The 56336-nt window shown below is 59.3% G+C and carries 57 protein-coding genes, 2 tRNA genes and 1 other RNA gene (2 of these 60 running past the window's edge); 13 read left to right on the top strand and 47 right to left on the bottom strand.

Features of this window, described 5'->3' with window-relative positions; translation table 11 throughout:
• The 3 genes from ftsY to ACM64M_RS05960 all read left to right on the top strand — a co-directional run.
• Nucleotides 1–265 carry the end of a signal recognition particle-docking protein FtsY gene (gene ftsY, locus ACM64M_RS05970; protein WP_416227753.1) on the top strand. Its footprint begins 650 nt before the window's first position, so the window shows 265 of its 915 coding nt (coding positions 651–915); the start codon falls outside the window, past its left edge; the stop codon is at nt 263–265.
• A 114-nt stretch (nt 266–379) separates the two neighbouring features.
• On the top strand, nt 380–1036 hold the full coding sequence (locus tag ACM64M_RS05965) for an inner membrane-spanning protein YciB (RefSeq protein ID WP_416227752.1): 657 nt from the start codon (nt 380–382) through the stop codon (nt 1034–1036).
• Between the two features lie 24 nt (nt 1037–1060).
• Complete coding sequence (locus ACM64M_RS05960) at nt 1061–2407, top strand: M24 family metallopeptidase (protein ID WP_416227751.1); 1347 nt, start codon at nt 1061–1063, stop codon at nt 2405–2407.
• Between the two features lie 218 nt (nt 2408–2625).
• On the opposite strand, the gene ACM64M_RS05955 is transcribed toward ACM64M_RS05960, so the two are convergent.
• The 10 genes from ACM64M_RS05955 to ACM64M_RS05910 form a co-directional block, all read right to left on the bottom strand.
• Entirely contained in the window at nt 2626–4554 is a 1929-nt protein-coding gene (locus tag ACM64M_RS05955; protein ID WP_416227750.1) for a potassium transporter Kup, read from the bottom strand.
• Nucleotides 4555–4670: 116 nt separating this feature from the next.
• A complete protein-coding gene (locus ACM64M_RS05950; protein ID WP_416227749.1) occupies nt 4671–5312 on the bottom strand; it encodes a tetratricopeptide repeat protein in 642 nt (213 codons plus the stop codon).
• Nucleotides 5312–5734 (bottom strand): cytochrome c-type biogenesis protein, encoded by a 423-nt coding sequence (locus ACM64M_RS05945; RefSeq protein WP_416227866.1) that lies wholly within the window; start codon nt 5732–5734, stop codon nt 5312–5314. The genes ACM64M_RS05950 and ACM64M_RS05945 overlap by 1 nt, the downstream gene beginning before the upstream one ends.
• On the bottom strand, nt 5734–6258 hold the full coding sequence (locus ACM64M_RS05940) for a DsbE family thiol:disulfide interchange protein (protein WP_416227748.1): 525 nt from the start codon (nt 6256–6258) through the stop codon (nt 5734–5736). Before ACM64M_RS05940 ends, ACM64M_RS05945 begins: the two co-directional genes overlap by 1 nt.
• Nucleotides 6258–8282 carry a heme lyase CcmF/NrfE family subunit gene (locus ACM64M_RS05935; RefSeq protein WP_416227747.1) on the bottom strand — a complete coding sequence of 675 codons (2025 nt, stop codon included), beginning with the start codon at nt 8280–8282 and terminating at the stop codon, nt 6258–6260. The genes ACM64M_RS05940 and ACM64M_RS05935 overlap by 1 nt, the downstream gene beginning before the upstream one ends.
• 35 nt (nt 8283–8317) lie before the next feature.
• Nucleotides 8318–8779, bottom strand: coding sequence for a cytochrome c maturation protein CcmE (ccmE, locus tag ACM64M_RS05930; RefSeq protein ID WP_416227746.1), 462 nt, complete (start codon nt 8777–8779; stop codon nt 8318–8320).
• 7 nt (nt 8780–8786) lie between these two features.
• Nucleotides 8787–8930, bottom strand: coding sequence for a heme exporter protein CcmD (gene ccmD / locus ACM64M_RS05925; RefSeq protein WP_416227745.1), 144 nt, complete (start codon nt 8928–8930; stop codon nt 8787–8789).
• Nucleotides 8927–9688, bottom strand: coding sequence for a heme ABC transporter permease CcmC (gene ccmC, locus ACM64M_RS05920; RefSeq protein WP_416227744.1), 762 nt, complete (start codon nt 9686–9688; stop codon nt 8927–8929). Before ccmC ends, ccmD begins: the two co-directional genes overlap by 4 nt.
• 158 nt (nt 9689–9846) lie before the next feature.
• Complete coding sequence (locus ACM64M_RS05915) at nt 9847–10914, bottom strand: Leu/Phe/Val dehydrogenase (RefSeq protein WP_416227743.1); 1068 nt, start codon at nt 10912–10914, stop codon at nt 9847–9849.
• A gap of 51 nt (nt 10915–10965) precedes the next feature.
• Nucleotides 10966–11042 (bottom strand) — tRNA-His (locus ACM64M_RS05910).
• Nucleotides 11043–11283: 241 nt separating this feature from the next.
• Here ACM64M_RS05910 and ACM64M_RS05905 point away from each other — a divergent pair.
• Complete coding sequence (locus tag ACM64M_RS05905) at nt 11284–11919, top strand: prolyl hydroxylase family protein (RefSeq protein WP_416227865.1); 636 nt, start codon at nt 11284–11286, stop codon at nt 11917–11919.
• A gap of 127 nt (nt 11920–12046) precedes the next feature.
• Here the strand turns inward: ACM64M_RS05905 and rpmE are convergent, their stop codons facing one another.
• The 10 genes from rpmE to pyrH form a co-directional block, all read right to left on the bottom strand.
• Nucleotides 12047–12271, bottom strand: coding sequence for a 50S ribosomal protein L31 (rpmE, locus tag ACM64M_RS05900; RefSeq protein ID WP_416227742.1), 225 nt, complete (start codon nt 12269–12271; stop codon nt 12047–12049).
• A gap of 127 nt (nt 12272–12398) precedes the next feature.
• Nucleotides 12399–12890: a 3-hydroxyacyl-ACP dehydratase FabZ gene (gene fabZ / locus ACM64M_RS05895; protein WP_416227741.1), complete on the bottom strand. Its 492-nt coding sequence runs from the start codon at nt 12888–12890 to the stop codon at nt 12399–12401.
• Between the two features lie 27 nt (nt 12891–12917).
• On the bottom strand, nt 12918–13601 hold the full coding sequence (locus tag ACM64M_RS05890) for an OmpH family outer membrane protein (protein WP_416227740.1): 684 nt from the start codon (nt 13599–13601) through the stop codon (nt 12918–12920).
• Entirely contained in the window at nt 13601–16324 is a 2724-nt protein-coding gene (gene bamA / locus ACM64M_RS05885; RefSeq protein ID WP_416227739.1) for an outer membrane protein assembly factor BamA, read from the bottom strand. Before bamA ends, ACM64M_RS05890 begins: the two co-directional genes overlap by 1 nt.
• A gap of 274 nt (nt 16325–16598) precedes the next feature.
• Entirely contained in the window at nt 16599–17738 is a 1140-nt protein-coding gene (gene rseP, locus ACM64M_RS05880) for an RIP metalloprotease RseP (RefSeq protein WP_416227738.1), read from the bottom strand.
• Nucleotides 17731–18894 (bottom strand): 1-deoxy-D-xylulose-5-phosphate reductoisomerase, encoded by a 1164-nt coding sequence (gene dxr / locus ACM64M_RS05875; protein WP_416227737.1) that lies wholly within the window; start codon nt 18892–18894, stop codon nt 17731–17733. Before dxr ends, rseP begins: the two co-directional genes overlap by 8 nt.
• A gap of 1 nt (nt 18895) precedes the next feature.
• Nucleotides 18896–19726: a phosphatidate cytidylyltransferase gene (locus tag ACM64M_RS05870; RefSeq protein ID WP_416227736.1), complete on the bottom strand. Its 831-nt coding sequence runs from the start codon at nt 19724–19726 to the stop codon at nt 18896–18898.
• Nucleotides 19713–20420: a polyprenyl diphosphate synthase gene (gene uppS, locus ACM64M_RS05865; protein ID WP_416227735.1), complete on the bottom strand. Its 708-nt coding sequence runs from the start codon at nt 20418–20420 to the stop codon at nt 19713–19715. The genes ACM64M_RS05870 and uppS overlap by 14 nt, the downstream gene beginning before the upstream one ends.
• 42 nt (nt 20421–20462) lie before the next feature.
• The gene (gene frr, locus ACM64M_RS05860; RefSeq protein WP_416227734.1) at nt 20463–21020 is read right to left on the bottom strand and encodes a ribosome recycling factor; all 558 of its coding nucleotides are present in this window, start codon (nt 21018–21020) and stop codon (nt 20463–20465) included.
• 3 nt (nt 21021–21023) lie between these two features.
• Nucleotides 21024–21758 (bottom strand): UMP kinase, encoded by a 735-nt coding sequence (gene pyrH, locus ACM64M_RS05855; RefSeq protein WP_416227733.1) that lies wholly within the window; start codon nt 21756–21758, stop codon nt 21024–21026.
• 165 nt (nt 21759–21923) lie between these two features.
• Between pyrH and ACM64M_RS05850 the strand changes: the two genes are divergently transcribed.
• Nucleotides 21924–22778, top strand: coding sequence for a metallophosphoesterase (locus ACM64M_RS05850; protein WP_416227732.1), 855 nt, complete (start codon nt 21924–21926; stop codon nt 22776–22778).
• 37 nt (nt 22779–22815) lie between these two features.
• Here ACM64M_RS05850 and tsf read toward each other — a convergent pair whose 3' ends face one another.
• Both tsf and rpsB read right to left on the bottom strand, forming a co-directional pair.
• Nucleotides 22816–23742 (bottom strand): translation elongation factor Ts, encoded by a 927-nt coding sequence (gene tsf / locus ACM64M_RS05845; protein ID WP_416227731.1) that lies wholly within the window; start codon nt 23740–23742, stop codon nt 22816–22818.
• A gap of 131 nt (nt 23743–23873) precedes the next feature.
• Complete coding sequence (gene rpsB, locus ACM64M_RS05840) at nt 23874–24671, bottom strand: 30S ribosomal protein S2 (protein ID WP_416227730.1); 798 nt, start codon at nt 24669–24671, stop codon at nt 23874–23876.
• Between the two features lie 335 nt (nt 24672–25006).
• Here rpsB and ACM64M_RS05835 point away from each other — a divergent pair, with 335 nt between their 5' ends.
• Nucleotides 25007–25264 carry a hypothetical protein gene (locus tag ACM64M_RS05835; RefSeq protein WP_416227729.1) on the top strand — a complete coding sequence of 86 codons (258 nt, stop codon included), beginning with the start codon at nt 25007–25009 and terminating at the stop codon, nt 25262–25264.
• On the opposite strand, the gene ACM64M_RS05830 is transcribed toward ACM64M_RS05835, so the two are convergent.
• The gene (locus ACM64M_RS05830) at nt 25245–26081 is read right to left on the bottom strand and encodes a CDP-alcohol phosphatidyltransferase family protein (RefSeq protein ID WP_416227728.1); all 837 of its coding nucleotides are present in this window, start codon (nt 26079–26081) and stop codon (nt 25245–25247) included. The two genes, ACM64M_RS05835 and ACM64M_RS05830, sit on opposite strands and share 20 nt — an antisense overlap.
• A gap of 61 nt (nt 26082–26142) precedes the next feature.
• Nucleotides 26143–26895 carry a phosphatidylserine decarboxylase gene (locus ACM64M_RS05825; protein ID WP_416227727.1) on the bottom strand — a complete coding sequence of 251 codons (753 nt, stop codon included), beginning with the start codon at nt 26893–26895 and terminating at the stop codon, nt 26143–26145.
• A 241-nt stretch (nt 26896–27136) separates the two neighbouring features.
• Here ACM64M_RS05825 and ACM64M_RS05820 point away from each other — a divergent pair, with 241 nt between their 5' ends.
• Nucleotides 27137–28261, top strand: a complete 1125-nt coding sequence (locus tag ACM64M_RS05820; RefSeq protein WP_416227726.1) for a phosphatase PAP2 family protein — start codon at nt 27137–27139, stop codon at nt 28259–28261.
• Here ACM64M_RS05820 and ACM64M_RS05815 read toward each other — a convergent pair.
• The 7 genes from ACM64M_RS05815 to ACM64M_RS05785 form a co-directional block, all read right to left on the bottom strand.
• Nucleotides 28222–29382, bottom strand: a complete 1161-nt coding sequence (locus ACM64M_RS05815) for a beta-ketoacyl-ACP synthase III (RefSeq protein WP_416227725.1) — start codon at nt 29380–29382, stop codon at nt 28222–28224. The genes ACM64M_RS05820 and ACM64M_RS05815 overlap by 40 nt on opposite strands.
• 97 nt (nt 29383–29479) lie before the next feature.
• Entirely contained in the window at nt 29480–30229 is a 750-nt protein-coding gene (locus ACM64M_RS05810; protein ID WP_416227724.1) for an SDR family oxidoreductase, read from the bottom strand.
• The gene (locus ACM64M_RS05805; RefSeq protein WP_416227723.1) at nt 30219–30416 is read right to left on the bottom strand and encodes a 2-hydroxymuconate tautomerase; all 198 of its coding nucleotides are present in this window, start codon (nt 30414–30416) and stop codon (nt 30219–30221) included. Before ACM64M_RS05805 ends, ACM64M_RS05810 begins: the two co-directional genes overlap by 11 nt.
• 112 nt (nt 30417–30528) lie before the next feature.
• Nucleotides 30529–31482: a tetratricopeptide repeat protein gene (locus ACM64M_RS05800; RefSeq protein WP_416227722.1), complete on the bottom strand. Its 954-nt coding sequence runs from the start codon at nt 31480–31482 to the stop codon at nt 30529–30531.
• A 220-nt stretch (nt 31483–31702) separates the two neighbouring features.
• Nucleotides 31703–32386: a PEP-CTERM sorting domain-containing protein gene (locus tag ACM64M_RS05795; protein WP_416227721.1), complete on the bottom strand. Its 684-nt coding sequence runs from the start codon at nt 32384–32386 to the stop codon at nt 31703–31705.
• Between the two features lie 196 nt (nt 32387–32582).
• Nucleotides 32583–34916: a phytanoyl-CoA dioxygenase family protein gene (locus ACM64M_RS05790; RefSeq protein WP_416227720.1), complete on the bottom strand. Its 2334-nt coding sequence runs from the start codon at nt 34914–34916 to the stop codon at nt 32583–32585.
• A gap of 213 nt (nt 34917–35129) precedes the next feature.
• A tRNA-Tyr gene (locus tag ACM64M_RS05785) sits at nt 35130–35215 on the bottom strand.
• A 176-nt stretch (nt 35216–35391) separates the two neighbouring features.
• On the opposite strand from ACM64M_RS05785, the gene ACM64M_RS05780 reads away from it, so the two are divergent.
• Both ACM64M_RS05780 and ACM64M_RS05775 read left to right on the top strand, forming a co-directional pair.
• Nucleotides 35392–36180, top strand: coding sequence for a TrmH family RNA methyltransferase (locus ACM64M_RS05780; protein ID WP_416227719.1), 789 nt, complete (start codon nt 35392–35394; stop codon nt 36178–36180).
• 30 nt (nt 36181–36210) lie between these two features.
• Nucleotides 36211–37098: a hypothetical protein gene (locus ACM64M_RS05775; RefSeq protein ID WP_416227718.1), complete on the top strand. Its 888-nt coding sequence runs from the start codon at nt 36211–36213 to the stop codon at nt 37096–37098.
• Nucleotides 37099–37224: 126 nt separating this feature from the next.
• Here the strand turns inward: ACM64M_RS05775 and ACM64M_RS05770 are convergent, their stop codons facing one another.
• The 9 genes from ACM64M_RS05770 to ACM64M_RS05730 form a co-directional block, all read right to left on the bottom strand.
• Nucleotides 37225–37497: an HU family DNA-binding protein gene (locus ACM64M_RS05770; RefSeq protein ID WP_416227717.1), complete on the bottom strand. Its 273-nt coding sequence runs from the start codon at nt 37495–37497 to the stop codon at nt 37225–37227.
• 257 nt (nt 37498–37754) lie between these two features.
• On the bottom strand, nt 37755–40175 hold the full coding sequence (lon, locus tag ACM64M_RS05765; protein WP_416227716.1) for an endopeptidase La: 2421 nt from the start codon (nt 40173–40175) through the stop codon (nt 37755–37757).
• 110 nt (nt 40176–40285) lie between these two features.
• Nucleotides 40286–40666, bottom strand: coding sequence for a DUF2513 domain-containing protein (locus ACM64M_RS05760; protein WP_416227715.1), 381 nt, complete (start codon nt 40664–40666; stop codon nt 40286–40288).
• A 10-nt stretch (nt 40667–40676) separates the two neighbouring features.
• Complete coding sequence (locus ACM64M_RS05755; RefSeq protein ID WP_416227714.1) at nt 40677–41018, bottom strand: YbaB/EbfC family nucleoid-associated protein; 342 nt, start codon at nt 41016–41018, stop codon at nt 40677–40679.
• A 19-nt stretch (nt 41019–41037) separates the two neighbouring features.
• A complete protein-coding gene (locus tag ACM64M_RS05750) occupies nt 41038–42831 on the bottom strand; it encodes a DNA polymerase III subunit gamma/tau (protein WP_416227713.1) in 1794 nt (597 codons plus the stop codon).
• A gap of 52 nt (nt 42832–42883) precedes the next feature.
• Nucleotides 42884–42978: signal recognition particle sRNA small type (ffs, locus tag ACM64M_RS05745), an RNA gene on the bottom strand.
• 96 nt (nt 42979–43074) lie between these two features.
• The gene (locus ACM64M_RS05740; protein WP_416227712.1) at nt 43075–43353 is read right to left on the bottom strand and encodes an ETC complex I subunit; all 279 of its coding nucleotides are present in this window, start codon (nt 43351–43353) and stop codon (nt 43075–43077) included.
• 22 nt (nt 43354–43375) lie between these two features.
• Nucleotides 43376–45814, bottom strand: a complete 2439-nt coding sequence (gene hrpB / locus ACM64M_RS05735; RefSeq protein ID WP_416227711.1) for an ATP-dependent helicase HrpB — start codon at nt 45812–45814, stop codon at nt 43376–43378.
• Between the two features lie 112 nt (nt 45815–45926).
• Nucleotides 45927–46937 carry a polyprenyl synthetase family protein gene (locus ACM64M_RS05730; RefSeq protein WP_416227710.1) on the bottom strand — a complete coding sequence of 337 codons (1011 nt, stop codon included), beginning with the start codon at nt 46935–46937 and terminating at the stop codon, nt 45927–45929.
• 67 nt (nt 46938–47004) lie between these two features.
• Here ACM64M_RS05730 and ACM64M_RS05725 point away from each other — a divergent pair, with 67 nt between their 5' ends.
• Nucleotides 47005–47325, top strand: coding sequence for a chorismate mutase (locus ACM64M_RS05725; RefSeq protein WP_416227709.1), 321 nt, complete (start codon nt 47005–47007; stop codon nt 47323–47325).
• 24 nt (nt 47326–47349) lie between these two features.
• Here ACM64M_RS05725 and ACM64M_RS05720 read toward each other — a convergent pair whose 3' ends face one another.
• From ACM64M_RS05720 to ACM64M_RS05705, 4 genes are all read right to left on the bottom strand, one after another.
• A complete protein-coding gene (locus tag ACM64M_RS05720; RefSeq protein ID WP_416227864.1) occupies nt 47350–48672 on the bottom strand; it encodes a sensor histidine kinase in 1323 nt (440 codons plus the stop codon).
• 145 nt (nt 48673–48817) lie between these two features.
• Nucleotides 48818–49495 carry a response regulator transcription factor gene (locus ACM64M_RS05715; protein WP_416227708.1) on the bottom strand — a complete coding sequence of 226 codons (678 nt, stop codon included), beginning with the start codon at nt 49493–49495 and terminating at the stop codon, nt 48818–48820.
• Nucleotides 49496–49619: 124 nt separating this feature from the next.
• Nucleotides 49620–49976 carry a hypothetical protein gene (locus ACM64M_RS05710; protein ID WP_416227707.1) on the bottom strand — a complete coding sequence of 119 codons (357 nt, stop codon included), beginning with the start codon at nt 49974–49976 and terminating at the stop codon, nt 49620–49622.
• A 75-nt stretch (nt 49977–50051) separates the two neighbouring features.
• A complete protein-coding gene (locus ACM64M_RS05705) occupies nt 50052–50798 on the bottom strand; it encodes an SIMPL domain-containing protein (RefSeq protein WP_416227706.1) in 747 nt (248 codons plus the stop codon).
• 99 nt (nt 50799–50897) lie between these two features.
• Between ACM64M_RS05705 and ACM64M_RS05700 the strand changes: the two genes are divergently transcribed.
• Nucleotides 50898–52718, top strand: coding sequence for an ABC-F family ATP-binding cassette domain-containing protein (locus ACM64M_RS05700; RefSeq protein WP_416227705.1), 1821 nt, complete (start codon nt 50898–50900; stop codon nt 52716–52718).
• Nucleotides 52719–52881: 163 nt separating this feature from the next.
• Here the strand turns inward: ACM64M_RS05700 and ACM64M_RS05695 are convergent, their stop codons facing one another.
• From ACM64M_RS05695 to ACM64M_RS05685, 3 genes are all read right to left on the bottom strand, one after another.
• The gene (locus ACM64M_RS05695) at nt 52882–53418 is read right to left on the bottom strand and encodes a DUF4199 domain-containing protein (protein WP_416227704.1); all 537 of its coding nucleotides are present in this window, start codon (nt 53416–53418) and stop codon (nt 52882–52884) included.
• Between the two features lie 139 nt (nt 53419–53557).
• Nucleotides 53558–54025 carry a response regulator transcription factor gene (locus tag ACM64M_RS05690; RefSeq protein WP_416227703.1) on the bottom strand — a complete coding sequence of 156 codons (468 nt, stop codon included), beginning with the start codon at nt 54023–54025 and terminating at the stop codon, nt 53558–53560.
• Nucleotides 54022–54522, bottom strand: a complete 501-nt coding sequence (locus ACM64M_RS05685) for a DUF6456 domain-containing protein (protein WP_416227702.1) — start codon at nt 54520–54522, stop codon at nt 54022–54024. The genes ACM64M_RS05690 and ACM64M_RS05685 overlap by 4 nt, the downstream gene beginning before the upstream one ends.
• 122 nt (nt 54523–54644) lie before the next feature.
• Here ACM64M_RS05685 and ACM64M_RS05680 point away from each other — a divergent pair, with 122 nt between their 5' ends.
• Nucleotides 54645–55229 carry a helix-turn-helix domain-containing protein gene (locus ACM64M_RS05680; RefSeq protein ID WP_416227701.1) on the top strand — a complete coding sequence of 195 codons (585 nt, stop codon included), beginning with the start codon at nt 54645–54647 and terminating at the stop codon, nt 55227–55229.
• Between the two features lie 127 nt (nt 55230–55356).
• Nucleotides 55357–56336: the 5' portion of a glycosyltransferase gene (locus tag ACM64M_RS05675; RefSeq protein WP_416227700.1), read on the top strand. Its footprint extends 247 nt past the window's final position; 980 of the gene's 1227 nt are visible here — the first part of the coding sequence; it begins with the start codon at nt 55357–55359; its stop codon lies beyond the right edge, outside the window.

Genomic DNA, 56336 nt, shown 5'->3' with positions numbered 1-56336 from the left:
TGAAGCGCCGCATGATGTGGTGCTGGTGCTCGATGCCACCAACGGCCAGAACGCGCTTAACCAGATCAACGTGTTCAAAGAGGTGGCGGGGGTCACCGGGCTGATCATGACCAAGCTGGACGGCACCGCGCGCGGCGGGGTGCTGGTCGCCGCGGCGGAGCAATATGGCCTGCCGATCCACGCGATTGGCGTGGGCGAAAAGATGGAAGATTTGCGCCCGTTCGATCCCGATCTGGTGGCAAGAGTTATTGCAGGGGTGGCATAGTTCCCGTCATTGCGAGCAAAGCGAAGCAATCCAGTCCCTTCGCTGATGACCTCGACCAACCGGACTGGATTGCCGCGCGGCTTGCGCCGCTCGCAATGACGATTTGAAGGACCGATGAGCGAAAATTCGAACGAAACCAAGAAATCCGCCGGTTCAAGCTGGCTCAACGTCGCGGTCGATTATGGGCCTTTGCTGGTGTTTCTGGGTGTGTACCGCTGGAATGCACCGGCCGATCCGAACCCCGCAGGCGAATTGCTGGCGATCATCTACGGCACCGGCGCGTTCATGGTCGCGGCGGTCTCTGCGCTGCTGATTTCCAAATGGCGGCTCGGCAAAATCTCGCCAATGCTGTGGTTTTCGACCGCGCTGATCGTCGGGTTCGGCGCGCTGACGATCTTTTTCGGCGATCCGCGCTTTGTCCAGCTTAAGCCCACGATCATCTATACGGGCTTTGGTGTGATGCTGCTCACCGGGTTTTTCATGGGCCGCGCGCTGCTCAAGATCCTGCTGGAAGCCGCGTTTGAAGGGCTGAACGATGCTGGCTGGCTCAAACTGTCGCGCAATTGGGGCGTGTTTTTCCTGGCTCTCGCCGTGCTCAACGAAGTGCTGGTCGCACAGATGAGTTTCGAAGGCTGGCTCTGGGCAAAACTGTGGGTGTTCCTGCCGCTGACTTTCCTGTTCACCTTTGCCAATATCCCGATGCTGATGAAGCACGGGCTGGACGTAGGACAGGAAGACGACGTGTTGAAGGACGAACCGCCCACCGCCTGATCTCGCACCATTTCGGGAGTGCCCATGACAGTGTTTCGCCCGCTTGCCGCTCTCCTGCTGCTCTCGGCCAGCCCAATTGCCGCGCAGGCTCCGCTCCCGCTCAGCGAGACGGAGGAGGCGCACCCTGCCCTGCCCCCGATCCTGCCGCTGCGCACGCGCGCCGAGGTGATCGACAGCCTGCTGGCAGAACGGCTTGACACGCTGATCCCGCAATTGATGCGCGAGCAGGGCGTGTCGCTGTGGCTGTTGATGGCCCGCGAATATTTCGAAGAGCCGGTGATCGCCACCATGCTCGATGCCAACAGCTTTCATGCACGGCGGCGCACGATCCTGATCTTTCACGATCCCGGCAATGGTGCGCCGATAGAACGGTTGACGGTGAGCCGATACGGGCTTGCGGGTCTGTTTGAACCGGCGTGGAACCCCGATGAACAGCCCGGTCAATGGCAGGCGGTGGCAGACATCATCGCCGCGCGCGATCCGGCCAATATCGCGATCAATGTCTCAGATACGACAAGGTTTGGCGATGGCATGACCAAAAGCCAGTATGATGCTATGATGGCCGCGCTGCCTGCCGAATTTCACGAGCGGGTGATTTCGGGCGAGCGGTTGGCGACCCGCTGGCTGGAGACCCGCACGCCCGCTGAAATGGAGATTTACCCCGGTATTGTGCGCATCGCCCATGCGGTGATTGGCGAGGCGTTTTCGCGCGCAGTCATAACCCCCGGCGTCACCACTGCCGAAGAAGTGCAATGGTGGTATCGCCAGCGCCTGACGGAGCTGGGGCTGACCCCGTGGTTTCACCCCAGCGTCGGCATCCAGCGCGCGGGCGAAACGGGGATGATGGACGGCGACACTGTGATCCAACCGGGCGATCTGCTGTGGACCGATTTCGGCATCACCTATCTGCGCCTCAACACCGATACGCAGCATCTCGCCTATGTGCTCAAACTCGGCGAGAGCGAGGTGCCTGTGGGGCTGGCACGCGGGCTCGCCAATTCGAACCGGGTGCAGGATATTCTGCGCAGCCATATGCAGGTTGGGCTGTCGGGCAATGAAATGCTCGCCCGCGCGCGCGCCGACGCGCTGGCCGAAGGGCTCGACCCGTCGATCTATTCGCACCCGATTGGCTATCACGGCCACGGCGCGGGCACCGCCATCGGTTTCTGGGACAATCAGAACGCCGACCCGCGCGGAGAGGATGTCTTGAGGGCAAACACCGCATGGTCAATCGAGCTGACCAGCTATGCGGAGGTTCCCGAATGGGGCGGCCAGCGGGTCGATTTCCGCACTGAGGAAGATGCGTGGTTTGACGGGGAAAGCGTGCGGTTTCTGGATGGGCGACAAACGGCGATTACAGTCATTCGTTAAACGGGGCGCTGCCGGGGGCGCAGCACTTTCCTACACCGACGAACCGCGCCATAGAGTTTGCGGCTCTTTGAAAACCGAATGATGAAAACGGCACTTTGTTGGAAAGGTGTCAAGTGCCGCAAAACCGCCTTAGCTTTTGAAACACAACGATTTACCTGCAAAAAACCCGCTTGACACTATGTCCGATGTGTCAAGCAGATTGCCCGCCCCTCGCGCTTCTAAATCTCAACCTGGCTGCCCAGTTCGACCACGCGGTTGGTGGGCAGTTTGAAGAAATCCATCGCGCTGGCGCTGTTGCGCAGCATCCACGCAAAGATTTTCTCGCGCCAGATCGGCATGCCCGGTTTGTTGCTGGGCAGCAGCGTCTGGCGCGACAGGAAGAAGCTGGTGTGCATCATGTCAAACTCACCCCCGCAACGCTCCATCTGTTTGAGCCCGGTGGGAACGTCGGTTTCTTCCATGAAGCCGTAATGCAGCACCGCGCGGTAGAACCCGTCGCCCATGTCGGTGAATTCGCAGCGCGCGTTCGGATCGACATAGGGAACGTCGGCGATCTCCACCGTCAGGATCACGACTCGTTCGTGCAGCACCTTGTTATGTTTGATATTGTGGAGCAGCGCCGATGGCACGCCGGCGGTGCTCGACGCCATGAAGATCGCAGTTCCCGGCACACGCAGCGCGGAATTCTTGGCCGATTTGGCAAAGATTTCCATCGGCAGCGCGTGTTCGCTCATCCGTTCACGCATCAATTTGCGCCCACGCGCCCAAGTGGTGAGGAGCGTAAAGGCGACCAGCCCGACGACCAGCGGGAACCAGCCGCCCTCTGCTACCTTGGTCAGGTTGGCACCCAGAAATCCGCCGACCACGATCACGAACAGCAGCACAATAGGGGCCGAATACCAGACCTTCCATTTCCACACGCCGACAAACAGCACCGCCATCAACAGCGTATCAATCATCACCGCCCCGGTCACCGCGATGCCATAGGCATTGGCAAGGTTGGACGAATTCTGGAACATGAAAACCAGCAGCACGACCGCCACCATCAGCGCCCAATTGACCACCGGAATATAAATCTGACCCGTTTCAGTTTCCGATGTGTGGAGCGTCGAGAGGCGCGGCACAAAGCCCATCTGGATTGCCTGATGCGTGATCGAAAAGGCACCCGAGATCACCGCCTGGCTGGCAATGAAGGTGGCCAAGGTCGCAAGGAATACCAGCGGCAGACGCCATTCTTCGCTGGCAAGAAAATAGAACGGGTTCTGGATCGCCTCTGCGGCCTGTTCCGGCGGCAGGCCAATGACCATAGCGCCTTGCCCGAAATAATTGAGCAGCAGGCACGGCATAACAAAACCAAACCACGAAAGCCGCATCGGCCCCCGCCCGAAATGGCCCATGTCGGAATACAGCGCCTCTGACCCGGTCACCGCCAGAACCACACTGCCCAGAGCCAGAAAGGCCAGCCAGCCATCGAGAATGAAGAAATTGACGGCGTGATGCGGGCTAAGCGCCCAGAGGACTTCCGGTGTCTGGACAATCTGCCAACTGCCCATCGCTGCAATCACAACGAAATAGACAATCATCACCGGCGCAAACAACGCCCCAACCTTGGCCGTGCCGCGCTTCTGGATCACGAACAGAAAAACCAGCAGCACCAGCGCAATGGGAATGACAAATCGTTCAAACGCCGGATCGACGACCTTGAGACCCTCCACCGCCGAAAGCACCGAAATGGCCGGGGTAATCATGCTGTCGCCGTAAAACAGGCTGGTGGCGAACACTCCGAGCAGCACCGCGACCCAGGCATAGCTCGATTTGGAAAGACTGCGCGAAATCAGCGCGACCAGAGCAAGGCTGCCGCCCTGCCCTTTGTTATCGGCGCGCATCAGGATGGTAACGTACTGGATCGAGACAACCAGCGTCATCGACCAGAAGATCAGGCTGATGACGCCCAGCACATGCGCACTGTCCAGCGCCAGAGGATGTGGGCCAACGAATGTCTCACGGAAAGCGTAAAGCGGGCTGGTACCGATATCGCCAAACACAATGCCGATCGCACCCACCGCCAGCGCGGTTTTCGACGCGCTGTGAGTGTTTCCGCCCTGAGGTGGTTGGTGTGCCGGGGCTGAGACTGAAGTGTCGCTCATATGGTGCGATGATCCCGAAGCGCCGGGCGCGCTATCGCGCGATCCCGGCCAAGGCAGCGGCACCTAGCACCGCAGCTTCGCACCTGCAACATCGCGTATTGTCGCCGTTCAGAAAGCTATTGCAGCATCGGCGCGTTGGCGATCATCTGATCGAGCCGCGCCACCCGCGCCTCGATCTCTTCGCGCCACGGCGCGTCGGGCGGCGATCGTTCGAGCAGGCCCGCCCAAGTGTCGCGTGCGGCGCGCACTTGCCCGGTCTGAAGGAAGGAAAATCCGAGGAAGAAATCCGCACCGGGGTTGGTCGGATCGATCGCACGCGCCTTGCCATAGGCATAGAACGCCGCCGGAGTGACAAACCCATCCGCATGGCCGGTAAGCGCCATACCAAGCGCCAGCCAACCTTCGAGATGGCCGGGATTGTCGTTCAAACCCTGTCGCAGCAGCCCCGCCGCATCGTCAAACTTGCCGCGCCGGGCAAAGCCGTCGGACAGGACGAGGTAATCGGGCTTTGGCGCGCTCTCGTCGAACAATTGCCGCCTTGCCGTGACCATTTCGTCGCCGCTTTGTTGGTCGATGGCGATGTCCGGCTGTTTGGGGCTCCCGGGCTGATCGGGCGATCCCTGCCAGGCGTAACCCACCAGGCCAAACAGCAAGACCGCGCCGAACACAGCAAAGCCCTCTTTCGGCAGGCGCAGCATGAACGCCGCCACTGCAAAGCTGACCAGAGCCAATGACAAAACCGCAAGCCAAGCGCCCATCAGCCTGCCTCTCCCTCGTCGGAGCGACGTTTACCGAGACGCCGCAGCAGAATGAGCGCCACCACGGCAAGCAGCAGCAAGGGGATCACAAACAGCGGCCATGTGGTCGAACTGACCTCGGGTTCATAGCTGACATAATCGCCATAGCGCTGCGTCAGCCACGCCCGGATCTGATCGGGTGTTTCCCCGGCGAGGATACGGCTGCGCACTTGATGACGCATGTCGCCCGCCATCGGTGCGTCGCTGTCATGGATACTTTGCGATTGGCATTTGAGGCACCGCAGCGTTTCCATCAGCGCGCTGGCCTCAGCCTCCAAGGCTGGGTCGTCAAGCTGAGTATAAGCATAGGGTGCAGGGGGCATAGTATCCTGCGCGAGAACCGGAACGGCGAGCAATGCCAGCAGCGCGAGCAAGCAGCGCATCATTGCACTTCCTCCAGTTTTTCAAGCAGCAACGGAACCGTTTCCGCACGGATGTCGCCAATATGCTGATAGCGAATATTGCCCTTGGCATCGATAACATAGGTTTCCGGCACGCCCGATGCGCCAATTTCCAGCATCAGTTCGGAAATATCATCCGCGCCGATGCGGGTATAGGGATTGCCATAACGAGCGAGGAAATCGGCCACCGCTTCGGGCCGGTCGCGCACCGCAACGCCAATGATCTCAACCCCCTGATTCTTGAGCCGTTCAAGCTGCGGTGCCTCGGCAATGCAGGGCAGACACCAGCTTGCCCAGATGTTGAGCAAGCGCGGCTTTCCGCCCACAAAATCGGCGCGCGAGGCCCCCGGCATTCCTTCCAACGCTGGCTGGAGCGTGAATTCTGGCAGCGGCTGCTCGATCATTTGCGAAGGAACGTTCTGCAATTTGCTCTGCGTGAGCTGATACCCAGCCAGACCGGCAAAAAACAGAAACAGCGCGAGCGGGATGAAATAGGCGAGACGCATTATTCGGCAGGCTCCGGCAGGGTGTCATCAGCCGCACCTCGACCACTCAATGCGCTCACTTCCTTGCGCCGCGACTTACCCAAAGCGACCGCCTTGCGCCGTTTCAGGTCAACCCGAATACGGCCAACAATCGAAAGAATGCCGCCAAACGCGACCAGCAATCCGCCATACCAGATGAAGGTCACGAACGGTTTCCACCACACCCGCAATTGCCAGCGCGCGACGCCATTGGCGTCAGTTCCGGCAGAATCGCCGATCACGGCATACAATTGCCCGTCCCAGCGCGTGATAAGCGCGCTTTCGCTGGTCGGCTGCGGGGGCGACCAGAAATTGCGCGCTTGCGGCGTGATTACCACTGGTTCCCCGCCGCCGCGTGAGGCCAGTATCCGGGCCTCCATCGCGGTCCAGTTAGGACCAGCCACCGGATCGACGCTTTCCAGCTTGATCGTCCAGCCTGCAACCTGTTCGGTATCGCCGGGAGCGACAGCGGCAAGCTTTTCAGAAGTGAAAGCGCTTTCACTCGCCATGCCGAACAAAGCAACTGCGATCCCAAAGTGCGCGCAGACCATGCCCCAGGTCGCGGTCGGAACCCGAGTAATCTTGCGCCCGCGCAGCGGCAACAATGCGGCAATGCCTAGCCCAAGCGCCAAGGCCAGCCCAAGCACCGGGAGCACACCGTAGTCACCCAGAAAAGCCACCAGACCGATTGCCACGATCACCACCGCAGCGAGCAATGCCAGTTCCTTCTGGATGCGCGCGGGCTTGTCATCCTTCCACCTCAGCAAGGGGCCAATCGCCATCACAATGAACATCGGGATCGCAAAGATTGCGCCCGCCGGGTTGAAATAGGGCGGCCCAACGCTGACCCGAACGTCAAAAACTTCGGTCAGCAATGGGTAAAGCGTGCCGAGCAAGACAATCGCGAGGATCGCCGACAGCATGACATTGTTGAACACCAGTGCCCCCTCGCGGCTGGTTGCGGCAAACCGCTTTCCTTCTGCAATGCTGCCCGCGCGCAGAGCAAAGATCACCAGCGCCCCGCCAATGTAAAGGCCCAGCAGCGCCAGGATGAAACTCCCGCGTTCGGGGTCCACCGCAAAAGCGTGAACGCTGGTGAGGACCCCCGACCGGACGAGGAACGTGCCGAGCATCGACATAGAGAAAGCCAGCACGCCCAGCATTATCGTCCATGTCCGCAAGGCATCTCGCGCCGCCAGCACGCTCACCGAATGAAGCAGCGCGGTAGCCGCAAGCCACGGCATCAAAGAGGCGTTTTCGACCGGATCCCAGAACCACCAGCCGCCCCAGCCAAGCTCGTAATAGGCCCAGTACGACCCGGCTGTAATGCCAAAGGTCAGAAACACCCACGCGCCCAGAACCCATGGCCGCAACACCTTGGCGAAATCGGGGTTCACCTGCCTTGTCAGCAGCGCCCCCATAGCCAGGCTGAACGCGACCGACAGACCAACATAACCAATGTAAAGAGTGGGCGGATGCACCGCGAGACCCATATCCTGAAGCAGCGGATTCAGCCCTCCGCCTTCAACCGCGGGCACCGGCAATCGTTCAAACGGATTGGAGGACAGCAGCAGGAACGCATAGAAACCCAGCGCCACAAACCCCTGCACAGCGAGCGTTGCGCTCATCGTCTTTTCAGGCAAGCGGCGTTCCATCCCGGCCAGCAATCCACCCGACAGCGCGAGCACCGCAACCCACAGCAACATCGAACCTTCGTGGTTGCCCCAAGTGCCGGTCAGTTTGTAGATGAATGGCTTGGCCGAGTGCGAATTTGTGGCAACCAGTTTGATCGACAGATCGGTGATCGCAAAGGCATAGAGCAGCAGAAAAAACGCGAGCACCGCGAGGAAAGCCTGAACCACGGCAGCCGGGCGGGCGTAAATCGCAAACTGCGCGCCGACCCCATGTGCGTCCGCCTCCCTGACACCCATAGCGCCCGAGATCATCTGCAACACCGCAAGCGCGGTGGATAGCCAAAGGGCCGCTAATCCTAGTTCAGCAATCATGTTCTCTGCCCGTTTGCCCTGTTCCCGCCAAAGGCCTAATTGAGCCCGGCAACGGTTTCGGCGTAGCCTTCGTTGTCCTTGTGACCTTCAAGCCCTTCGAGCTCACGCGGGACGTAATTCTCATCATGTTTGGCCAACAGGTTCGTCGCCTGAAACACGCCATCTGCACCCAGACTGCCTTCGGCGACGACGCCGGATCCTTCGACAAACAGGTCAGGCAGGATGCCGCTGTAACGCACCGGCACCGTGCTGGCTTCATTGCCAGTTACCACGAATTTTACTGTCACGCCGTCCGGCTGCGTTTCGATCGAGCCGGGTTGCACCATCCCACCCAATCGCACCGCCTGCCCGACAGCAGGCGGCGTTTCGGCCATCTGTTCGGGCAGGTAGAAATAGTTCGCCTGAGAACGCAGTGCCCAAGCCGCAATCAATCCCGCCGCGACAATCGCGATCAAGGCGAGAACGACCAGGGTCATGCGTTGATGTTTGGCTTTCATCGAGGTTTCAGCTCCGCTTTGTCTCGTCACGGCGTTTTTCCGCGCGCCGCATTGCACGGTAGCTGCACACGATGAGAAGCGCGAGCGCAATCAGACCGATAGCATAGGCACCGATTACAAAGGGCCAATGATCCAGCGATTCGCGCATCATGCGCCGCCCATGGCAGGCGCCGTGTGCGGTAGCGGCGCGTCATCATCCAGCGCGCGGCGGCGCAGGCGTGCTTCAACCTGTGCCTCGGCGATCAGAGTGCGCATCCGCATGAGCACTATTGCGCCAAACAACAGCGAAAAGCCCAAAACTGCCGTCATCAACGGCCAGAGGAAAACCGGATCGATTGAGCTTTTGCCCATCGTAATGCTTGGCGGTTGGTGAAGCGAATTCCACCACACCACGCTGCGATTGATAATCGGCACGTTGATCGCGCCCACCAATCCAAAGATCGCGGCAATCTTGTATGACCCGCCTTCGCGAGCCGCCGCCTGAGTAAGCGCAATATAGCCGCCATAAAGGAACAGCAGGACCAGCATGCTCACCAGCCGCCCGTCCCATTCCCACCATGTTCCCCAGGTCGGGCGGCCCCAAATGGACCCTGTGGCAAGACAGATGGCGCAAAAAACCATACCCGGAACCGCAATCGCACGCGCGGCAATTCCGGCCAGCGGGTGTTTCCAGATGAGCAAGGCCGCGCTTGATATTGCAATGCCGGTCCACCCGCCCATGCCCAGCCATGCCGATGGCACATGGATAAAGATGATACGCACCGTTTCGCCCATCAGCCGGTCCTGCGGGACCGCAAACAAGCCCCAGGCCATTGCCAGCACACTCAGCGAAAGCCCGCTCCAGAAAAGGACCGGCATCAACCACTTGGCGAGCGACAGAAAGCGCTTTGGATTGGCGTAAATATGCACGTTTGAATCCCCTGCCCCCTATTACTGTCCTGCGCTAGGGTAGCAAGGGCGCAAAAGTCGCAAGTCCGGGGTCGGTTTGAAGCAACAGCTTCGTCTTGACCCTTATTTACGTAAAATCCAGTTGCGCCAGATTGGTTCCGGTCGGTCGTTTGCGCCCGTCAACCGCGTCCGATAAGTTCTTGAGCCATGCGGTCAGCAACAACGTCGGGCGACACGCCGCTCGTCTCGCTAGCCTGCCACACCTCTGTAAGGCGGTTAGGGATTTGCTCGATGAGTGCGTTGACGTCGTCCACGCTGCCGGGCGTGTCATCGCGCCGGGCGAGGTATTCTGTCGCGACCGAAATGATCCCGCCTGCATTGATGACATAATCGGGGGCGTAGAGGATACCTCGTTCAAACAAGGCCTGACCGTGATGCGCGCGCGCAAGTTGATTGTTCGCACCGCCAGCGACGACCTTTGTCTGCAACGCCGCAATGCTCTCATCGTCAAGAATTGCGCCCAGCGCATTGGGGCTGAACACGTCGCATTGTGTGGAGAGAATGGCTTCGGGCGCGACCACAACTGCCCCCAGTTCTTGGGCCAGCGCCTTGACGCCGTCAGCGTTGATATCAGCCAAGGTCAACCGTGCGCCGTCCTGCGCAAGCCAGCGGGCCACTCCGCCGCCGACGCTGCCGGTGCCCTGCACCGCGACATGGACACCGTCCATTTTGTCTGTGCCCAACTTGTGCCGAACCGCAGCCTTAATCCCCAGATAGATGCCATAGGATGTGAACGGGCCAGGATCGCCGCCAGCCCGGTTTGCGCCCGAAACCGGCAGACCAGAGACATGCGCGGTGCGCCTTGAAACCGCCACCATATCCGCTTCGCTGATGCCGACGTCTTCTGCCGTAACATAGCGTCCGCCCAGCGCCTCTACTGCGTCACCAAACGCCGCGAGCAGTTCGGGCGACTTGGTTCTCGCTTCATTGGCAAGGATCACCGCCTTGCCCCCGCCCATCGGCAAGCCTGCCATGGCGTTCTTGTAGCTCATACCCCGCGATAGACGCAGCGCATCGCGCAATCCGTCCTTGGGATTGGGATAGTGCCAGAACCGCGTTCCGCCTGCACCGGGCCCGAGATGCGAGGAATGGACCGCAATAATCGCAGCCAATCCCGATTTTCGATCGTGCACAACCTGCACCATCTCATGATCGTCAAAGTCGGGTTCGGTCCAGAAAGCGGTCATTCGCGTGCCTCACATTCGCATGGCGCGCGGCAAGAGGCTGAAGCGGGAAAGTGGGGCGACCGACGGGACTTGAACCCGCAACCTCCGGCATCACAAGCCGGCATTCTAACCGATTGAACTACGGTCGCCGCAAAACCCGCTGTCGGCGCAGCGATCTTCTTTCGAACATCGCCGCTACCAAGTCCGCGCAAGAGGCGCGGTTTACGCACCTTGTCGCACCGGTCAAGGCTGCGCTGGACGGGCGCGAGCCTGTTGCACAAAGTCCCTTTTATGGGAAGTGAAAACTGCCAATTTCGCGCCGCTGCGCAAGATTATTTCACAGCGCTTTCGAGCTTTGCGCGAGGCCCCATGGCTTTTAAGCTTAGCGGCATGGACGATTGCCCCGATTCTGTTGGCGAAGCGCTTGCGCGGCATGCAGGCATTCAGCGGTTACCGCACCCCAAGATTGAGCTGTTTCAGCTCAAGCAGTTTGTCAGCGCGGAACTTGCTGCGGCGCTGATCGCGTTGATCGACAAGGACCGGCGCCCTTCCACCATAGCCGATGCCAATGGTGACGATTATTTTCGCACCAGCGAAACCTGTGATCTGGATGCCAGCGAGCCTGCGGTTCAAGCATTGGAGGCGCAGTTTCATGCACTCAACCTTATTGATCCGGCGCTGGGTGAGCCATGTCAGGGGCAGCGGTATGACATCGGGCAGGAATTCAAGCCGCACACCGATTACTTCACTCCCGGCGGCCCCGATTACGAGAAATTCTGCTCGATCAGCGGCCAGCGCACCTGGACATTCATGATCTATCTTAACGAAGTGGAAGCGGGGGGCGCAACTCGGTTCAAGGTCATCGGCAAGACCTTTCAGCCCGAAACGGGCAAGCTGTTATGCTGGAACAATGCGCGCCCCGATGGCAGCGTGAACCCGAACACTCTGCACCACGGGATGAAGGTCAGGAAAGGGGCGAAATACGTCATCACGAAATGGTATCGGGAGCGTCCCTGGCCCTGGTGACGGTTTGGTGATGCCCCGCCATGGCCCGCTACGCCCTCTGTCAGGCGGGCCAACCAATTGAAAAAGGCGGCCCCGTCGGACCGCCTTCCTCTTGCGCCGCGAACGGTCGCAAAGCTTTTGGGGCTAGTTACTTCTTCAGCGTCAGCCCGCCAAACCGTTTGTTGAACGCAGCTACGCGGCCACCTTCCTGGATCTGCTGACGCCCACCAGTCCACGCCGGGTGGCTGGTTGGGTCAATTTCAAGAGCCAGCGTGTCGCCTTCCTTGCCCCAGGTTGAACGGGTTTGAAACTCTGTGCCATCGGTCATCTTGACATTGATGGTGTGATATTCGGGATGCCCTTCGGCTTTCATTGTCTTTGTCCTTGCTAGCTGACGCCCGGTTCCGACCGGGGGAGCTGTTTTGCGGGAAAGCGCGCGCAATAACGTGTGCCGCGGCAAATGCAACCCTGATTGCTCGTCTGCGGTGCTCTTCCCGCAGCTAAGCCGAAGGCGGATCGGCGATCATCGCGGTAAATTCGGTCTCGCACGAGGTCTTGCCTTCTACGCTGGCACGGCCTTTGAATTTGTAGACCCGGCTGCGTTTCTGCAGGAATTCCACTTCCAGATCGAGCAGACAGCCGGGCGTTACCGGGATGCGGAATTTGGCGTTTTCAATCCCCATGAAAATCACCAGCTTGCCAGTCCCGGAAAGTTCGAGCGTCTCGATACCCAAGATCGCCGCTGCCTGCGCCAAAGCCTCAATCTGGAGGACGCCGGGCATGATCGGAGCGCCAGGAAAATGCCCCTGGAAGAACTCCTCATTCATGCTCACAGCCTTCAAAGCGTGAATGCGCTCTCCGAGGTGGATCGACTTTACCCGGTCAACGAGCAACAAAGGATAACGGTGCGGCAGGGCCCGCAGCACTTTGTGAATGTCATAATCGACAATCACTTGCGCTGCGGATGTCGCAGAAGTTTCAGCTTCGCTCATTTCCCGCCCCTGCTCAATCCGTTCCGCTTAGCGACCAGTCGGCGCAGGCGTCGGCTGAGCTGCTTGCTGCTGTTGCTGCTGGATCAATTGCGCCTGAAGCAAGGTTTGCTGAATCTCTTGAAAGATCTGCGCGCCATTGCGCGACGGGCGCCAATCGGCGGGCGGGACAATCGCCACTGATGGCACCTTGGCGTTAAGCGAGTTGGTAATCAGCTGGGTGATATCCGCGCCTTCGGCTGCATATTGCAACGTTTCGGGCTGTAGCACCATGACGATCTGCTGCTGCGTTGTCACTTCTGTAATGGCGGCGGGATATTGCGCAAGGATCTGTTCGACCGCGTAAACACGGGCCGCATTAACCTGATTGGTGAGACCTGCGACTTCTTGCTCAAGGGTCTGAATCTGGGCAAAATTGGAAGCCGATTGCACGGCGGGGACTTCGCTATCGTCCAACTGGCCATTGCCATTGGAATCGAACGGTTGAAGCAATGCAGTAAGCTCTTGCTGCTTCGTCTGGCGCTGTTCGATCTGTGCCGAATAGGTCGTGCCGATCTGATTGTAAGCGGTCTGAAGCGCGGTGGTGCCGATAATCGCACGGCTGATATCAGCGGTGGCAACACGGCCATCAACCTGAGCGTTGGCAGGGGCGACTGCGGCCAGAACGCAAACGGCGGCCGCGCTCGACGCGAGCATTTTCGAAAAGAGTTTCATCAGAATTGAGTTCCTACGTTGAACGTGAATGTTTTATCGTCATCGCCTTCGGTCTTGCGGATCGTCTGGGCGAAATCGATACGGAACGGGCCAAAGGGCGAGTTCCAGTTTACGCCGATGCCGGCGGTTACGCGGGGGCTTGGCGTATCGCCAAGGAACACTTCGCGGATTGCACTGCCTGAACGAATCAGGCGGGTGTTGGGGGTAACGCCATCGGCAGCCAAGGGGCTGGTCGTTACCTCGCCATTATCTACACTAAGAAAGAGCGGATTACCATTGGCGTCGATGGTCGGAATGCCCAAAGGATTGTCCTGCAGCACCGGCGTATCAACTCCCCAAAGCGAGCCGACATCAAGGAAGATCGACGGGCGCAGGCCAAGTTCGCGTGCGCCCGTGCCAAGCGGAATTTCAATTTCTGCACGGCCCAAATAATAATTGCGCCCACCGATGGAATCGTCGCGGATCGACCTGCGATCGGTAATCAGTGTCGGATTGCCCGCGTCATCGAGCACATTGTTGTTGGTCGCATCAAGAATATAACGCTGCGTCAGGATGCGCGGTCCAACTCCGCGAATGTCAAAGCCGCGAAACTGCGGTTCGCCGAGGAAGAAACGATCGGTCAGCAGAACATCATCGACCCCTACGCCGCCGCGATCCTGCAACGGGAAGATTGTCCCCCCTTCAAGCGAGAGCGAGAAAATGAACCCAGTGTTGGCGACATTCCAAAATTGCTGCGCACGCCCACGGAACCGAACATAGCGCACGTCTCCGCCAAGACCGGCAAACTCGCTGCTCAGCGAGATCGTGCGACCGCGCGTCGGGCGCAGCCGTGAATTGAGCGAGTTGTAATTAAGGCTGAGCCCAACAATCGAGCTCAACCGGTTGCCCAAAGCGTCGCACAGGAATCGGCCGGCAAGCAGCGGATCGCACTCAGTCGTCCCGTCCCCGTTGAGATCGGAGAAGAACAGGTTCCGATCGAGACTCACTTCATCGTAGTTGAGCGTGTAGCTGCCGACGACGGACATGAATTCGGTCAGCGGCACACCAACCCGCACCGAACCGCCCGTGGTCGATTGTTCGAATGTGGTGTTGCGATCGTTGTTGGTGAAATTGAAGCTGTTGAAATCGCGGCGATAGATGTCAGCTCCTGCCGAAATGTTGCGATCGAACAAATAGGGTTCGGTAAAGCTGACCTGCGCCGATTGCTGAAACTGCGAATAATTCAAGCTGAGCCCAATGGTCTGCCCGCGTCCACGGAAATTGCGCTGACGGATACTGCCAGCCAGAATGAACTGTTCGATGGAGGAAAAGCCCGCCGAAAATTGCAATTCTCCGGTCGGCTGTTCTTCTACATTGGCTTCGAGCACGATGCGGTCGGGCGCACTGCCTTCGACCTGAGTGACTTCGAAATTCTCCTGGAAATAGCCCAGCGAATTGATGCGCGCGGTGGTGCGTTGAACCCCCAGCGAATTGAATGCGTCGCCTTCAGACAGGCGAAATTCGCGGCGGATCACCTTGTCCTGAGTCAAGGTGTTGCCGTTGACATCAACCCGTTCGACATAAACGCGCGGCGCCTGACGCAAGATAAAGGTGATGTCCATCGTCAGGTCATCGGGGTTGCGATTGAAGCGCGGCTGCACATCGGCAAAGGCATAGCCAAAACGGCCGGCCAATTCGGTCAACTGCTCAACGGTATCTTCAACCGTTTTGGCGTTGTAAACTTGGCCCGGTTGCATGACGAGCCCGGCCTGCAGAGCGTCGCTGTCGAAATCTCGAAGTTGGCTTTCAACCTCGACATCGCCAAAGCTGTAACGCTCACCTTCCTCGACCACATAGGTGATGATAAAATCGCGCTGATCGGGTGTAAGCTCAGCCACGGCAGAGACCACGCGGAAATCTGCGAAACCTTCGGTCAGATAAAATTGCCGCAGCTTTTGCTGATCGAAGGCGAGGCGATCGGGATCGTAGCTGGTGTTGGAGCTGAAGAAGCGGAAGAAACGCGACTGCTTCGTCACCATCTCGCTGCGCAGATCGCCGTCGGAGAATTCTTCATTGCCAATAATGTTAATCTGGCGAACCTTGGACCGCGGCCCTTCGACGATTTCAAACACGATATCGACGCGGTTCTGCGGCAGTTGCACCATCTTTGGTTCGACCGTGGCTGCAAACCGGCCTTGCCGCTTATACAATTCGATGATGCGAGCCACGTCGGCACGCACTTTGGAGCGCGTGAAAATCTGACGCGGGGCAAGGCGAATTTCTGGCAGAATCTTATCGGCATCAAGGCGTTCGTTGCCTTCGAGCACGATGCGATTGATCACCGGATTTTCGGTGACCGTGATGACGACATTACCGGCATCATTGCGGATTGAGAAATTTGAAAACAGTTCGGTCGCACCAAGGTCTTTCAGCGCCTCATCGGCACCGGCAGAAGTATATTCCTGACCAACACGCAGGCGGATATACGACAGGATCGTGGTCGGCTCCAACCGTTCAGCACCAGCAACGCTGATCGTGCGGATGATGTTTGTCGAAGGCGCCGGCACAGGCGCAGGTTGAGTGGTCGTTGACGCACCAGTAGCCTGCGCGTCCGCTTCGTCTTGCGCAAACGCGGCATAAGGAACACCGGCGAGCATGCTTGCTCCGGTCAGCGCGAAGGCCAGCCGAGCGGTTGAACTTTTAGAACTGACAGACTGGACGCCTGTATCGCTGCATCGATTCATGGATTTAATTTTCCCGTCCAACCCGTATTCAGTGCGCCTGCCCCTCGGCGCATAGCGCAAGGCGTATATGCCTTGCCAATTCCAGACTCACGCCATCGCTGGCATCTTTCCGCCCCCTGCCCGAAGCGCACTGCGCAATCAAGCGGAGTGAACAAACATTGGACCGGACGGACGCTGGCTGCGCCAGCCTGCTCGATCCTTTTCCCCAGTAAATATGGCATGCCAGACACGCAGGCCATCCAAGGTCTACCACCTCTGACACCTCGGCGTAGCTTTAACCAAGCAAGGGCTTCAGTATCACATCATTCACATCATTCGTCATGACTATCGCCATGAAAACCAGCACCAGAGCAATCCCGGCCCGATACGCCCATTCCGTCGCCTGCGGCCCGGCAGGTTTGCGGCGGATCGCTTCGGCAGCGTAGAACGCAAGGTGCCCGCCATCGAGTGCGGGGATTGGCAAGAAATTGATGAACGCCAAATTAAGCGAGATAAGTGCGGCAAAACTCACGAAGGACACCAGCCCCAGACTCATCTGTTCGCCGGAATATTTGGCGATCTTTATGGGGCCGCCCAATTCCTTGATCGAGCGGTCGCCCGTTATGATCTGTCCGATGCCGGTGATCATCATGCCAGTGATATCCCAGCACCGTTCAACCGCCAGCGGGACCGATTGCAACACCCCCACATCTTCAAACACATATTCGCCGCCCGCCGGGCCTACTCCAATACGGCCAAGGACGCTGACATTGCCGAAGCCATCGGTTTCCTCAATGCGCGCCGTGGTCAGCGGGATCGCCAACTCGGCATCGCCCCGAGCAATGGTAAACTCCATCTGCGTATCCGGGTGCAGCATGACTTCGTTACGGATCGCGTCGAAATCCTCAACCGGGCGACCATCCACCGCGACAATCGTGTCGCCCAACTGCATTCCCGCCTCGCGCGCGACCGAATCTTCGGCAAATTCGCCAATTGTGCGCGAATCCTCTGCGCCGACTATCGTCGGATTGCCATAAATCGCAAAAAACGCGGCAAAGATCGCAATGGCCACCAGCAAGTTTGTGACCGGCCCCGCAGCCACGATCAGCGCGCGTCGCCACAGCGAAGCGCTTTGAAAGCTGCCGTCATTTGTGGGCCCATGGGCGGCGGCGCTGGCATTGGGGATGCTCGCCGGGTTCATGTCCCCTTTGAATTGGACATAACCACCCAGCGGCAGCAGCGAAAGCCGCCAGCGTGTGCCGTGCCGATCAGTCCATCCGGCAATTTCCTTGCCAAACCCGACCGAGAACGCCTCTGCCTTCACCCCCAGCCAACGGCCAATGAGATAATGGCCAAGTTCATGCACGGTGACCAATGGGCCGAGCACCAGCAGAAAGCCGACAAAATACATCCAGAACGGGGGGGCATCAAACAAGGGCGCAGCTCTCCAAAGCCTCACGGGCGCACTGGCGCGCTTCGCAATCTACCGCGAGCACTTCTTGCAAAGTACCCGGTGCTGAAGCGCTATAGCGCCCCAGTGTCTCTTCGACCACTGCCGTGATCTGGGTGAACCCAATCTGACCAGCAAGGAAAGCTTCGACCGCAATTTCATTCGCGGCATTGAGCGTCGCGGGGGCGGCACCCCCAGCTTCAATCGCTTCGCGCGCAATGCGAGTGGCGGGAAAGCGGGTCTCATCCGGCTCAAAGAAAGTCAGCTCCCCTACATCCGCCAGATCAAGCGGCGCAAGCGGCGTATCCATCCGCCCAGGCCAGGCGAGGCATGATGCAATCGGCACGCGCATGTCGGGCGGACCAAGCTGCGCGAGCGTCGAACGGTCTCGATATTCAACCATTGAATGGATCACGCTTTGCGGATGAACCACAATGCGCAGCCGGTCCAGCCCCACGGGGAACAGATGATGGGCTTCGATAAATTCAAGTCCCTTGTTCATCATCGTTGCGGAATCGACGCTGATCTTTGCACCCATCGACCAGTTGGGATGCGCCACCGCCTGCTCGGGGGTCGCAGCTGCGATTTCCGCGATTGACCAAGTGCGTAGCGGCCCGCCGCTCGCAGTGAGCGTGATCCGTGCAACATCTTCAATATTGCTGCCAGCAAGACATTGGAAAATCGCATTGTGTTCGCTGTCGGTAGGAAGCAGGGTCGCGCCGTGCCGCGCCACAGCAGAGATCATCACCTCGCCCGCCGAAACCAGCGCTTCCTTGTTGGCGAGTGCGATTGTGCCGCCACGCTCGACCGCAGCCATAGTCGGGGCGAGCCCCGCGCAACCGACAATGGCAGCAACCGTAATGTCGACCGGACGCGCCGCTGCCTCACACAGAGCCGCTGCACCGCCAGCCGGTTCGATCCCGCTGCCGTCCAGCGCTGCTCGCAATTCGCCGAGGCAACTTTCATCCCCCACCACCGCAATTCTGGCACCGAATTCGCGCGCCAGAGCCGCCAGTTCGGTTGCGCTGCAATTGGCTGAAAGCGCTTCAACGTGCCAAGCATCGCGGTTGCGGCGGACAAGATCGAGCGTCGATGCGCCAACCGAGCCTGTCGCTCCCAAAAGTGAGATTGTTCGAACCATATTATCCAAAGCCAATATAGGCAGGCACGACCGCAATCAAAAACAAGGTGAAAAACACCGCCAGAAACCCATCCAACCGGTCGAATAGCCCGCCGTGACCGGGCAGCAATTGCCCCGAATCCTTTACTTTGGCGCGGCGTTTCATCCAGCTTTCGAAAAAATCACCCGCCTGCGCGATAATGGCGATCAACATGCCTTCTGCGATGCCGCCCAGCCAGAGCAGCGAGGCTGAACCGAAATAGTCGCCAATGGGGCCAATTTCCAAGGTGATGCAAAGCACCCGCAGGCCAGAGGCCGCCACCATGCCGCCAAACAGTCCGGCCCAGGTCTTTGAGGGGCTGATCGATGGAGCGATGCGCGGACCGCCAATTGCCCGACCGGCAAAATAGGCCCCAACGTCAACCGCAACGATTGTGCCGAGAAAAACCAGCAGAACCGCCCAAAAATCATATCCCGGTGCGGCGCTGTCTCCAAGCAGAAAGCCCCATCCAACACGCACAGACACCATCGCCAGCGCCGCAGCACCGACATACAGCGCGCCCAGGAAAAGCCATGCGACTTCGGACACTGCGGAAACGCCGAATTTGCTGACGATCCCGTTCCATTCCCACAGCACCAATCCGGCCAGCAGGACTACAAAACCGGTCCAGACCCATCCGCCAAAATACAGTGCGATGACCGACAATCCAGCCATTGCCACCGCAGAGACAAAGCGCACCAGCAGGTCGTTCATGCCATCGGCATTCCGGGCTTCATCTGCCAGTACGCCCGCACCTTTTTCGGTCAATGCGGCGCGCGTCAGCTCTTCACGCCGGTTGTCAACGTCCTCCATAACGGCGCTCCCTTTGGGCAAAATCATCCAGCGCGCGTTCGAGATGTTCGGGTTTGAAATCGGGCCACAGCGTGTCGACAAACAGCATCTCTGCATAGGCCGCCTGCCATAACAGAAAATTCGACAGACGTATTTCGCCGCTGGTGCGGATGAGCAAGTCGAGCGGAGGCAGATCGTGCGTGTCGAGCTGCGCCGCGATGGTTTCAGGCGTGATTTCACCGAGCGCAGCCGCCTTTGCAGCAGCGCGCGCGATTTCATGCTGAGCCCCGTAATTGAGGGCGACCGCAAGCTTCTTGCTGCCGTTCGAAGTCTTGGTCAGCGCGTCCTCCAGCATCGCCACAATATCGGGTGCCAAAGACTGCCAATCGCCAATAATCTTGAGCTGGACGTCATTGGCTACAAAATCGGGCAAGTCTGATTTGATGAACCGGCGCATCAAATTCATCAGATCATCGACTTCATCGACCGAACGTTTCCAGTTCTCCGAACTGAAGGCGTATAGCGTCAGGCAATCAAGCTCCATCGGCTCAAGCCCGCGCACCAGACGCCTTACCGCCTCTACCCCGCGCTGATGACCGACCGCACGAGGCAGGCCGCGCTTTGTCGCCCAGCGGCCATTGCCGTCCATGATTATGGCGACATGGCGAGCGCGGCCAGAGGTGCGCGGCGCGATTGAGGCAGGGCTGTCGCCCATCCGCTGTTCCATCTCCCTATTGCCGCGGCCCCTCCCCAGATCTCACTGAGTCAGGATTTCCTGTTCTTTCTTCGCCGCCGCATCGTCGGTCTCGGCGACATATTTATCGGTCAGCTTCTGAACCTCGTCCTCCATCCGCTTACGCTCGTCCTCGGAAATATCCTTCTTCTTTTCGTCAACCTTCAGGCTTTCCATTGCGTCGCGGCGGACGTTGCGGATCGCGATTTTGGCTTTCTCGGCATATTGCCCGGCCAGCTTGGCAAGGTCTTTACGCCGGTCTTCGGTCAGATCCGGCATGGGCAGGCGCAGGGTCTGACCATCGACGATCGGATTAAGACCGAGGTTCGCATGCGCGATCCCTTTTTCCACGGCGCTGACGTTTGACTTGTCCCACACCTGCACGCTCAACATGCGCGGTTCGGGCGCGGAAACCGTCGCGACCTGGTTAAGCGGCATCATGGCCCCGTAAACCGAAACCTGCACCGGATCGAGAAGGCTGGTGTTGGCGCGCCCGGTGCGAAGCCCCGAAAGATCACTCTTCAACGATTCCACCGCGCCCGCCATCCGGCGTTCGATGTCTGCCTTTTCATACTGCGGCATGGATCAGCTGTCCTTCTTTACAATTGTCTGTGTGCCTTCGCCCGACAGGACGCGGGCAAGATTGCCTTTTTCACGGATCGAGAACACCACTATCGGAATGTGGTTCTCCCGGCAAAGCGCCACTGCGGTGGCGTCCATGACTTTGAGGTTCTGCGACAGAACGTGGTCATAGGAAATGGTGTCATAGCGGACGGCGTTTTCATTATGTTTGGGATCGCTGTCATAGACGCCGTCGACGCTTGTGCCCTTGAGCAGCGCGTCACAGCCCATTTCCGCCGCACGCAATGCCGCGCCGGTATCGGTGGTGAAGAACGGATTGCCGGTGCCTGCAGCAAAGATCACAATGCGCCCCTTTTCAAGGTGCCGTTCGGCCCGGCGGCGGATGTAGGGCTCGCATACGCTGCTCATCGGAATGGCCGATTGAACACGGGTCTGCACGCCCAATTGTTCGAGCGCATTCTGCATGGCCAGCGCATTCATCACTGTCGCCAGCATCCCCATGTAATCGCCCGTGGTGCGGTCCAGCCCTTTGGCCGCTGCGCTGATCCCGCGAAAGATATTGCCGCCGCCGATCACCAGACACACTTCGATCCCGCTATCCTTGGCCGCCTTTACCTCTTCGGCAAGACGCGCGACATAGGCTGGGTCGATGCCGTAATCCTGTTCCCCCATCAGGACCTCGCCTGAAAGCTTGAGGAGGACGCGCTTGATTTCGGGAAGGGCAGTGCTGTTTGCCATTGGGGGAAGGTATCTCCGGCTGAATTGCGGCTACAAAGCCTATGTCTGCGGCCTCTATCCGGCAGGCCGCGCGCTGCCAAGTGGATATGTCCAGCCCAAACCGGGCGCGGCTTTGCGTTTGCTTCGCCTTGTGCAAAGACCCAGCCAATAACCATAGGACAGTTGATGAAGGCAATTCTGCACAGCAGGTGGTTCAAAATCGCCGCAATTTTCTGCATTGCAGTCGCAGCAACTGTACTCGCCAAGGTCTGGCACGACACAATGCGCGATCCAGTGGTGGAACGGCTGGTGCTCGAAACTGCTTCCCTGCCGGCTGGATCAGCGCCGGTCAGACTTGTGTTCCTGACCGACATTCATGTCGCAGGACCGGATATGCCGCCGTCACGGCTGACGCGGATCGTGGATCAGGTGAACGCGCTCAAACCCGATCTGGTGGTGATCGCCGGCGATCTGGTCAGCGAGAAACGCAGCGCGACAAAGGTTTACACCGCTGCTGAGATTGTCGCACCGCTCGGCGCACTGGAGGCCAGGCACGGAGTTGTCATCGTGCCGGGCAATCACGACCACTGGTTCGGCTGGCCTAAATTGGCCGCTGAGCTGTCCCGGCACAGCCAAATTCGCGTGCTCGCTAACGAGGCTGTGCAAGCGGGGCCTTTTGCGATTGGCGGTGTGGACGATGATTTCACTGGCAGAGCTGACATCGAAAACACCGCAAAGGCAATGCGCCCGCTTTCAGGCGTCCGTTTGTGGCTATCGCACAGCCCGGATATTTTCCCCTCGGTCCCGGTTGACGCAGACCTTGTGCTGGCGGGGCACACGCATTGCGGGCAAATCGCCTATCCTTGGGGCGGGTCGCCGGCGACCATGTCCGATTTTGGCGAAACCTATGCCTGCGGCGTGGTGAAAGAACACGGCAAGACATTGGTGACATCAGCAGGACTTGGCACCAGCCTGCTGCCGATCCGCTTCTTCACGCATCCGGAGGTCTGGTTGATAGAAATCCGGCCGCCGCAGCAATGATCTGCGACGGCCGTTGTTTTCTTCAATGCTAGAGGGATTACCCGCCAACAGCAGCCGCGACTTCTGCTGCGAAGTCGCTTTCTTCCTTTTCGATGCCTTCGCCCAGCTGGAAACGGACATAGTCGGTAAGTTTGACCGAGCCCGCATTGTCCTTGCCGAATTTGGCCACCACGTCTTCGACGCTGCTCTTGTTGTCGAGCACGAACATCTGGCTGAGCAGCGCGTTTTCCTTGGCGAATTTCTTGATCGCGCCGTCAACCATCTTGTCCTGCACTTCGGCAGGCTTACCGCTTTCGGCGGCCTTTTCCTGCGCGATGGCGCGTTCGCGGGCGATCACGTCTGCATCGAGGCCATCAGCGTTGAGCGCCATCGGGAACATCGAAGCGATGTGCATAGCAATCTGCTTACCGAACGGCACCAAAGTGTCCTCGCTCAGGTCGCTTTCCAGTGCGACCAGAACCCCGATCTTGCCCAGCCCTTCGGCGGCGGCATTGTGGACGTAAGAAACCACTGCGCCCGACGACACGGCAACCGACTTGATCCGGCGGATCTGCTGGTTTTCACCAATGGTGGCGACATTGTCGGTCAGCTTTTCGCCAACCGTTCCGCCACCGGGATATGCGGCAGCCTTAAGCGCTTCGACATCATCGCTACCCAGCGCCAGTGCGGCAGCGGTGGCGCTGCGGACGAAGTTTTGGAACTGATCGTTCTTGGCGACAAAGTCGGTTTCCGAGTTGACTTCGACAGCCACGCCGCAGGTCGCCTCGACAGCGACGCCGACCAGACCTTCCGCTGCGGTGCGGCTCGACTTCTTCTGGGCGGTGGCGAGGCCTTTTGCACGAAGCGCGTCAACGGCGGCTTCGATATCGCCGCCTGCTTCCACAAGCGCTTTCTTGGCATCCATCATGCCTGCGCCAGTTTTTTCGCGCAGGGTCTTGACATCGGCGACGGTGAAATCGGCCATGGGATATTCCTTTGATTGTCGTTTTGGGCACCGGGCTTTGGATCCTCCGCAATTGTCGGAGGAAGCCATGCCCGGCGCGCTAGTCTATGATTGTGACGCGCAATTGACGCGCGCCGCTTTGGCAAGCAGGCTCAGGCGGTTTCCTCAGCGGCGTCCACTGGAGCCACTTCAGCCGGGGCTTCCGCAGCAGGTTCAGCAGGCGGTGCATCCATCGCGCCGAAATCCTGGCCCGATTCCTGCACAGCTTTACCCTTGCCCGCCAGCGCAGCGTCGCAGATTGCCTGACAATAGAGGCGCACCGCACGGCTGGCGTCGTCATTTCCGGGAACCGGGAACGCAATGCCTGACGGATCGACATTGGTATCAAGAATCCCGATCACCGGAATGCCAAGCACGGCGGCTTCCTTGATCGCGAGGTCTTCCTTGTTGGCGTCGATCACGAACATCACGTCCGGAATGCCGCCCATGTCGCGGATACCGCCAAGCGACATCTCCAACTTCTCACGTTCGCGCGTGAGATTAAGAACTTCCTTTTTGGTCAGGCCGCTGGTGTCGCCCGACAGTTGCTCTTCAAGGGTCTTGAGACGCTTGATCGAACCGCTGATGGTTTTCCAGTTGGTGAGCATCCCACCGAGCCAGCGGTGATTGACGAAATGTTGGCCGCAAGCGCGCGCGGATTCAGCGATAGGCTCCTGCGCCTGACGCTTGGTTCCGACAAACAGCACCTTGCCGCCAGCACGGACGGTCTGTTCAACAAAGTCGAGCGCGCGCGCGAACAGCGGCACGGTCTGAGACAAGTCGATGATGTGAACGGAGTTGCGGGCACCGAAGATATACGGCTTCATCCGCGGGTTCCAGCGATGGGTCTGATGCCCGAAATGCGCGCCGGCTTCAATCAATTGCTGCATGGTAACGGTGGGAGCCGCCATGGGTATTTCCTTTCCGGTTGTTCCTCTGGAAGGCTGGAACCGCGCTGCGGAGATCCCGCGAGCGGCACCGGTATGAATGCCTTCCATGTGAATTTCACAAACAGGCAGGTGAGTGATTCGCACCTTTTGATTTGTGAGAGCGCGCCCCTAACCACCTTTACCCACAAAATCTAGTGCAAAGCTGACTGCGCGGAACACAAACGGAACAAAGTGCTTGACGCGAAAGAACACTTATAGAACATAGCGACAGGAACAAAGATTGAACGAACGCTACGCCCGATCATCCATGCGAATGAACAGCGGGTAAGAACACATCAAATCGGAAAGGCGCTGCCATGATTGCATTGTTTATCACATCGTTGTTTTTCGTGACCTCGGTCGCGGTGCTGTGCAGCCTTGCCGATAGCTGGCTGCGCGCGAGCGGAGCATATCGGTCACTGATGCGCGAACAGGCATTGCTCGATGCAGGATTTGTCCCGCAAATTGACGCGAGCGAGCAACGTTTGCGCACCGAATTCCGGCGAACAATGGTGAATCCGAACCGGCCCTATGCGCGGCGGCGTGCTGTTGGCACTATTCGGGCTGCGGTTTGATCGCAGCTCGGGCGCGGCGGCGCTTGATCTTGCCATATTTGAAAAGGCCATAGGGCATCAGCGCAAGATAGACCGCGCTGATCGCGGTGAGCGCCCACCACGGCTCCAGCAGCATCCCGGCAAAACCCAGTGCCGCGAAAGCGAGCAAGGGCAGCCGTATATCGCGGCGCGGACGGATCGCCGCCCAGCTTAACGTCGCCATATTCGAAATGAGCAATACCGCGATAACGCTGATCCAGATCGATAACAGGATGGGGTCACGAAAGATCGGCAGTCCGGTTTCGATCCACAGGTAGCAAGGCGTAAACGCCAAGCCTGCGCCAACCGGAGCCGGCACCCCGGTCAGAAATCCTGCCGATTGGTGCGGCTGGTTTTCCACATCGATCCGGGCGTTGAAACGCGCCAGCCTCAGCGCGCAGCAAATTGCAAAGGCAAGCGCGGCAAACCAGCCAAACCGTTCCAGACCTTGCAACGACCAAAGGTAAAGGATGATCGCGGGTGCCATGCCAAAAGAAAGCGAATCCGCCAGGCTGTCGAGCTCCGCTCCAAAACGCGATTGGGCGTTGAGCATCCGGGCAATCCGCCCATCGATCCCGTCAAGCACCCCGGCCAGCGCAACCGCCAGCACCGCATAGGCCCATTCACCTTCGATGGCGAAGCGCACCCCGGTAAGACCGGAACACAGCGCCGCTGAAGTGATCGCATTGGGCAACATCGCGCGCAGCGTCAGCCCGCTGCCGTCGCTTCCCGCCTTGCTGTCCTCGTCCTCGGCCGCTTTTGGTCCGACCCGCGCTGGCAAGGGAGCATTCTTTTGCAAGTTCTGGCGCTCTTTCACTGCCAAACCTCAGCTTGTGATGAGCATATGAAGGCCGCGGCGATTATTGCGCGATCCCTTCAAGCAGCGCGGCAGAGCCCAGTTCGGCAAGGATCGTCTCTCCTGCGATAATTTTCTGCCCCATCAACACTTTGGGTTCGGTTCCCGCGGGCAGATACACATCAACCCGGCTGCCAAACCGGATCAGCCCCACTCGCTGCCCCTTGGCCACCAGATCGCCCGGCTTCACAAACGGCACAATCCGCCTCGCAACCAATCCGGCAATCTGCGTAAAGCCAATCGCCAATCCGTCAGTCCGTTCGATCAGGATATGCTGGCGCTCATTTTCCTCGCTTGCCTTATCGAGGTCGGCATTCACGAATTTGCCCGGAACATAGACCACCCGCCGCACCGTCCCACCGATCGGCGCGCGGTTGATGTGGACGTCGAACACGCTCATGAAAATCGAAATGCGGGTCACCGGGCCGTCGGCAAGGCCAAGGTTACCCGAACCATCATCCATCCGCAGTTCGCTGGGCGGTTCAACCGATTTGATCAGCGTCACCAGCCCGTCTGCCGGGGCAACAATCACATTGTCGGCTTGCGGCACGACCCGTTCGGGATCGCGGAAAAACGCAAACACCCCGGCCGATAATAGCAGCAAGGGCCAACCGATGATCTCCCAGTCAAGGATCAACAAGGGCACAAGGCTGATTGCGACCGCAATGACCCCGTATTTGCGCCCTTCGGGATGAATGTCGGGCCAGCCCCAGCTTGCTTCGCCGCGGCCCTGATTGTCGAGAATTTCACCTGCCATGCCTGCGCATCTAGGCTGTGGATCACGCCCCCGCAAGCAAGCAGCGCGCGTGCGGCACAGATCATTTCGCGAATATGACAGCCACGTGCCGGCATTTGGACGCATTATTAAAGGTTTGGTTGCCCGCACTACGACCCAGGAAGACGGTGCCTCCATTCACACTTTAGTGATATGTTTACCCTATTTGCAGGCTCGAAGATCGTATCCTGAAATGTAGTCCTAATCGGAAGCGAGCCTGCCAATGACATCGGTATCTGCCAGCAACGAGGAAGGCGGCGCGGTCAAAGGTTCCGATCAAACGGCCGACCCGCTCGCCCTGCGCTGGATCGGTGAACTGCCGATACTGGTCATCGGCGGCATGTTGATGGCACTCTGCCTGACGCTGCTGGCGGCCCACGGGATCAACCCCGGGATCGGCGGGATCATCGCCAATTCCCAGATTTTCGCCATGTTCGTGATCGTGCTTGTCTGCTGGGATGCAGGCCGCGAGCTTTACCAAAAGCGACCCGACAGCCCGATTTCGCACCTGAAGGCGCGCTACACCGCGCCAGCCTTCAAACGAACAATAGCCGCAGGGCTGCCGATGCTTGGGGTCGCGATCATCCTGCTGCCCTATTTCTCAAAAATGAAGTCAGCGATCCCGCTGTTCAACCAATACACCTGGGATCAGGCATTTATCGAATGGGACCGCGCGCTATTCTTTGGTCAGGATGCCTGGCAGGTGCTGCACCCGATTATCGGCTACCCAATTGTAACGGCCTTTCTGGCGCTGCTCTATCAACTTTGGTTCTTGCTGCTTTATCCCGGCGTCATGTTCTTTGCCTTCGCCCGGATCGACAGCCGGGTGAGACGGCAGTTTTTCCTCACCTACGTGCTAAGTTGGACACTGGTCGGCGGCGCAATGGCAACGCTGCTGGCGTCGGTTGGTCCTTGTTTCGTAGGCCCCATGCTCGGCAATACGACTTTTGATGCGCAGATGGCCTATCTTTACGCCGCCAATGAACAAGTGCCGATCATGGTGCTGCCAGTGCAGGAAATGTTGCTCGACTGGTATGGGAAGGCAGAAAACGGTCTGGGCAGCGGCATCACCGCCATGCCCAGTATGCACTGCGCCATTGCGTTCCTCTATTGGATCGCGGTCCGCCGCGTCTCGGCAAAATGGGGCGCGTTCTTCGCCGTGTTCTTCTTCATCACATGGATCAGCAGCGTACACCTCGCCTATCATTACGCAGTTGACGGGCTGGTCTCATTGATCGCCGTTGCGGCAATTTGGGCCATGTCGCAGCGCATTATCAGCGCGTGGGACGCCTGGATGCTAGGCCGGGATCAGGCCGCCTTGCGCACAAACACCGTGCCCGCCGAATAGCCCGCGCCAAAGCTGCAGATCAGGCCCGTGTCCCCTGCACTCAGATCGTCGCTGTTCAGATGAAACGCGATGATCGAACCGGCGCTGGAGGTGTTGCCATAGGTATCGAGCACCGTCGGACTTTCATCATCGGTGGCTTCGTGCCCCAAAACGCGATGGGAAATCAGGCGGTTCATGCCCGCATTGGCCTGATGCAGCCAAAGCCGGCGAAGCGCTTGCGGGTCGATGCCCAGACGGGCAGCCTCATCCACAATCATCTGCGCGACCATCGGCACGACCTCTTTGAAGACCTTGCGCCCTTCCTGCACAAACAATTTGTCCGCTGTGCCCGCGCTTTCAGGATGCGCGCGATTGAGGAAACCGAAATTGTTGCGGATATTGTTGGAGAAGACGGTCTTTAGTTTGGTGCCCAGAATGTCCCAATGCTTTGCCGGAGCGATCGCAGCATCCTCCACCAACACCGCTGTTGCCACATCGCCAAAAATGAAATGGCTGTCGCGGTCGCGCCAATTAAGGTGTCCGGAGGTGATTTCAGGGCTGACCACCAGCACGCTTTTGGCGTTGCCTGAACGGATATAATCCGCCGCCGTCTGAATGCCGAAGGTTGCCGATGAGCAGGCGACATTCATGTCAAACCCGAAACCATCAATCCCCAGCGCCTGTTGAATTTCGATGGCCATCGCGGGATACGGGCGTTCCATATTGGAGGCCGCGCACAACACCGCATCAACATCGCCCGGATCACGCCCTGCGCGCTCCAGCGCCTGCCGAGCGGCGGCCACGCCGATTTCCGCCATCATCGAAAATTCTTCGTTGGATCGCGCTTCCCAGCGCGGGGCCATGATATCCGGGTCGAGGATCGGAGCCTTGCTCATCACATGCCGGGCTTTGATCCCGCTGGCTTTCTCGATGAATTCCACCGAAGACGGTGCCAAAGGCTCAATCTCTCCCGCCGCGATTGCCACTGCGTGGGCGGTGTTGAATCGTTCAACATAGGCGTTGAAACTTTCGACCAGTTCTTCGTTGGTGATCGAATCTTCAGGCGTAAACAGCCCGGTTGCCGAGATAACAGGATTGCCGGTCAGCACAGGCGTGACCTTTTCTGGGGAAGAGTTTTGCATGGCGCGGTTGAATAAGAGCGGTCAGCAAGACCTGCAAGCTCTTGCGTAACGCCACGGCGCAAAACAGGACCGCGCACGGTTGACGCGGTCCAGCCATTCAGGACCGCAACAGGCCTCCGTCTATAGGAATCTCCAGTCCCGTGACATAGGATGCGCGCGGGCTGGCAAGAAAGGCGGCGACCGCAGCAAATTCGCGCGGGTCACCAAACCGGCCTGTGGGGATTGCCTCGGCGGCCTTTGCCGTCATTGTTTCTGGCGCGATCCCGAGGCGCTCCGCGGTCAATTGATGCAGCGAACGCAGCCGGTCTGTGTCGATCTGTCCCGGCATCAGCAGATTGACCGTGACCCCATCCGCCGCGACCTCCTTTGCCAGAGTTTTCATCCAGCCGTGCAATGCAGCGCGAATTGTATTCGACATGGCCAGCCCCGGTATAGGCCCCCGCACGCCCGATGACGTAATCGTCAGGATGCGGCCAAAGCCAGCTTCGCGCATCGCCGGCAGGACCAGCCGGGTCAATTCAATCAGAGTGAACAACATCGGCCGCGCAGCATCGAGCAGTTGCTGCGCGCCAGTATCGAGCGCACTCGACGGCGGCGGGCCACCCGAATTGTTGACTAATATGTCCACCCCGCCCAGCTCATTCCGAGCAAACTCGGCAATCGTTTCAGCGGCATCAGTTGCGCCGAGATCGCAGGCCAGCATCGGCCATTCGGCACCACCGCTGATGCTGCGTGAAACGCCGGCGACATGCGCGCCCTCTACGGAAAGCTCACGCGCAATCGCCGCGCCCAACCCCCGACTCGCTCCGATGACCAGAGCCCGTTTTCCGGCCAGTTCAAGTTCCACTTTCGCGCTCCGCATAGCTGATGCCGCCAACGCCGAAATGTTCATCGTCCACTTCGTGAATGAGCACGCGGACATTTTCCCGCTTGGCCCCTATCGACGCGACCACAGCATCGGTCACGTTCCTGATTAGGTCGCGTTTCGCTTCGCTTGATCGGCCCTTGCGCATCTGCACTGTCAGCACCGGCATTGCTCACCCCCACTTGATTTCAGCGTTGATAGGCAGCTTCTGCCCTGACAGCGACCGCGTCAAGCATTGCAAGGGGTTTGACAGCCGTTTTGAAGCATTTGGAAGGTGCCTGTCAGCCCGGTAGCAGCGCCATGAGCTCATCTGCCTTTTGCTCAAATCGCGGATCGCCAGCAGCGCTGCGATACAGCGTCATCGCCATGGCGTGGTTGCCCAGCGCGGCTTCCGCCTCGCCTTCCAGCAAGGTGGCCGCTGGGAAGTTGCGCTTCCAATCCGCTGGTAACGCCAGAAGAATCTCACGGGCGGTGCTCCAACGCCCCTTAAGCCCATGCAATCTGGCCAAATTGAAGCGCAGCAAGGCAAAATCGGGATGCGTCCGCAGCGCCCTTTCGAGCACCGGCTCGGCGGCGTCAGTGCGGCCCAGATCCAGCATCAATCCTGCGATATTGGCCTGCGGAATGGCAAAGTCGGGATATGCGGCGCCAGCCGTCTGATAGGCTAGCAATGCTCCCTCCAGATCGCCTTTGGCAATCCTGACTTCACCGCCAATCAGCATAGCCTCATATTCGTCAGGGTCGATCCGCAGTGCTTCGTCGACGTGCTGATCCGCTGTGTCCCAATCCCCTCTCCACACCGCCAGCCTTGCGGCCTTCGCGTGGAGGCGGGCGGATTGCGGATAAAGCCCCAGCCCATTGGCGAGCAGCTCCTGGGCTTCGTCGATTTGCGCCTCTTCCATGGCCGCCCAAACGCGCAGCCATGCGTGGTCACCATTGTCTCGTGCCGCGCCTTCAAATTCATCGAGCAACTCGCGCGCGCGCCATGCCTGCCCTTGCAGGATCAACGATTGCGCGCGCATCGTGGTCCAAAGCGGGCTTTCCCCTTGGGCGTCGCGCAGCTCATTGAGATACCGCTCTGCGGTGTGCCCATCCCCAAGATCAAGCATGACCTGCGCCAGTTCTTGCGAGTTTTCAGGCGAGGGCCCTGCGTATTCGCGCCAGGCCAGCAATCCGCTGCGCGCATCGTAAAAGCGATTGTCCGCAATCGCCTTTTCAACATCCGCAGCAGTCATCGACGGCGCAGAGGAGCAAGCCGCAAGAGAGACTGCTATAATAAGCGAGATCAGGGTGCGTTTCAAAACCATAATGGCAAGATCTAACGCAAAATGGTTAGCAGGCGATTTCAATTGGGGGAATCGAACGAGATTGAACCGGGACTGCGGGCAAAAAAGGGGAGGCCTTTTGCCCCCCCCTTCGCTTATTCAAGAATGTTGCTGTCAGGCCGCGCCTGCATCAGGCCTTGGTTTCTGCCTTGCGACGCCGCACCCGGCGCCCGCCCAGAGCAGCCGCAGCACCCAGGCCAAGGATCAGCAGCGTGCTTGGCTCGGGAACAGGAGTTCCGCCCGAAGTCGTTGTCGTGCCGCCTGAGGTAGACGTTGTGCCACCTGATGTTGAGGTGGTGCCACCCGAAGTCGAAGTCGTACCACCTGATGAACTGGTAGTGGTGGTCGAACCGCCCGAAGTCGAAGTGGTCGAACCGCCTGAAGAAGTCGAGCTGTAACCGCCGCTGGTAGTGGAAGTGGTCCCGCCTTTCTTCGAAGTGCCCTTCTTGGAACCCTTTTTCGATCCCTTCTTGGCATCGCCGCCAGTGGTCGAACCGTAATAATCACCGCCGCTGGTGCTGCCAACTGAGCCCTTCTTCGAAGTTCCCTTCTTGGAGCCCTTCTTCGAACCCTTCTTGGCATCGCCGCCGCTGGTCGAACCGTAATAGTCGCCGCCGCTGGTGCTGCCCACCGAACCTTTTTTCGAAGTGCCCTTCTTGGACCCCTTCTTGGATTTTGATTTCTGGGCAACTTCGTCGATTGAGCTCAAATAGCCGAAGCCTTCGATTTCACCGAAGTCACTCATGGTGATGCTGCTGCCCTGCTTTGGCATTTCTGCTGCATAGGCTGGCATTTCGATGCCGGTTACACTCATGGCGAGCGCTGCGCCTAGAAATGAAGTTTGTTTTAGGCTCTGACGTTTCACGTTGATTTCCCCCTGATTGGTTTCGCCGGGACGGGATAAGTAATCTGTGACCCTTGACTGCTTCGAAAACTGCCCACCAACAAGCGAGCTTTCGAAGGCGTATCGAATCGGGGCACAGTCCGGTGCAAGTCGTTAACGCTCCGAATTAGGCAGCAATCCGTTTGGCTAAGCGGAAAAGGTCGCGGTGGTTTTCGGGGACGCTCATGCGTTCACGGTCACTGATGCCTAATGCCGCATGCGATTCAAACGCCAGCGTGTCGTGGAACCATGGCATTGTATAGGTGAAGTAGAGCAAGGGGCGCCCATGCGACGCGCGGCACGGCATGCCGCCGTGATAGGTGCGGTAATCAAACACCAGCGCGCTGCCAGCCTTGGTGTAAAAGATATGCGGATCACCGCTCCATTCCTCGTGTTTTGCAGTGGTGTGCGTGCCTTCCCACAATTGTGTGCCGCCCGCCTCTTCGTCCAGATCGACAAGCGGGATCAGGATCGTGGTCGCATAACAGGGCACGTTGGCATTGCCCGCATCGGTGTTGAACAACAGCGGATGTTCGCGGTGCACATGCTGCATTCGCGCGCCTTCGTAGGTCGTGACCGACCCAAAGGCGTGCAGCACCGGTTTTTCACCCATGACTCGCTCCAAGATGTCGAGCAGCACGGGATTGGCGTAGATGCTGGGATTATCGAATGGCTTTTGCAGCCGGATTGGTACCGTAAATCTTTTGTCACCAACATTGTTGGGCTTGCCCAAATCCGAAGATTGCCAGTCACGAACCCGCTCGCCCAACGCATCACGCAGCTCGGTCACGACATCTGGATGGATCAGGTTCTCTATCAGCACCACGCCGCGCTTTGCCAGCAGATCAGCAGCCTTTGCAGATACCTTGGGATCATTATTGGAGAGCGTAAGGTGGTCGTAGCTGGTTCCAATCTTGACCGATTTAGCCGGCTTTTCGTCAAATCGATCAGCGATCATCCGCTGCGCCGGAGCGAATTGCGGATCCAGTTTCGCCGCCTCGCGCACGACTATTTCGGCCTTGACCTCATCGCCCAGATTCAACAGCGCCAGCGATAGCGCGAACAGCCTCGGCGCGTTCTTGCCAAATTCCCGGATCGAATGGTCAATCAATTGCAACGCCTGCGCATGGTATTCCAACCGCATGAAAAGCTGCGCAATACCGCAATCAAAATGCGTTTCCGAACCGTCAGGGAAATAGGCGCGAAACGCCTCCATGTAGGTTTCATAGAATTGTGGGCGATCAATTTCCTCTTCGCCCTGTTCAATATTGAACAGCAAATGGGGTATACAGGCGGCGGCGACATCGGGATCAAACTTGGAAAACCGGATAAGCGCCATCGCTTGCCGGATTGACATGTCTTCCGCCGTATTCTCGATCAGTTCGATTATCTCATGCGCATCATAAGGGTTGAAATCCTTGAGCAGCGCATTGGCAGTCTCCCGTGTGCGCGGCAAAGCCAGCACGTCCCATCTGCCTTTGCCGGGCAGCGAAAACAGGCTGCAACTGAAATTTGCGTCCTTATGCCGTTGCGACTGCATGACGCCGCCATAGGCTCCAAACAGCTCTCCGAAGAGGTGCAGATTGGTGTAGTGAGCAAAGTAAGTGTCGAAGATCAGAGGGCTTTGCAGCTCGAATTCGGACGGATCGGAATAGGCAAGATCGCCTGCGAGCAGCAGCATTGGCGTATCACGGTCGAGGAATTTTTCCACGAATTCCAGGCAAATTTGCGGGACGACGACGTGAAAATCGCCAAGCCGCTCGGCATAACGTCGCAGCGCGGCATCGATGATTGCGTGGCCGGTCGGGTCGCCTGCGATCGGGCGGCTTTCAAACCTTTCGGTGATCGACTGGAACGAAGTGATCGGCTTCTTCAGGAATTTCCGGTCGGTAGAGTCGGTTTGGACGAAGACCTGCTCGATCTCGCCATCCTTGACGCGCACCATATTCGACGCAATGGAATCGAACAGATAATTGGCTATGATGATAACCGGGCGGTCGGCGAGGTCACGGGGATTTAGATCACCGTCATCCTTGCGAATAATTGGATCGGATTCGATCAGCAGCTGCGCAAATTCAAGCACGCCGCTTTCGACCAGAGGCGTAAAACGTTCTTTCTGCTTCCATGCATCAATGTTTTTGGTCGCCCCATCGGTGAGCAGATAGGTAAATTGGGGGCAAGGATCATCATCGCTGAAGTGGTAATTGAACAGCCGGTTCAGGAATTGCCATGCAAATCGGCCACTCCCGCCGCCCAGCTCGATAACGATCGGCGGCTCGCTGTTTCCTTCAGCCGCCAATTCCTTGAAGAAGGTAGCGACAATAGAGGCGTAAGTGTCTGCACAAAATGCATTTGAGGTGCTGCGCTGCGGCACAATCTTGTTGGACCAGGCCTCTGGTCCCGCTTCCATATAAAACCGGTGGAGCAAGGACCAGATTATCGACTGGTCAAATCGCGTCATTCTTTGAACTATCGGCATGTCCGCTACCAATTCTCCGCAATCGCGGCCTGAGGATGCGGAAAGTTGAAAGTCCGTCCGAAGGCCATTGGTTTCGCCTCGGCGTTAACCGATTAAGGTAAACGATCTGCAAAGCACGAACGCAATCTGGCCCGTTTGGCCGAAAGCCGCCGTCGTGCCCTGATCATGCTGAAACGGAGAAAACAGGAAAGCCGGTGGTGGACAGGGCTGGATTCGAACCAGCGTACGCTTGCGCGGGCAGATTTACAGTCTGCTGCCTTTAACCACTCGGCCACCTGTCCACACATGGGCTTTGGCAAATTGTGCGCCTGCACATTCTGCAAAAAGGCGCGCGACCCGCAGGACCGGCGCTGCCGAGAGGCGCCCCTTTGGCGAAGCGGCGCTTGCCTGTCAATGGGGCGGCTGGCAGGGGGCATTAATGGAGCCGCATCGGCACGGATATGAGGTAAGATTTCAAATGGCAAAAGGTGAACGCAAGCGGGCTTTGCGCGGACGTGCCGGACGAATGTCGGGTGGGCGCGGTTCTGGGGGCACAACCCCTGGCCATGTTCGCTTATGGGGACGGCACCCGGTCGAAGCCGCGCTCAAGAACCCTGATCGCCGCCATCGAAAGCTGTGGGCAACGCGCGAAGGGATTGCGTCGCTTGACGGCGAACTGCCCTCCGATTTTCCGCTCGAATATGCCGAAGTCGCTGATCTTGGCCGGATGGTGGCAAGAGACGCTCCGCATCAAGGGCTGGTGCTGGAATGCGAGGAACTGGAAAACAAATTCCTCGATGAAGTTGCCAGTGGTGACCCTGCGCGGCCGGTCGTCTTGCTCGATCAGGTGACTGACCCGCATAATGTCGGCGCAATCCTGCGCTCAGCAGCCGCTTTCGGGGCGGCGTGTATTGTAACGCAGGACCGCCATGCGCCGCCTGAAAGTGGCGTGGTCGCAAAATCGGCATCGGGAGCGTTGGAAACCGTACCTTGGGTGCGCGTAGTCAATCTGGCCCGCGCGCTCGATGAACTGGCAGAGGCAGGATATTGGCGCATCGGCATGGCGGGGGAGGCCGAGGCGACTTTGGCTCAAAGCATGCCCGCCGGGGCGATGGCAATCGTGCTGGGCGCAGAGGGCGAAGGGTTGCGGCACAATATTGCGGCGCATTGCGATTGCCTTGCCCGACTGCCGATTACGTCGGCTATCGAAAGTCTTAACGTTTCGAATGCAGCAGCGATTGCGCTATATGCAGCGGCGACGCGCTAGCGGGTCAGATACATAGGGGGAGAAGGTAACATGGCATTCTTGAATACATCGCGGATTGCGGGCGCCGCGCTGGTCGCAGGTCTTTCTCTGCTTGTTTCGGCATGTTTCATCACTCCAGGGAAATTCGTTTCCGAACTGATCCTGACTGACCCTGATCGTTTCACCTTTACCTATGACGGCGAAATTCATTTCCTTGCGCTGTCCAACCTCGCGCAGATGAGCGCCAAAGCCGAAGAATTTGCGCAAGTGGCGTGCTTTGACGAAGATACCTACGAAGAGCGTGAGTGCAAAGCAGCAGAAATCGCCGAACAGCGCGCGGCTTGGGAAGAAGGCGCCGAAATGCGAGCGGCGCAAGCGGCAAGCCAAGCTGAACAAATGTCAGCGATAATGGGCGGTATCGACCCCTCAGACCCCGAAGCCGCAGCCGAAGTGGCAACTTTGCTGTTGCGGCAAGAAGGCTGGGAACGGGTTGTGGACAAAGGCAATGGTGTGTTCGACGTGCGTTATTCGATAACCGGTGAACTCAGCCACGATTTCATGTTCCCGGTGCTTGAGGGCTTTCCGATGACCAACCCCTTTGTCCAGATCATTTTGCGCGATGGCGATGTCGTGCGCGTTAATGCGCCGGGATTTGCCGCACAGAACGAAGCTGGTCCAATGGGCGGATTGCTGGGCGGTATGGCGGGCATGGCCGGAATGGCGGAAATGGGCGCTTCGAACGAAAACGGTGACAACGGTCCACAATTGCCAGACATGCCGGTGAAGGAAGGCACTTTCACGATTGTCACCAATGGTGTTGTCCGAGCCAACAACACCGACGAAGGTGCCGCACCGACCGCGCGCGGCGCAGAGCTGGTTTGGAACGTTTCTTCGCGCACTCAGACAGCGCCGACCGCTCTGATCGATCTGTCCCGCTAAACCCGTGCGGTTTCGGTTTCGGTTGCTGTAATAAAAGGACCCCGACAGCCGTTATGGGCGAGCGGGGTCCAAATAAATCCGACGGCAAAATTATCGTCGGCTGGCTTTGAAAGCCCGACTGCCAGTTTAATTTACGGCGTCTTTCAACCCCTTGCCAGCCTTGAATTTGGGCTGGTTGGATGCCTTGATCGGCATAGGTTCGCCGGTGCGAGGGTTGCGTCCCATTGATGCTTTGCGTTTGGCCACGGCGAACGTGCCGAACCCGACCAGTCGCACTTCGTCGCCGCCTGCAAGCGCTTTCTGGATGGCATCAAAAACGCAATCGACCGCGTTGGATGCATCGCTTTTCGAAAGACCGCTGGACTCTGCAACTGCGCTGATCAGATCATTCTTGTTCATTACTACGTTCCCCTCTTGCTCATTCGCGTTCGGATGTTGTGAATCGCCTCTCCCGAAAGGACATAGATTGAAACCTTTTTGGGAGGGCTGTCAAAGGCAAATCGCCCGGAAAAGCGCCGCATCATGGCACACGGAGCTTGATAGCGGCGAACCAGAGCCCGCCTCATCCATTTTCCAACTCCTGCCGATAGAACAGCAATTCCGAGACGCTTGGCGACCCTGCCGCGATTCGCAGCAAGTAGCGAAGCCTTAGCGGGTCAGTGGGCGGTTGGCACGTCAGAAGCGATTTCATTTGCGCCAGATGACGCCGATTGCTGCACATTTCCGGGCTGCGAGGCGAGATCATCCGCTTCGGTCCATTCGATCGGCGAGGGCATCTCGGTCAGCGCATGTTGGAGCACCTGATCGACGTGACTGACCGCGATGATTTCAAGGCCTTCTTTCACGTTTTCAGGGATTTCTGCGAGGTCTTTGACATTCTCTTCGGGTATGAGAACAGTGGTAATCCCGCCGCGCAGCGCCGCGAGCAGTTTCTCCTTGAGGCCGCCAATCGGCAGCACGCGCCCGCGCAGGGTAACCTCGCCCGTCATTGCCACGTCGGGCCGAACAGGAGCACCGGTCAACGTCGAAACAATCGAGGTGACCATACCGACACCAGCACTAGGTCCGTCTTTCGGCACGGCTCCTTCGGGCAGATGAATATGGATATTCTTGCGGTGGAAGATCGAAGGTTTGATCCCGTAAGTGGGTGCGCGTGCTTTCACGAAAGAAAATGCCGCTGCGACGCTTTCCTGCATCACATCGCCCAGCTTTCCGGTGGTTTTTACCTCGCCCTTGCCCGGTGTTGTTACGCTTTCAATGGTCAGAAGCTCTCCGCCGACCGAAGTCCAGGCGAGGCCGGTGACCGCCCCGACCTGCGGTTCGTCTTCGCTCATGCCGTGCTTGAATTTGCGCACACCAGCAAAATCGCCAAGATTATCGGGGGTTACCGTGACCGAAGTCACTTCTTTCTCAAGAATTTTGCGCAGCGCCTTGCGCGCCAGCCGGGCAATTTCACGCTCCAATGTGCGGACCCCGGCTTCGCGCGTGTAATAGCGGATCAGATCGCGCAGCCCTGCTTCGGTCAGTTCAAACTCTTCAACCTTCAGTCCATGCGCTTCAACCTGCTTGGCGATCAGGTGCCGTTTGGCGATTTCGACCTTTTCATCTTCGGTGTAACCTTCGAGCCGGATGATCTCCATCCGGTCGAGCAGCGGCTGCGGCAGGTCGAGGCTGTTGGCGGTGGTGACGAACATGATGTTCGACAGGTCCAGATCGAGTTCCAGATAGTGATCCTGAAACTTGTTGTTCTGTTCCGGGTCGAGCACTTCGAGCAGCGCGGAGGCAGGATCGCCGCGGAAATCCTGCCCCAGCTTATCAATCTCATCGAGCAGGAACAGCGGATTGCTGGTCCCGGCCTTCTTCAGATTGGTGACGATCTTGCCCGGCATCGATCCGATATAGGTGCGCCGGTGACCGCGAATTTCCGCTTCGTCGCGCACGCCGCCCAGCGATTGCCGCACAAACTCGCGCCCGGTAGCCTTGGCGATGGATTTGCCCAGCGAGGTCTTGCCCACACCCGGGGGCCCCACCAGACACAGGATCGGCCCCTTCAACGTGTTGGTGCGCGCCTGCACGGCGAGATATTCAATGATCCGGTCCTTGACCTTTTCCAGCGCATAGTGATCCGCATCGAGAACCTCCTGCGCTTTGGTGATGTTTTTCTTGATCTTCGATTTCTTGCCCCAAGGCAGACCCAGCAGCACATCCAGATAGTTGCGGATGACGGTCGCCTCGGCGCTCATCGGCTGCATGGCTTTGAGCTTCTTGAGTTCCGCGACGGCCTTGGTGCGCGCCTCTTTGGACAGCTTGGTCTTTTCGATTTTTTCGGAAAGCTCGGCGATCTCGTTGACTTCCTCGCCATCGCCGCCTCCAAGCTCGCTCTGGATCGCCTTCAATTGTTCGTTGAGGTAATATTCGCGCTGAGTTTTTTCCATCTGGCGCTTTACCCGGCCGCGAATCTTGCGCTCAACCTGGAGCACGGAAAGTTCGCCTTCCATAAACGCCATCACGAGTTCGAGCCGCTTCAGCGGGTTGGCCTCCGTCAGCAGCGATTGCTTGTCGGATACTTTTGCGCTCAGCGCAGCGGCGATCGTATCCGCCAGCGCGCCAGCATCATCGACATCGCTCAGATCGATATTGGTTTCATCGCCCATCTTTTTATTAAGTTTGGCGTATTCTTCAAATTGTTCGGTCACTTGACGCATCAGCGCGGTGACTTCGGTCCCGCCAACTGTTTCTGGTTCCTGCGGTTCCACTTCGGCCACGACGTGACCGTCCTGCGCACGCAAGGATTCAAGCCGGGCGCGCTCGCCCCCTTCGACCAGCACACGCACCGTGCCATCGGGCAGTTTCAGCAATTGCAGCACCTGCGCCACGACGCCGACATCATACAAATCGTCGGCTTCGGGATCATCGCAAGCGGGGTCGAGCTGCGCGAGCAAGAAAATGTCCTTGCTCGCCTCCATCGCCGCCTCAAGCGCGGCAACCGATTTTTCGCGTCCCACGAACAGCGGCACGACCATGCCGGGAAACACGACAATGTCGCGCAGGGGAAGGAGAGGGAAATGCTGGTTCATATGTGTTGTCCGAGGCCGCCATTGGGGCGCGCCGTTTGTAGGAATATGGGAAGCAGCAGCGAGGGCTGCAATGGCGCGGACAAGGAAGCTGTGGATGCTGCTTGCATCAGCTATGCAATTGGAAGGCCCATACCTATCGCCTTCTGTTTAGCAAATCCGACAGCAAGTTCCCCGACTAGTTTAAGGGCAGAACTACCGACCTGCCCTGCACCATTCTTCGCCTTTGCCCAAATTTCCTTATCGCGGATCGTCTCTAGGAATTCATATCCGTCCCAACACAACTGCGGGTAATGCACATAATACCCGAAGGGGCTATTAGGATCAGACTTTTGCATACCTTGAATAAAACCTGCCTCGATTAAAAGAGATAGGTGGAAATTAATCGTATTCTGATCATGGCCGTCAATCTCAATCTCCGCATCATGCCATGGATTTTCACTGTCTTCGATACGGAGCAGAATCGAACGTATTAATTCCAAGTCACGTTTCACTTTGGCGGCCTTACCCCATACCCGGTAGATTAAACCCCGGCGGGAGGCCCATGCTGCCCTGCATTTCCTTCATCTGATCGGCCGAAACCCGGTCGGCCTTGTCGCGCGCGTCGTTGAAGGCGGCGGTGACGAGGTCTTCGACGATGTTCTTTTCTTCCAGCTTCATCAGGCTGTCATCGATGCTGACGCCAAGGATGCGCCCCTTGGCCGAAGCGCGGACTTTTACCAGACCGCCGCCAGCGCTGCCCTCCACCTCGATCGCATCCAGTTTTACCTGCATGTCGTTCATCTGTTTCTGGATCGTTTCGGCGGCCTGCTGCGCGGCGGCCATCATTTCTTCCATGCTTTTCATGATCGTGATGTCCTTTCGTTCAATTCGTATTGCGGCCCGCCGCAGCGTGGCGGGTCATGCTGTCATCGAGATCGAGCAATTCCGCCTCGGGAAAGGCTGCGCGCGCGGCCTTTACCATCGGATGCGCATTGATGCGCTCTGCCCGCGCCTCGGTTTGAGCCTTGAGGGTTTCGCGGATCGTCGGCTGCGCCTCGCCAGTGCCGCGTTCCACCTGCCAGCGCCGATTTGTCACCTTGAACAGCGCGCTGCGAATGTCCGGGGCCGGGTCGTCAGCAAAATTGTCAGCCTGCTCAAAAATCAGCCGTTCGGGCGCCAATTCGATCACCCGCACCCGGCTGCGCATCATTTCGGCCACATGCATTTCACCTGCATTGTCGACCAATTCGATCAGCGCGCCCCAATCCAGCTGCGTATCGCTGGGAATTGATCCCGTCGGAGCGCCCCCTGCATCACCGCCTTGAGGGGGTGCGGCGGGGGAAGCAGGTGTCGGACCGGCTTTGGCCAATTCCTCAATCCGCCGCGCCAGCCTGCCGGGGTCGGGAAGTTCGGCAGCATGCAAGACCCTTAGCAATGCCATTTGCAAAGATATCAACGGATCGGGTGCCTGTTTGACCTCGTCATATCCCTTGAGCAGCAATTGCCACAGACGGTGGAGTTCTGCCGCGCCAAGCCGGGACGCGAATTCTGCCAGCGCCGACCGTTCATCCTCGCTCGCGGCGTCGGGTTCGCCGCCTGACACCTGCGCAATGGTGATCCGGTGGACCAGATCCATCAGCGCCCGCATCAAGGCCAGCGGTTCAACCCCCAGCGCATATTGTTCATCGACCCCGGCGAGCAGCGCTTTGGCATCGCCGCCCAGCAAATGGCCAAGAACGCGGCGCTGGGCGCTTTTGTCGGCAAGCCCCAGCATGGAGCGCACCCGCTCCGCCGAAACCGCGCCTTCGGCATCCATATCGGCATGCGCGATCGCCTGATCGAGGATCGAAAGCCCGTCGCGCACCGATCCTTCCGCAGCGGCGGCGATGATCCGCAACGCTTCCTCTTCCGCCTCCACCCCTTCGAGCGAGCAAACCTTGCCAAAATGGGCCGCGAGCAATTCTGCCGGGATGCGCCTGAGATCAAACCTTTGCGTCCGGCTGAGCACGGTCACGGGCAGTTTTTCAACCTCGGTGGTCGCAAACAGGAATTTGACATGCGCGGGCGGCTCTTCCAGCGTTTTAAGCAGGGCGTTGAAGGCATTGCGCGACAGCATGTGCACTTCGTCGATTATGTAGATCTTGTAGCGCGCCGAAACCGCCGCATAGCGCACCTGTTCGATGATATCGCGCACATCGTCGACGCCGGTGTGCGACGCGGCATCCATTTCGATCACGTCGATATGCCGGCCTTCGGCAATCGCGGTGCAGGGCTCGCACTGACCGCAAGGATCAATCGTCGGCCCGCCCTGCCCGTCCGGGCCAATGCAGTTCAATGCTTTCGCTATCAACCGCGCGGTCGAGGTTTTGCCGACCCCCCTCACCCCGGTCATCAGGAATGCGTGCGCCAGTCGGTCACGCTCAATCGCATTGCCGAGCGTGCGCACCATCGGTTCTTGCCCGATCAGTTCGGAGAATGTTTGCGGGCGGTATTTGCGCGCGAGCACGCGATAAGGTTGGTTGGTCTTGGGCGTCACCGATAGAGGCGCCGGCGATGCTGGTGCCATTGCGGCTTCATCGCCGCCAAACATCGAATTCTGCCCCAAGGCTTCGAGTTCGGCAGCGTTCGGCGCGGCGTCAACATCGTTTTCAGGCAGGTCAGGATCGGAATCAGTCACCGGACCAAGCTAGGCGCTTGCCGCGGGTTTGTCATCGCGCTGATTGAGGAAAACAAAAGGAGCCGAGCGACCCGCCGCAATCCACCTGGGCTGCTTCCTTCCGGACCTGACCCGGTGAGCGAACGCAAACGTCCACCCGACTCCCAAGGGCGCATATGGCGCGCAGGCGGTCAGAATTCAACAGTGTTCGCGACTTTGTGGTGCGCGCCCGAACATTGGGGTGCGCCAACCTCTTTGAACCGCCTACCGAAAATTGTCAGCGTAGGCCTGAAGCTTGAGCGTCTTTGCCGGGGTTGCATGCACGCGCGCCGATATTCCATATTTCTCCGCATAGGCCTGCGCTGCGGCTTTGGTCGGGAAGCTCAGCTTTATCTGCGCGCGCGTATCACCGCTGCCGGTCCAACCCATTAGCGGGTCAGGCCTGCGCGCTTCGCTCTGCGCGAATTCGAGCACCCAGATTTCGGTCTTTGCCTTGCCCGATTGCATTGCGCTTTTGGGCTGCTGGTAAATTCTTGCGGTCATGAGCGGTTCCAATAGGTCAATATTAGCTGCGATTGAAGGCGTTTTTCGTCTTGAGGCTTGGCTTTTCTGTCCACGGCTGGTCGGGCCAGCGATGCTTGGGATAGCGGCCCTTCATGTCCTTTACCACATCGGCCCAGCTGCCCCGCCAGAAACCGGGCAGGTCGCGGGTCGATTGGATCGGGCGGCCAGCTGGGCTGGTCAGCTTGAGCAGCAAGGGGGTGCGCCCGATCATCGGATGCTGGTCCAGTCCGAACAGCGCCTGCACACGGATTTCGGTGCTGGGCGCGTCGTCGCCTGCATAGTCGATGACGTGACGGGTCTGTGCAGGAGAGGTGAAAGACAGCGGCGCGTTGCTATCCAGCCGTTGACGCTCGCTCCAATCCAGCAGACCCAGCGCCGCCTCGGCAAACCGCGCAGGCGGCAGTTCAAGATCGCGGCGCCCCTGCATTAACGGTGCCAACCACAGGTCCGCCTGATCGCGCAAATTGCCCTGCGAAAGCGCAGCAATACCGGCGAATTCGGCTCGCCCCAGAAATCCGGCGGGTAGATGTTCCCCCAAGTTTTCCAAAGCTTTATCCACAAGGATATTCAGGACCGCCTGCAGATCGGGATCGGGGTCTGGCCCGCGCGTCAGAATGATCGCACCAAGTCGCCGTTCGCGCCGCGATTCGGCGCGATTTTTCTCGGCATTCCAACGCGCTGTCGAACGTTCTTCCAATTGTTTGGCAAACAATCTTTCAACCGCAGCAGCATCAAGCGGCGCGCCTGCTGTGATCCGCGCACCTTTCGCCTGCCCCTGTGCATCGCCGATCACCATCCATTCGGCGCGCGCCAACGGCGATGCGGGATCAAGCTGATATCCGCGCCCACCCACGCTCAGCCACTGTTCTCCGCTCATAGCCCGGCGTCTTGCGACAAAATCCGGGCGAGCCAGCGCGAGGCATTCGGCTGGTGATTGCGCTTGCCCCGTTGGCGCGAGAGCCAGCTGCCCTAACAGCTTTGCGGCCATTCCGGCCCAGCCCTTGGAAATCCGCGCAGCGTTGTTCGCTCGGCTTGAACGGTCTCCGCGCCAATGCGTCAGCCGCTGAAGCAGGTCATCGCCGCGCCCGCCCAGCCCTCTTTCCTGCAGCAGCATGACCAGCCGCGCCGTTTCTTCACCGCAACCCGAAAGCGCGCCGCGCAGCACCGCCGCCGCCTGATCGGGTGCCATTGGCATGGCCGCAATCGCACCGCCCAGCTGAGTGATGCAGCCTTGCTCATCAAGCGCACCAAGCATTTCGAGATTGGCGCGGGCGGCTGCGACCGACGCGGCGGGCGGAGGATCGAGCCAGCGCAGGGCCAGCGGATTGCTTGCGCCCCATTTGGCAAGTTTCAGGACCAGCGCGGCCAGATCAGCGGTTTCAATCTCCGGCGGGACAAATTCGGGTCGACCCATATGCCCGCCCTCCTCCCAAAGACGATAGGCGGTGCCCGGACCTTGCCGCGCCGCCCGACCCGCCCTTTGCGCCGCGGCAGCCTGGCTAGCGCGCCGGGTGACCAGATGCGTGGTGCCCGCCGCGCGGTCATATTCCGCCATTCGTGCCAGCCCGGAATCGACCACCGCCGATACTCCGTCCAGCGTCAAAGATGTTTCTGCAATCGCGCTCGCCAGCACGATCCGCCGCCGTCCTTGCGTGTCGCGCTGAATGGCTGAGCGTTGGCCCGCAGGTTCGATCTGACCATGCAGCGGCAGGATCGGCGTGCCGGGCAGTTTTGCTTCGAGCCGTTCACGAGTGCGCTCAATCTCGCCCACGCCGGGAAGGAAAGCGAGAATGTCGCCCTCAACTTCGCGCCATGCGGTCATCACCGCGCCTGCCACCTGATCCTCAATCCTTTGCGAGGGATTGGCACCAAGCCATTTGATTGTCAGAGGAAAACTCTTGCCCGCGCTTTCGATCACCGGCGCGCTATTACCGAGCAGCCGGGCAAAGCGCGCGCCATCAATCGTCGCCGACATCACCAGCACCCGCAAATCGTCGCGCAACACCTCGCGGGTCTCCAATGCCAGCGCGAGGCCCAAGTCGCTGTCGAGATGCCGTTCATGCGCTTCATCGAACAGGATCGCGGAGACCCCGGCCAATTCCGGATCATCAACCAAACGGTTCACAAGGATCGCCTCGGTCACCACCAGAACGCGGGTCTTACTCGAAACTTTGCTGTCGAGCCGGGTCAGATAGCCAATGGTCTCGCCCGGCTTCTCGCCCAACATTTCCGCCATCCGCTCTGCTGCGGCGCGCGCAGCGACCCGGCGAGGCGATGTCAGAATGATCTGACCGGTGCACCAATCCTCGTTCAACAATGCTGGGGCAATCGCCGTGGTCTTGCCCGCCCCCGGCGGCGCAATCAGGACGGCGACGCCAATATTGGCCAGGGCCCGGCAGAGGTCGGTAAGAACCGCATGAATGGGCAGAGTGCTATCCAAAACAATCCCGTTCGTGCTGCGCCTGCTGAAGCACCGTTCGTTCGATGAGCGATGGCGCTAGAAGAAGCACAGCCCTTCGGCAAGCGCAGGGGAACGGTGTTCGGCGTTTGCCTTAATACCCCCGCGCGACCGCAAATTGCGCCGCCTCGGTCATGGCGCGGCGCGCCGTGCTATCGGGAAAGATCGAAATTGCATCGACCGCACGCTGCGCAAAGTGGCGAGCCTTTTCACGAGTGTCCTCAACCGCATTGTGGCTTGCAATCAAGCTGATCGCTTCGGCAAGGTCGGCGTCGGAAGTGCGATGGCCCAGTATGGCATCCTTCCAGAATTTGCGCTCGCTCTCGTCCCCGCGCGCATAGGCGAGGATGACGGGCAGCGTCATTTTGCCTTCGCGGAAATCATCACCCTGATCCTTGCCCATCTCGGCTGCATCCGATGTGTAATCAATGGCATCATCAACCAATTGGAAAGCGACGCCAAGGTTCCGGCCATAATCCTCCAGCGCGCGTTCCTGTTCGTCGCTGCATTCGGCGACAACCGCGCTGATCTGGCTGGCGGCAGCAAACAGAGCGGCGGTTTTGGCACCGATGATGTGGAGATAGCGTTCTTCGCTCGTTTCGATCTGGCGCTGCGCAGTGAGCTGCGAAACTTCGCCTTCTGCAATAACCGCGCTGGCATTGCTCAAAATCTTGAGCACCCGGAGCGAACCGTCCTCGGTCATCAATTCAAACGCGCGACTGAACAGGAAATCGCCGACCAGAACAGTCGCAGGATTGCCGAAAATGATGTTGGCGGCCGCCTTGCCCCGGCGCAATTCGCTGCCATCGACGACATCGTCATGCAGTAAGGTCGCGGTGTGAATAAACTCAACTGCGGCGGCCAGCTTGTGGTGGCGGGTTCCCTGATACCCGACCAATTCCGCCCCGGCGAGCGTTAGCATCGGGCGTAAACGCTTACCCCCGCCTGAAATCAAATATCCGGCGAGGCGCGGGATCAACGGAATATCGCTCTGCATCCGGTCCAGAATTACCGCATTGACCGCATTCATGCCGCTGGCAGTCAGCGATAGCATCGGATCGAGTGTCGGAAGCTTGCGCGGAAGAGGCACGATTTCGGCGGTCATCGGCAATCGCATTACGAGACGCCGCGCGCGCTTGGCAAGCGCTGAATTGCTGCTAGTTTCGCGGGCTATGCCGCATCAAACGCAAGCCTCGCCAGACCAGACCGCCGCAGACGATCCCACGCTCGCGCGGTTTCGCAAAAGTATCGACAATATTGATGCTGCGATCATTCACATGCTGGCCGAACGGTTTCGGATCACGCAGGCAGTCGGCGAATACAAAGCGCAGGTGACGCTGCCGCCAGCCGATCCCGCGCGCGAGCAGCGTCAGATTGCGCGGCTGCGCAAATTGTCCGAAGAGGCCGATCTTGACCCGGAGTTCAGCGAGAAATTTCTGCGTTTCATCATCGATGAGGTGATCCGCCACCACGAAAAAGCGCGGGACGGATAAGGCTTCCAACTAGCACTGCTTTGATCACGCCCTTGGCAATCGCAGTTCGACCAGCAAACCGCCCAAATCCTCGCTTTCGCCAAGCGTGACCGAACCGCCGTAAATCTCTGCCACATCACGCACGATAGCGAGTCCCAGCCCGGTCCCAGGCTTGCCCGTATCAAGCCGCGCGCCGCGATCGAAAATCCGGGTGCGTTCTGCTTCGGGAATGCCTTTGCCGTCGTCCTCGATCCAGATGCGGCACATAGGACTACCCGGTTCATGGTCGAGCGTCACGAACACGCTGCCTCCGCCGTATTTCGCAGCATTCTCAATCAGATTGCCGAGGATCTCGTCAAGGTCCTGCCGTTCGATGGCGACCAGCGCATCCTTGCTACCAGCGATATCCAACCGCCCTTCTGGATAAAGGCGCTCCACTGCGCGGCGCACAGCTTCTGCACTTTGCCGGACATTGGTGCGCGCCTGGCCAACTGCGCGGCGCCCGACCGCCCGCGCCCGCGCAAGGTGGTGGTCAACATGGCGCTGCATCGTGCGGGTTTCGCGGAACACCGCTTCGTTGAGATCAGGTGCGCGCGCGGTCGCTGCGTTGGTGAGCACCGTCAGCGGGGTTTTGAGCGCATGGGCGAGGTTGCCCGCATGAGTCCGCGCTTCTTCCGCCTGCCGTTCCGTATGTTCGAGCAGCGCGTTCACTTCCTCAACCAACGGCTGAACCTCTGCTGGAAGCGGATCTGTGATGCGGTTTTCGCCAGTGGTGCGCAATTTCTGGATTGCCGCGCGAACCCTGCGCAGCGGCGACAGGCCATAGCGGATTTGCAGCAAGGCCATGCCAAGTAGTCCCAGCCCCAACACCGCAAAGCTCCAGATCAGGATCGAGCGAACCTGCTGGATTTGCGCGTCCATCGCCTCGGTCGCGCTGGCCACGGCGAAGGTCCAGCGGGTCTCGCTGCCGGGCAGGATCACCGTGCGTTCGACAATGCGGAGCGGTTCATCGGGAAACTGCGACGAGTTGTAAAAGTGCGCTTCGTCGTCAAAATGCTCAGGCTCGCTCGGCCCGCGTAATTTGAGCGGAGTGTCCCACAGGCTGCGCGACGGATAAGGCTCATACCCCTCGCCGCTGATCTGCCAGTACAGTCCGCTGCCTGGCTCAAGGAATCGCTGATCGCCAAGGCTGCGATAAAACCACACCTCGCCAAAGGAATCGATCTCCGCCGAGGCGATCATCGCCGTCAGTTGATATTCGAGCTGCTCGTCGAAATTGGCCTCGACCTGCCGGGTCAGGGTGCGTTCCAGCGCGATCCCGCCGCCCAGCAGGAGGACGATGATCCAGCCAGCCGCAATCAATCCCATGCGCCGCGCGAGACTGGCGCGCGGAGATGCGGCGGCAGGAATTGCTAACCGCCCGCCATCCACGCCGCCTTCCGGGCCATTTGCCGTAGGCGCAGCGGTGCCATCCCCCCTCTGCACGCCGGGTACAGAGGATTCGGCACCGGTTTCAGGCTCTGGGGGCGTCTGCCGGGTCGTCGAGGCTGTAACCGAGGCCACGGATCGTTGTGATTACCTCTGCACCTAGTTTCTTGCGAATGCGGGTGACGAAAACCTCGATCGTGTTGGAATCGCGATCAAAATCCTGGTCGTATATGTGTTCGATCAATTCGGTCCTGCTCACCACCTTGCCCTTGTGGTGCATCAGATAGCTCAGCAGCTTGTATTCCTGCGCGGTCAGCTTCACCGGCTCCCCGTCGCGGGTCACCCGGCCAGAACGGGTGTCCAGCCGCACATCACCGGCAGTAAGCTCGCTCGACGTATTGCCCGAAGCGCGGCGGATGAGCGCGCGCAGACGCGCAATCAGCTCTTCGGTCTGGAACGGCTTAGCGAGGTAATCATCCGCGCCCGCGTCCAGTCCGGCGACCTTGTCGGACCAGCTGTCGCGCGCGGTCAGCACCAGCACGGGAAAGTGCCGACCTTCCTTGCGCCACATGCCCAGCACCGACAATCCGTCAATCTCGGGCAGTCCGAGGTCGAGGATACAGGCGTCGTAATCCTCTGTACTGCCCATGAAGTGGCCGTCTTCGCCATCGGTGGCCAGATCGACAGCATAGCCGGTCTGTTCCAATGTCGATTTGAGTTGCTGGCCAAGCGTCGGTTCGTCTTCGACGATCAGGATGCGCATTTTCCACCTAGTCCCTGTAAATTGTCGTCCCGGTGGTTGCGCGTTTGCGCCTTCCGCGTCAAGCGAGTGCCGCAGCGCGGGTCTGGCTTAGTCCCCCGGCAATTGCGCATGGCCAATGAGCGCTTCAATTCGACCGGCTGATGATGCGGCCCGAACGCGCGTCAACATCAATATAGGTCACTCGCCCATCGCGGATGAATTTGAGCCGGTAGGCGCGCGCGGTGCTATCATAGGATGGGCCGAGATATTCGCTGCCGCGCATTTGCGGTAATATTCGCTGTTCGATCTGGCGCAGCGACAATTGATTGCCCGCGCGCATTTCACGCCGTGCATCGCCTTGATCGTCGCGCGACTGATCCTGCGCAATGATTCCATCGGCCGTCCGCGCAAAGGCAGCATTGGCACCTCCGCCCAGACTGAGCAGCGCAGCTGCCGCAATGAGCGGGGCGAAACCGGGGCGATAGGAATGGTTGAGTGTCATGATGATGCCATGCTTAGCGCGGGCGCATTGAACAAGTTGTGAATGCGTGCGTGACCCTTTGTTCACCGTGCCGGATCATTGCGCGCTCTCCGACACCATTTCATACTTGATGGTGATGTTGACCCCGGTGCTGACCTGCCCCGGTTGAACCGGGGTGGCCGCCGCGCCATCCGACGCCATCATACGCATTTCCATTTGCGGCATTTGCGAACGTCCCTCGATCACTTCGCTGACCGCAAGCACGCGCACACCGTCATAACCGAGCAATGCGGCATAGGCCTGCGCGCGTTGCTGTGCGCGTTCCACCGCGCGGCTGCGGGCGAGGTCTTTGGCGGATTCGTCATCTTCGATGCTGAAACTTGGGCCTGAAAGATCGGTCGCGCCCGCCGCCACCAACGCATCGAGCGCCGCGCCAGTGCCTTCGATATCACGCAGTTTTACGCTGACCCGGTTTGACACCTGATAGCCGCGAAACACCTGACGCTGATTGTCTCGATCGTAATCGTATTGCGCATTGAGATTTATTCCGGTGGTTTGAATGTCCTGATCCGCGACGCCTAGAGCGCGGATGCGGGCAATTACGCGCTGCATCGCGGCGGCGTTCTGCTGCATGGCTTCGACCGCGCTCGGTGCCTCTGTCGAAACGCCCGCGCCAATCGTCACGATATCGGGCGCGGCGGTCACGCTTTCATAGATCGACAATTCGATCACCGGGCCCTGCGCTTTGATTTCAATCTCCGCCGCAGCCGCAGTAGTGGAAAGCGCGAAGACCGGCAGCAGCAGAGCGCCAGAGACCAACAGGGAAAGAGGGTAACGGATCATGAACTGGTTCTCCTTTGTCCCGCGCGATAGGGTGCCGGGGATGAGCGCGCAGTGAACCGCCTTGGCAGCGCGCTTGCAAGCCCCTACGTGGCGCGTCTGATGGCACAACCTCCAATCCTCTCATGGGAAGGCCTTAGCCTGCAACAAGGCGCGCGATGGCTGTTCGGCGGCCCTGCCAGCGGCGCGGGCGCCGATCCCATTGATCTGCATGTGTTGCCGGGCGACCGACTCGCGTTGATCGGGCGCAATGGCGCTGGCAAGACCACATTGTTCAAACTGATCGATGACCGGATCGAAGCAGACCGGGGACAGCGCCGGATCAAGCCCAACACGCGCATCGTGTTTCTGGAACAGGAACCCGATTTCGCGCCCTTCGCCACGCTGATGGACTTTGCATTGGCGGGTAATCATCCCCCGGAGGTGCATGAGGTGGAGAGCATTGCCGGGCAGCTCGGCATTGACATGGCAACCGATGCTGCCACCGCGAGCGGGGGCGAACGTCGCCGTGCCGCCATTGCCCGCGCGCTGGCGCAGGGCCCCGACTTGCTGCTGCTCGATGAACCGACCAACCATCTCGATCTCAGCGCTATCCACTGGCTGGAAGATTGGCTGAGCCGGTACAAGGGCGCGTTTATCACGATCAGCCACGACCGAACGTTTCTCAAACGGCTGACCCGCGCGACCATCTGGCTTGACCGCGGATCCCTGCGGCGCAAGGAGGTCGGCTTTGGCGGATATGAAGCTTGGGAAGAGGCCGTCTATGCTGAAGAAACACGCGCCGCAGACAAGCTCGATGCCAAGCTGAAGCTGGAGGCGCACTGGCTCGAACGCGGGGTCACCGCGCGGCGCAAGCGCAACCAGGGGCGGCTCGAAAAGCTGCACCAGATGCGCGCGGCGCGGGCAGCGATGATCTCCGACACCGGATCGGCAAAGCTCAAGCTCGCCAATGACGATGATTTCAAATCGAAGTCGGTGATCGTCGCAGAGGGCATTTCCAAGTCCTATGACGGACGCGCGATCATCAAGCCGTTCAGCCTGCGCATCCAGAACGGCGATCGGATCGGCATCGTCGGCGCAAACGGCGCTGGCAAGACGACCTTGCTCAAGATGCTCACTGGAGAGCTCGAACCGGACACAGGCACCATCACCATCGCTCGCACGCTGTCGGGCGTGATGATCGACCAACAGCGCAAGTTGATGGAAGCCGATGCCACCGTGCGCCAGATCCTTGCCGAAGGCGGTGATTGGATCGACGTGCGCGGCACTCGCAAGCATGTGCAGGCCTATCTCAAAGACTTCCTGTTCGATCCAAAGCTGGTCGATACCAAGGTCGGCATCCTGTCGGGCGGCGAACGCTCGCGCCTGCTGCTCGCGCGTGAGTTTGCCCGGACCGCCAACCTCCTCGTGCTAGACGAACCGACCAACGATCTCGACCTCGAAACGCTCGACCTGCTGCAAGAGGTGATCGCCGATTTCGACGGCACCGTGCTGATTGTCAGCCATGACCGCGACTTTCTCGACAAGACCGTGACCATCACGCTGGGCCTCGACGGTTCGGGCAAGGTCGATGTGGTCGCGGGCGGCTATGCCGACTGGGAGGCGAAGCGCCAGCGGCCGGTTGTCGCCAAATCCCGATCCGCTGCATCGCCAACCGAGTCACCGCCCTCGCCGCCGCCTTCCCCGCCAAAGCCCGAACGGCTGTCCTACAAGGATCAGCGCGAATACGAGCTGCTTCCGGCGCGCATCGAGGAGCTTGAAGCGGCGATTGCCAAGGGCGAGGCGATCCTGGCCGATCCCGATCTCTACACCTCCGATCCGGCGCGCTTTGCGACGGTGTCAAAAGGCATCGCCAACGCAAAGACCGAGAAGGATGCCGCTGAGGAACGCTGGCTGACCCTTGCCGAAAGGGTGGAGGGGTAGGCCCTGCAAGTCCAACAGGATGGAACACATGGAACACGGTCCTGACCCAAAAAGCGTTCCTCAGATCCGCTAGAAATCCGCCCCCCTGCCGCGCGCCGGTACGAGCACCAGCTTGCTCCCACGCGCGGGTCAAGTGGAACGCGGCCCATGCAGCTGACAAAGATCACGCCCTTGACCTGGCTGGAAGCACATTGGCATTCCTGAGGATCAGCGCGGATATCAAAGCGACCACCAGCCCCACCGGAAATATCTCGATAAAGGTGATCGGCAGCCTGAAGAGCGGATTGCGATACATCGCCATATTCGCCTCTATCTCTGCGACCTGCCCGGCTTCATCTGCCGCGGCCAATCCTTCCGCCTTGATCCCATCAATCAAGCTTTGCGAATAGCTTTCGATAAAGGCGAAGTCGGTCGCGATCAGCACCGCTTCCCAACTGATGGCGTAAATCACCGCTGCTACCACCGCGATTCCGATGCCAACACTCGCCGCTTGCGAAAACTTGATGACCCCGCCTTGTTCGATATCGCGGTAACGCTTGATCCCCACGAATACGAGGCTGAGCACTGCGATCATCGTGGCATAGCCCATCAATTCCGATGCAGCGAAGGAATTTGGTCCCATCGTGAACAGGGTGAGCGACATCAGCGCGATCACCACCGCACCGATGATCCCGCCGTAAATCAGCGAATAGCGAAGCATTTCGGTTCTCCTTGGTCTGGTCTTGTTGTCTGCCTGCCCAGATGGCGAGGCACGCGCAGCAAGTTGTCCGAAACTGCTACCCTTAACCATCACCCAAACGGGTGATTTGGGCCAATTAGCCCATATAGCGGTGCCGAAATCACGGTATCAAAGACAGCGCGCGCGCCGCCTCAACAGCCTTTCCGCGCCCGTTCACCTCCAGTTTTTGGAACAGGCTGGCCACATGGGTTTTCACGGTGTTCGGCGAAACCTTGAGCGCGCGGGCAATCTCCTTGTTGCTTGCGCCTTTGGCCAAGTGAACAAGGATTTCGCACTCGCGCCGCGTCAGGCCGAGCGACTCGGCCGCCTTGTGATTGCGCTCAAACCGCGGGGCCGCAGGTGCCGCCGTCAGCCGCATCCCGACCCAAATCCCCAGCATCACAAATATTGCTGCGACAACAGCAACATAGGCTTCGCCGGGCAACTGCATCACAATGTAACGATAGTGCGCCCATTGCAACACGATAGCCACCAGAGCGATCAAGCCGCCATACATCAGCCCATATCGAACCATGCTCTTGCCCATCAACGCATTGGTGCCAGAAGATCGCGCAATGATCCATATCACCTGATCCGGTAGAAATCCGCCACTCGGTCGAGCGCCAGTTTCAGCACCAGCTTGCCGCTGCGTGCGGGCCATCCGAGTGTTTTCTCCGCCTCGGGCAGCCCTTCCCCGGCGCACACAACGCGCCACAGCACATCCTCCAACCCCTTGCCCGCCGCCGCAATCGCGCCGTCGAACCGTCGCCGCGCCGCGATCTGTTTTTCAGTCGGCGAAAGCCCCACATCGCCCGTTGATTTCACCCGCACCGCATCCCAGCGCATGGTGATGCAGGGGGACAGCGCCGCGCGTTCATAATCGCTGCGCAGCGCCTCTCCCGCGTCAAACAGGCGCCCGTCGATGTGACCGCGTGCATGCAGCCAGCCAATCGGCGATTCGCTGAGATTGAGTGTGACGCTGCGCCGCGCCCGGCGCGCCGTTCCACCCGCATCGCTGCCAGCTGTGACCTTTCCGCGCCGGGGGCCTTCGACTGTCAATTCGCGCTCGACCAAATCCCGTTTCATAGCGGCTTCTCCTGATTGGTGTTGTGTGGCGGCCTAAGGGCCGGACCCCCCTTGCCAAACCAGCGAAACTGTAGGAAAGTAAAAACCTATATGGTTCGTCTATTCGATATGAGGCCCCGCCCATGATCAACCGCATCCGCGAAATCCGCCGTGCCAAGGGGATGACCCTCGCCGATCTGGCTGAGGCCTGCGATCCGCCCACCACCGCGCAAACGATTGGGCGGCTCGAAACCGGGATGCGCAATCTGTCGATCAAATGGATGGACCGAATTGGTGCAGCCCTGGGTATCGACCCCGAAATTCTGGTTCGTTCAGAGGGTCAGCCGCGCGCACAGATCGTGGCCGAACTTGGGCTTGGTGAAGCAGAGGCGCTGCGCAGCCCGCGTGAAGCGATCCTGCCCACCGAAATCGCGGCGCAAACAGGCGACGCCGCCGCGCTGATGGTGCTCGAAGTCACCGCTTCGGTGGGCGAATACCGGCCCGGCGACATGGTGTGGTTGCAGCAAATCAAACCCGAATCGGCGGGGACTGCGATCAACCGCGATTGCCTGATCCCGCGCCCCGGCGGGCGGTTTTCGTTCGGGCGGTTGATCGACCGCAAAGGCAGCATGGTCGGCATTTTGCCTTCGCAAGCAGGAAACAAGCAGCAGGTGATCGACAATCCGCCATGGATCGCGGTGGCGGTGATGCTGGTGCGACCGCTGTGACAATCAGGCTTTCGGTCAGCCTGTCTTAACCCGCAGCAACTAACCCTGCGGGCCTTATCAATTGGGAGCCAGCGATGCGAGCGATCAACGACCAACTGGCGCTGAAGCAGAGGTGAAAGCACTCCGCGTGAAACATGTTCTCGCCCTCAGCACGCTCTATCCCAACGCCGTTAACCGGCGGTTCGGCACCTTTGTCGCGCGTTCGCTAGAAGCTCTGGCGAAAAGCGGCGGAGCGAAAGACGGCAGGCGCGAAGACGCCACCGCAGATGAATGGACGGTCAGCGTCATCAATCCAATTGGCCTGCCCCCGATTGCGCTGGGCCGTTACCGCGCGCTCGCGCAGCTAGATGAAGTGGCCGAGGAGGCCGGTGTCACCGTCCACCGCCCGCGTTTCACCCTGATCCCGGCGGTGGGTGCACGGCGCAACGCCGCTGCCATCGCCAAGGCCGCGTTGCCGCTGGTCCAGCGGATCCATGCCGAAACTCCGATCGACGTGATCGACGCGCAGTTTTTCTTCCCCGATGGCCCCGCCGCCGCTTGGATCGCGCGCGAAATGGGCCTGCCCTTGTCGCTAAAGGCGCGGGGGAGCGACATCACCTATTGGGGCGAGTTCGATTTTGCCCGCGAACAGATGCTGGAGGCGGCGGAAGTCGCGGATGGTATTTTGGCCGTCAGTCAGGCGCTCGCCGATCAGATGGCCGAAATGGGGATGCCGCGCGGCAAGATCGGGGTCCATTACACCGGGCTTGACCGCGACCGTTTTCGCCCGCTCAACCACACCCAATTGCGCGCACAGCTGGGCGGTGAACTGGGCTTTTCGATGCCCGACAACGCGCCGCTTTTGGCCTGCGTCGGCGCGCTGATCGAACGCAAGGGGCAAGACATCGCCATCGCTGCGCTTCCTCAGATAGAGGGCGCGCGGCTGGTGCTGGTAGGCAAAGGCGAAGACGAGGCGCATTTGCGCGATCTCGCCCGCGATCTGAAGCTGACAGAGCGGGTGCATTTTGCCGGTTCAGTCGATCACGATTTGTTGCCGCTGATCCTGTCCGCTGCCGATGCGATGGTGCTGCCAACGATCAATGAAGGGCTGGCCAATGCCTGGGTTGA

Source organism: Qipengyuania sp. ASV99, from assembly GCF_047872805.1.
In the GTDB taxonomy this organism is placed as follows: Bacteria; Pseudomonadota; Alphaproteobacteria; order Sphingomonadales; family Sphingomonadaceae; genus Erythrobacter.
Note: the sequence above shows the minus strand (reverse complement) of the source record. Positions and strands in the feature narration are given on the sequence as shown.

Bases quoted from the DNA above. Each gene is read 5' to 3' on its own strand.
- lon (WP_416227716.1), bottom strand. From the start codon at position 40,175: ATGAACCAGCATTTCCCTCTCCTTCCCCTGCGCGACATTGTCGTGTTT.
- dxr (WP_416227737.1), bottom strand. From the start codon at position 18,894: ATGGTTCGAACAATCTCACTTTTGGGAGCGACAGGCTCGGTTGGCGCA.
- pyrH (WP_416227733.1), bottom strand. From the start codon at position 21,758: ATGGCAAACAGCACTGCCCTTCCCGAAATCAAGCGCGTCCTCCTCAAG.
- ACM64M_RS05945 (WP_416227866.1), bottom strand. From the start codon at position 5,734: ATGCGCTGCTTGCTCGCGCTGCTGGCATTGCTCGCCGTTCCGGTTCTC.
- ACM64M_RS05960 (WP_416227751.1), top strand. From the start codon at position 1,061: ATGACAGTGTTTCGCCCGCTTGCCGCTCTCCTGCTGCTCTCGGCCAGC.
- ACM64M_RS05825 (WP_416227727.1), bottom strand. From the start codon at position 26,895: ATGGCAGGTGAAATTCTCGACAATCAGGGCCGCGGCGAAGCAAGCTGG.
- ACM64M_RS05775 (WP_416227718.1), top strand. From the start codon at position 36,211: ATGGCATTCTTGAATACATCGCGGATTGCGGGCGCCGCGCTGGTCGCA.
- ACM64M_RS05890 (WP_416227740.1), bottom strand. From the start codon at position 13,601: ATGAAACTCTTTTCGAAAATGCTCGCGTCGAGCGCGGCCGCCGTTTGC.
- ACM64M_RS05680 (WP_416227701.1), top strand. From the start codon at position 54,645: ATGATCAACCGCATCCGCGAAATCCGCCGTGCCAAGGGGATGACCCTC.
- ACM64M_RS05965 (WP_416227752.1), top strand. From the start codon at position 380: ATGAGCGAAAATTCGAACGAAACCAAGAAATCCGCCGGTTCAAGCTGG.
- ACM64M_RS05740 (WP_416227712.1), bottom strand. From the start codon at position 43,353: ATGACCGCAAGAATTTACCAGCAGCCCAAAAGCGCAATGCAATCGGGC.
- ACM64M_RS05800 (WP_416227722.1), bottom strand. From the start codon at position 31,482: ATGACTGCTGCGGATGTTGAAAAGGCGATTGCGGACAATCGCTTTTAC.
- ACM64M_RS05695 (WP_416227704.1), bottom strand. From the start codon at position 53,418: ATGCTTCGCTATTCGCTGATTTACGGCGGGATCATCGGTGCGGTGGTG.
- ACM64M_RS05710 (WP_416227707.1), bottom strand. From the start codon at position 49,976: ATGACACTCAACCATTCCTATCGCCCCGGTTTCGCCCCGCTCATTGCG.
- ACM64M_RS05935 (WP_416227747.1), bottom strand. From the start codon at position 8,282: ATGATTGCTGAACTAGGATTAGCGGCCCTTTGGCTATCCACCGCGCTT.
- tsf (WP_416227731.1), bottom strand. From the start codon at position 23,742: ATGGCCGATTTCACCGTCGCCGATGTCAAGACCCTGCGCGAAAAAACT.
- ACM64M_RS05870 (WP_416227736.1), bottom strand. From the start codon at position 19,726: ATGGAGGACGTTGACAACCGGCGTGAAGAGCTGACGCGCGCCGCATTG.
- ACM64M_RS05950 (WP_416227749.1), bottom strand. From the start codon at position 5,312: ATGGGCGCTTGGCTTGCGGTTTTGTCATTGGCTCTGGTCAGCTTTGCA.
- ACM64M_RS05730 (WP_416227710.1), bottom strand. From the start codon at position 46,937: ATGACCGCCGAAATCGTGCCTCTTCCGCGCAAGCTTCCGACACTCGAT.
- ccmD (WP_416227745.1), bottom strand. From the start codon at position 8,930: ATGATGCGCGAATCGCTGGATCATTGGCCCTTTGTAATCGGTGCCTAT.
- ACM64M_RS05790 (WP_416227720.1), bottom strand. From the start codon at position 34,916: ATGACGCGATTTGACCAGTCGATAATCTGGTCCTTGCTCCACCGGTTT.
- ACM64M_RS05915 (WP_416227743.1), bottom strand. From the start codon at position 10,914: ATGACCGCTTTCTGGACCGAACCCGACTTTGACGATCATGAGATGGTG.
- ACM64M_RS05820 (WP_416227726.1), top strand. From the start codon at position 27,137: ATGACATCGGTATCTGCCAGCAACGAGGAAGGCGGCGCGGTCAAAGGT.
- ACM64M_RS05835 (WP_416227729.1), top strand. From the start codon at position 25,007: ATGATTGCATTGTTTATCACATCGTTGTTTTTCGTGACCTCGGTCGCG.
- ACM64M_RS05780 (WP_416227719.1), top strand. From the start codon at position 35,392: ATGGCAAAAGGTGAACGCAAGCGGGCTTTGCGCGGACGTGCCGGACGA.
- ACM64M_RS05955 (WP_416227750.1), bottom strand. From the start codon at position 4,554: ATGAGCGACACTTCAGTCTCAGCCCCGGCACACCAACCACCTCAGGGC.
- ACM64M_RS05770 (WP_416227717.1), bottom strand. From the start codon at position 37,497: ATGAACAAGAATGATCTGATCAGCGCAGTTGCAGAGTCCAGCGGTCTT.
- uppS (WP_416227735.1), bottom strand. From the start codon at position 20,420: ATGGGCGACAGCCCTGCCTCAATCGCGCCGCGCACCTCTGGCCGCGCT.
- ACM64M_RS05715 (WP_416227708.1), bottom strand. From the start codon at position 49,495: ATGCGCATCCTGATCGTCGAAGACGAACCGACGCTTGGCCAGCAACTC.
- rpsB (WP_416227730.1), bottom strand. From the start codon at position 24,671: ATGGCGGCTCCCACCGTTACCATGCAGCAATTGATTGAAGCCGGCGCG.
- ACM64M_RS05720 (WP_416227864.1), bottom strand. From the start codon at position 48,672: ATGGGATTGATTGCGGCTGGCTGGATCATCGTCCTCCTGCTGGGCGGC.
- rpmE (WP_416227742.1), bottom strand. From the start codon at position 12,271: ATGAAAGCCGAAGGGCATCCCGAATATCACACCATCAATGTCAAGATG.
- ACM64M_RS05940 (WP_416227748.1), bottom strand. From the start codon at position 6,258: ATGCGTCTCGCCTATTTCATCCCGCTCGCGCTGTTTCTGTTTTTTGCC.
- frr (WP_416227734.1), bottom strand. From the start codon at position 21,020: ATGCCGCAGTATGAAAAGGCAGACATCGAACGCCGGATGGCGGGCGCG.
- bamA (WP_416227739.1), bottom strand. From the start codon at position 16,324: ATGAATCGATGCAGCGATACAGGCGTCCAGTCTGTCAGTTCTAAAAGT.
- ACM64M_RS05725 (WP_416227709.1), top strand. From the start codon at position 47,005: ATGCCGCATCAAACGCAAGCCTCGCCAGACCAGACCGCCGCAGACGAT.
- ACM64M_RS05705 (WP_416227706.1), bottom strand. From the start codon at position 50,798: ATGATCCGTTACCCTCTTTCCCTGTTGGTCTCTGGCGCTCTGCTGCTG.
- ccmE (WP_416227746.1), bottom strand. From the start codon at position 8,779: ATGAAAGCCAAACATCAACGCATGACCCTGGTCGTTCTCGCCTTGATC.
- ACM64M_RS05755 (WP_416227714.1), bottom strand. From the start codon at position 41,018: ATGAAAAGCATGGAAGAAATGATGGCCGCCGCGCAGCAGGCCGCCGAA.
- ACM64M_RS05700 (WP_416227705.1), top strand. From the start codon at position 50,898: ATGGCACAACCTCCAATCCTCTCATGGGAAGGCCTTAGCCTGCAACAA.
- ACM64M_RS05685 (WP_416227702.1), bottom strand. From the start codon at position 54,522: ATGAAACGGGATTTGGTCGAGCGCGAATTGACAGTCGAAGGCCCCCGG.
- ACM64M_RS05905 (WP_416227865.1), top strand. From the start codon at position 11,284: ATGGACGATTGCCCCGATTCTGTTGGCGAAGCGCTTGCGCGGCATGCA.
- ACM64M_RS05850 (WP_416227732.1), top strand. From the start codon at position 21,924: ATGAAGGCAATTCTGCACAGCAGGTGGTTCAAAATCGCCGCAATTTTC.
- ACM64M_RS05805 (WP_416227723.1), bottom strand. From the start codon at position 30,416: ATGCCGGTGCTGACAGTGCAGATGCGCAAGGGCCGATCAAGCGAAGCG.
- fabZ (WP_416227741.1), bottom strand. From the start codon at position 12,890: ATGAGCGAAGCTGAAACTTCTGCGACATCCGCAGCGCAAGTGATTGTC.
- ACM64M_RS05795 (WP_416227721.1), bottom strand. From the start codon at position 32,386: ATGAGTGTAACCGGCATCGAAATGCCAGCCTATGCAGCAGAAATGCCA.
- ACM64M_RS05815 (WP_416227725.1), bottom strand. From the start codon at position 29,382: ATGCAAAACTCTTCCCCAGAAAAGGTCACGCCTGTGCTGACCGGCAAT.